Source organism: Streptomyces sp. 5-10 (assembly GCF_014712245.1).
GTDB classification, from domain to species: domain Bacteria; phylum Actinomycetota; class Actinomycetes; order Streptomycetales; family Streptomycetaceae; genus Streptomyces; species Streptomyces violaceusniger.
On the sequence record NZ_JACVYG010000063.1, the window covers coordinates 1 to 56,949 of the forward strand.

At 71.2% G+C, this 56,949-nt stretch carries 52 protein-coding genes (1 of these 52 only partly in view); 14 read left to right on the plus strand and 38 right to left on the minus strand.

All coding sequences use genetic code 11. The features are described from left to right. Positions 1–176: 176 nt before the first annotated feature. The 7 genes from pheT to infC form a co-directional block, all read right to left on the minus strand. Positions 177–2,705 carry a phenylalanine--tRNA ligase subunit beta gene (gene pheT, locus IEJ02_RS41150; protein WP_191069457.1) on the minus strand — a complete coding sequence of 843 codons (2,529 nt, stop codon included), beginning with the start codon at positions 2,703–2,705 and terminating at the stop codon, positions 177–179. Then, positions 2,705–3,835, minus strand: a complete 1,131-nt coding sequence (gene pheS, locus IEJ02_RS41155; RefSeq protein WP_191069458.1) for a phenylalanine--tRNA ligase subunit alpha — start codon at positions 3,833–3,835, stop codon at positions 2,705–2,707. The genes pheT and pheS overlap by 1 nt, the downstream gene beginning before the upstream one ends. Positions 3,836–4,059: 224 nt before the next feature. Next, a complete protein-coding gene (locus tag IEJ02_RS41160; protein ID WP_191069459.1) occupies positions 4,060–5,358 on the minus strand; it encodes a sensor histidine kinase in 1,299 nt (432 codons plus the stop codon). A 44-nt stretch (positions 5,359–5,402) separates the two neighbouring features. Beyond that, positions 5,403–6,236, minus strand: coding sequence for a TrmH family RNA methyltransferase (locus IEJ02_RS41165; protein WP_191069460.1), 834 nt, complete (start codon positions 6,234–6,236; stop codon positions 5,403–5,405). Between the two features lie 615 nt (positions 6,237–6,851). After that, entirely contained in the window at positions 6,852–7,235 is a 384-nt protein-coding gene (gene rplT / locus IEJ02_RS41170) for a 50S ribosomal protein L20 (protein ID WP_009713826.1), read from the minus strand. A 113-nt stretch (positions 7,236–7,348) separates the two neighbouring features. After that, the gene (gene rpmI, locus IEJ02_RS41175; protein WP_020867203.1) at positions 7,349–7,543 is read right to left on the minus strand and encodes a 50S ribosomal protein L35; all 195 of its coding nucleotides are present in this window, start codon (positions 7,541–7,543) and stop codon (positions 7,349–7,351) included. A 151-nt stretch (positions 7,544–7,694) separates the two neighbouring features. Continuing rightward, on the minus strand, positions 7,695–8,360 hold the full coding sequence (gene infC / locus IEJ02_RS41180) for a translation initiation factor IF-3 (RefSeq protein WP_137981027.1): 666 nt from the start codon (positions 8,358–8,360) through the stop codon (positions 7,695–7,697). A gap of 409 nt (positions 8,361–8,769) precedes the next feature. On the opposite strand from infC, the gene IEJ02_RS41185 reads away from it, so the two are divergent. Continuing rightward, positions 8,770–9,135, plus strand: coding sequence for a DUF1844 domain-containing protein (locus tag IEJ02_RS41185; protein WP_191069461.1), 366 nt, complete (start codon positions 8,770–8,772; stop codon positions 9,133–9,135). A gap of 112 nt (positions 9,136–9,247) precedes the next feature. On the opposite strand, the gene IEJ02_RS41190 is transcribed toward IEJ02_RS41185, so the two are convergent. Further along, positions 9,248–10,048: an aquaporin gene (locus tag IEJ02_RS41190; protein WP_191069462.1), complete on the minus strand. Its 801-nt coding sequence runs from the start codon at positions 10,046–10,048 to the stop codon at positions 9,248–9,250. Between the two features lie 105 nt (positions 10,049–10,153). Next, a complete protein-coding gene (locus IEJ02_RS41195) occupies positions 10,154–11,032 on the minus strand; it encodes an SseB family protein (RefSeq protein WP_191069463.1) in 879 nt (292 codons plus the stop codon). 79 nt (positions 11,033–11,111) lie between these two features. Between IEJ02_RS41195 and IEJ02_RS41200 the strand changes: the two genes are divergently transcribed. Next, a complete protein-coding gene (locus IEJ02_RS41200) occupies positions 11,112–11,912 on the plus strand; it encodes a serine hydrolase (RefSeq protein ID WP_317986053.1) in 801 nt (266 codons plus the stop codon). 347 nt (positions 11,913–12,259) lie between these two features. Here IEJ02_RS41200 and mycP read toward each other — a convergent pair whose 3' ends face one another. Next, on the minus strand, positions 12,260–13,477 hold the full coding sequence (mycP, locus tag IEJ02_RS41205) for a type VII secretion-associated serine protease mycosin (protein WP_191069464.1): 1,218 nt from the start codon (positions 13,475–13,477) through the stop codon (positions 12,260–12,262). Beyond that, on the minus strand, positions 13,474–14,586 hold the full coding sequence (locus tag IEJ02_RS49400) for a hypothetical protein (RefSeq protein ID WP_223865301.1): 1,113 nt from the start codon (positions 14,584–14,586) through the stop codon (positions 13,474–13,476). The genes mycP and IEJ02_RS49400 overlap by 4 nt, the downstream gene beginning before the upstream one ends. 213 nt (positions 14,587–14,799) lie before the next feature. Between IEJ02_RS49400 and IEJ02_RS41215 the strand changes: the two genes are divergently transcribed. Beyond that, positions 14,800–15,996: an amino acid deaminase/aldolase gene (locus IEJ02_RS41215; protein WP_191069465.1), complete on the plus strand. Its 1,197-nt coding sequence runs from the start codon at positions 14,800–14,802 to the stop codon at positions 15,994–15,996. Between the two features lie 45 nt (positions 15,997–16,041). Here the strand turns inward: IEJ02_RS41215 and IEJ02_RS41220 are convergent, their stop codons facing one another. The 4 genes from IEJ02_RS41220 to IEJ02_RS41235 all read right to left on the minus strand — a co-directional run bounded on the left by IEJ02_RS41220 (position 16,042) and on the right by IEJ02_RS41235 (position 20,641). Further along, on the minus strand, positions 16,042–17,007 hold the full coding sequence (locus tag IEJ02_RS41220; RefSeq protein ID WP_191069466.1) for a DUF2510 domain-containing protein: 966 nt from the start codon (positions 17,005–17,007) through the stop codon (positions 16,042–16,044). 69 nt (positions 17,008–17,076) lie between these two features. Beyond that, entirely contained in the window at positions 17,077–17,859 is a 783-nt protein-coding gene (locus IEJ02_RS41225) for a 3-oxoacyl-ACP reductase (RefSeq protein ID WP_137980265.1), read from the minus strand. Next, a complete protein-coding gene (locus tag IEJ02_RS41230; RefSeq protein ID WP_191069467.1) occupies positions 17,856–19,262 on the minus strand; it encodes an aldehyde dehydrogenase family protein in 1,407 nt (468 codons plus the stop codon). The genes IEJ02_RS41225 and IEJ02_RS41230 overlap by 4 nt, the downstream gene beginning before the upstream one ends. A gap of 11 nt (positions 19,263–19,273) precedes the next feature. Beyond that, entirely contained in the window at positions 19,274–20,641 is a 1,368-nt protein-coding gene (locus IEJ02_RS41235) for a glutamine synthetase family protein (protein WP_191069468.1), read from the minus strand. Between the two features lie 125 nt (positions 20,642–20,766). Here IEJ02_RS41235 and IEJ02_RS41240 point away from each other — a divergent pair, with 125 nt between their 5' ends. The 3 genes from IEJ02_RS41240 to IEJ02_RS41250 all read left to right on the plus strand — a co-directional run bounded on the left by IEJ02_RS41240 (position 20,767) and on the right by IEJ02_RS41250 (position 24,000). Further along, positions 20,767–21,528, plus strand: a complete 762-nt coding sequence (locus IEJ02_RS41240) for a FadR/GntR family transcriptional regulator (protein WP_191069469.1) — start codon at positions 20,767–20,769, stop codon at positions 21,526–21,528. A gap of 126 nt (positions 21,529–21,654) precedes the next feature. Next, a complete protein-coding gene (gene eat / locus IEJ02_RS41245; RefSeq protein ID WP_191069470.1) occupies positions 21,655–23,154 on the plus strand; it encodes an ethanolamine permease in 1,500 nt (499 codons plus the stop codon). Between the two features lie 153 nt (positions 23,155–23,307). Then, on the plus strand, positions 23,308–24,000 hold the full coding sequence (locus IEJ02_RS41250; RefSeq protein WP_191069471.1) for a gamma-glutamyl-gamma-aminobutyrate hydrolase family protein: 693 nt from the start codon (positions 23,308–23,310) through the stop codon (positions 23,998–24,000). 73 nt (positions 24,001–24,073) lie between these two features. Here IEJ02_RS41250 and IEJ02_RS41255 read toward each other — a convergent pair whose 3' ends face one another. Next, positions 24,074–24,799, minus strand: a complete 726-nt coding sequence (locus tag IEJ02_RS41255; protein WP_191069472.1) for an alpha/beta fold hydrolase — start codon at positions 24,797–24,799, stop codon at positions 24,074–24,076. Between the two features lie 1,392 nt (positions 24,800–26,191). On the opposite strand from IEJ02_RS41255, the gene IEJ02_RS41260 reads away from it, so the two are divergent. Beyond that, entirely contained in the window at positions 26,192–27,160 is a 969-nt protein-coding gene (locus tag IEJ02_RS41260) for an NsdA family TPR-like regulatory protein (RefSeq protein ID WP_191069473.1), read from the plus strand. A 494-nt stretch (positions 27,161–27,654) separates the two neighbouring features. Here the strand turns inward: IEJ02_RS41260 and IEJ02_RS41265 are convergent, their stop codons facing one another. The 14 genes from IEJ02_RS41265 to IEJ02_RS41330 form a co-directional block, all read right to left on the minus strand. After that, the gene (locus IEJ02_RS41265) at positions 27,655–28,488 is read right to left on the minus strand and encodes a phage major capsid protein (protein WP_191069474.1); all 834 of its coding nucleotides are present in this window, start codon (positions 28,486–28,488) and stop codon (positions 27,655–27,657) included. Positions 28,489–28,681: 193 nt separating this feature from the next. Further along, on the minus strand, positions 28,682–29,032 hold the full coding sequence (locus tag IEJ02_RS41270) for a hypothetical protein (protein WP_191069475.1): 351 nt from the start codon (positions 29,030–29,032) through the stop codon (positions 28,682–28,684). 142 nt (positions 29,033–29,174) lie between these two features. Continuing rightward, entirely contained in the window at positions 29,175–29,342 is a 168-nt protein-coding gene (locus IEJ02_RS41275; RefSeq protein WP_191069476.1) for a hypothetical protein, read from the minus strand. Between the two features lie 427 nt (positions 29,343–29,769). Further along, positions 29,770–30,072 carry a hypothetical protein gene (locus IEJ02_RS41280; RefSeq protein WP_191069477.1) on the minus strand — a complete coding sequence of 101 codons (303 nt, stop codon included), beginning with the start codon at positions 30,070–30,072 and terminating at the stop codon, positions 29,770–29,772. Between the two features lie 372 nt (positions 30,073–30,444). After that, positions 30,445–31,887, minus strand: a complete 1,443-nt coding sequence (locus IEJ02_RS41285; RefSeq protein WP_191069478.1) for a DNA primase family protein — start codon at positions 31,885–31,887, stop codon at positions 30,445–30,447. 14 nt (positions 31,888–31,901) lie between these two features. Further along, a complete protein-coding gene (locus tag IEJ02_RS41290; RefSeq protein ID WP_191069479.1) occupies positions 31,902–32,198 on the minus strand; it encodes a hypothetical protein in 297 nt (98 codons plus the stop codon). A 587-nt stretch (positions 32,199–32,785) separates the two neighbouring features. Continuing rightward, positions 32,786–34,372 (minus strand): recombinase family protein, encoded by a 1,587-nt coding sequence (locus tag IEJ02_RS41295; protein WP_223865302.1) that lies wholly within the window; start codon positions 34,370–34,372, stop codon positions 32,786–32,788. 21 nt (positions 34,373–34,393) lie between these two features. Continuing rightward, positions 34,394–35,263: a chitosanase gene (locus IEJ02_RS41300; protein ID WP_191069480.1), complete on the minus strand. Its 870-nt coding sequence runs from the start codon at positions 35,261–35,263 to the stop codon at positions 34,394–34,396. Between the two features lie 219 nt (positions 35,264–35,482). After that, a complete protein-coding gene (locus tag IEJ02_RS41305) occupies positions 35,483–36,742 on the minus strand; it encodes an MBL fold metallo-hydrolase (protein WP_191069481.1) in 1,260 nt (419 codons plus the stop codon). After that, positions 36,739–37,254, minus strand: coding sequence for a GNAT family N-acetyltransferase (locus tag IEJ02_RS51220; RefSeq protein WP_370467209.1), 516 nt, complete (start codon positions 37,252–37,254; stop codon positions 36,739–36,741). The genes IEJ02_RS41305 and IEJ02_RS51220 overlap by 4 nt, the downstream gene beginning before the upstream one ends. Positions 37,255–37,633: 379 nt before the next feature. After that, positions 37,634–37,774 (minus strand): hypothetical protein, encoded by a 141-nt coding sequence (locus tag IEJ02_RS41315; RefSeq protein ID WP_191069482.1) that lies wholly within the window; start codon positions 37,772–37,774, stop codon positions 37,634–37,636. 70 nt (positions 37,775–37,844) lie between these two features. Beyond that, positions 37,845–38,747, minus strand: a complete 903-nt coding sequence (locus IEJ02_RS41320) for a glycoside hydrolase family 19 protein (RefSeq protein ID WP_137980258.1) — start codon at positions 38,745–38,747, stop codon at positions 37,845–37,847. A 159-nt stretch (positions 38,748–38,906) separates the two neighbouring features. Continuing rightward, a complete protein-coding gene (locus IEJ02_RS41325; RefSeq protein ID WP_191069496.1) occupies positions 38,907–40,031 on the minus strand; it encodes a DUF6745 domain-containing protein in 1,125 nt (374 codons plus the stop codon). A 72-nt stretch (positions 40,032–40,103) separates the two neighbouring features. Continuing rightward, positions 40,104–40,430 (minus strand): DUF8820 family protein, encoded by a 327-nt coding sequence (locus tag IEJ02_RS41330; RefSeq protein ID WP_137980257.1) that lies wholly within the window; start codon positions 40,428–40,430, stop codon positions 40,104–40,106. 277 nt (positions 40,431–40,707) lie between these two features. Here IEJ02_RS41330 and IEJ02_RS41335 point away from each other — a divergent pair, with 277 nt between their 5' ends. Genes IEJ02_RS41335 through IEJ02_RS41355 form a run of 5 tightly spaced genes read left to right on the plus strand, consistent with a single transcriptional unit; the run spans position 40,708 to position 45,977 of the window. Beyond that, the gene (locus IEJ02_RS41335) at positions 40,708–41,661 is read left to right on the plus strand and encodes an STM4015 family protein (RefSeq protein ID WP_191069483.1); all 954 of its coding nucleotides are present in this window, start codon (positions 40,708–40,710) and stop codon (positions 41,659–41,661) included. Between the two features lie 5 nt (positions 41,662–41,666). Beyond that, positions 41,667–42,827 carry an STM4014 family protein gene (locus tag IEJ02_RS41340; RefSeq protein WP_191069484.1) on the plus strand — a complete coding sequence of 387 codons (1,161 nt, stop codon included), beginning with the start codon at positions 41,667–41,669 and terminating at the stop codon, positions 42,825–42,827. Further along, on the plus strand, positions 42,824–43,627 hold the full coding sequence (locus tag IEJ02_RS41345; protein WP_191069497.1) for an STM4013/SEN3800 family hydrolase: 804 nt from the start codon (positions 42,824–42,826) through the stop codon (positions 43,625–43,627). Before IEJ02_RS41340 ends, IEJ02_RS41345 begins: the two co-directional genes overlap by 4 nt. Next, a complete protein-coding gene (locus tag IEJ02_RS41350; protein WP_191069485.1) occupies positions 43,624–44,982 on the plus strand; it encodes an STM4012 family radical SAM protein in 1,359 nt (452 codons plus the stop codon). The genes IEJ02_RS41345 and IEJ02_RS41350 overlap by 4 nt, the downstream gene beginning before the upstream one ends. A gap of 11 nt (positions 44,983–44,993) precedes the next feature. Beyond that, positions 44,994–45,977 (plus strand): STM4011 family radical SAM protein, encoded by a 984-nt coding sequence (locus tag IEJ02_RS41355; RefSeq protein WP_191069486.1) that lies wholly within the window; start codon positions 44,994–44,996, stop codon positions 45,975–45,977. On the opposite strand, the gene IEJ02_RS41360 is transcribed toward IEJ02_RS41355, so the two are convergent. Continuing rightward, positions 45,931–46,182, minus strand: coding sequence for a DUF397 domain-containing protein (locus IEJ02_RS41360; protein ID WP_137980253.1), 252 nt, complete (start codon positions 46,180–46,182; stop codon positions 45,931–45,933). The two genes, IEJ02_RS41355 and IEJ02_RS41360, sit on opposite strands and share 47 nt — an antisense overlap. Before the next feature lie 3 nt (positions 46,183–46,185). Then, entirely contained in the window at positions 46,186–47,052 is an 867-nt protein-coding gene (locus IEJ02_RS41365; protein WP_137980252.1) for a Sco1979 family transcriptional regulator, read from the minus strand. A gap of 136 nt (positions 47,053–47,188) precedes the next feature. Here IEJ02_RS41365 and IEJ02_RS41370 point away from each other — a divergent pair, with 136 nt between their 5' ends. Then, positions 47,189–47,632 (plus strand): ATP-binding protein, encoded by a 444-nt coding sequence (locus IEJ02_RS41370; RefSeq protein ID WP_275562483.1) that lies wholly within the window; start codon positions 47,189–47,191, stop codon positions 47,630–47,632. Between the two features lie 220 nt (positions 47,633–47,852). Here IEJ02_RS41370 and IEJ02_RS41375 read toward each other — a convergent pair whose 3' ends face one another. After that, on the minus strand, positions 47,853–48,650 hold the full coding sequence (locus tag IEJ02_RS41375; protein ID WP_191069487.1) for an SGNH/GDSL hydrolase family protein: 798 nt from the start codon (positions 48,648–48,650) through the stop codon (positions 47,853–47,855). Positions 48,651–48,729: 79 nt separating this feature from the next. Further along, on the minus strand, positions 48,730–50,841 hold the full coding sequence (locus IEJ02_RS41380; RefSeq protein ID WP_191069488.1) for an alpha-galactosidase: 2,112 nt from the start codon (positions 50,839–50,841) through the stop codon (positions 48,730–48,732). A gap of 166 nt (positions 50,842–51,007) precedes the next feature. Here IEJ02_RS41380 and IEJ02_RS41385 point away from each other — a divergent pair, with 166 nt between their 5' ends. Next, entirely contained in the window at positions 51,008–51,832 is an 825-nt protein-coding gene (locus IEJ02_RS41385) for a tyrosine-protein phosphatase (protein WP_191069489.1), read from the plus strand. Positions 51,833–51,997: 165 nt separating this feature from the next. Here the strand turns inward: IEJ02_RS41385 and IEJ02_RS41390 are convergent, their stop codons facing one another. The 4 genes from IEJ02_RS41390 to IEJ02_RS41405 all read right to left on the minus strand — a co-directional run. Then, positions 51,998–53,191 carry a serpin family protein gene (locus IEJ02_RS41390; RefSeq protein ID WP_191069490.1) on the minus strand — a complete coding sequence of 398 codons (1,194 nt, stop codon included), beginning with the start codon at positions 53,189–53,191 and terminating at the stop codon, positions 51,998–52,000. 17 nt (positions 53,192–53,208) lie between these two features. Next, positions 53,209–54,618: an aspartate aminotransferase family protein gene (locus IEJ02_RS41395; protein ID WP_191069491.1), complete on the minus strand. Its 1,410-nt coding sequence runs from the start codon at positions 54,616–54,618 to the stop codon at positions 53,209–53,211. Beyond that, positions 54,615–56,585: a 1-deoxy-D-xylulose-5-phosphate synthase gene (gene dxs, locus IEJ02_RS41400; RefSeq protein WP_191069492.1), complete on the minus strand. Its 1,971-nt coding sequence runs from the start codon at positions 56,583–56,585 to the stop codon at positions 54,615–54,617. The genes IEJ02_RS41395 and dxs overlap by 4 nt, the downstream gene beginning before the upstream one ends. A gap of 23 nt (positions 56,586–56,608) precedes the next feature. Continuing rightward, the coding region annotated (locus IEJ02_RS41405) for a flavodoxin-dependent (E)-4-hydroxy-3-methylbut-2-enyl-diphosphate synthase (protein WP_191069493.1) crosses the window boundary (this coding region is incomplete at its 5' end): on the minus strand, positions 56,609–56,949 show 341 of its 470 nt. The annotated region continues 129 nt past the right edge of the window.

Below are 56,949 nucleotides of genomic sequence, written 5' to 3' on the forward strand. Positions count from 1 at the left end.
GCAGTCGACGCGGTCGACGCAGTCGACGCAGTCGACGCGGTCGGCGCGGTCGGCGCGGTCGGCGCAGTCGGCGCGGTCGGCGCGGGCTGACCGGGTCGGCTGCGGCGAGGGACGGCGGAGGGGCGCACCCGTTGCGTACGGGTGCGCCCCTCCGTGGTGGCGCGTGGCCGGTGCCGTCAGGCTCCGCGCAACGTGGCGCCGGTGCGGTCGGCGGCCGCCGACACCGCGGCGTCGCGGGACGCGGCGATCTCCTCGGCGGTCAGCGTGCGGTCCGGGGCGCGGAAGCGCAGCGCGTAGGCCAGCGACTTCCTGCCCTCGCCAAGCTGCTCACCGGTGAAGACGTCGAACAGGCGGAGGGATTCGAGCAGTTCCCCCCCGCCCTCGCGCAGCGCCGTCTCGACCTCGGCCGCGGGCACGGACGCGTCCACGACCAGCGCGACGTCCTGGGTGGCCACCGGGAACGTGGAGACGTGGGGCGCCCCCACGCGGCCGGTGCCGGCCTGCTCAAGACGGTCGAGCTCGATCTCCATCGCGCAGGTGCGCTCGGGCAGGCCCAGGGCCTTGGTGACCCGGGGGTGGAGCTCACCGGCGTTGCCGACGAGGATCTCCTGGCCGTCGACGACGGCCAGCAGCGCGGCGCAGCGGCCCGGGTGCCAGGGGGCCTGCTGGTCCTGGCGGACGATCAGCTCGGCGCCCGCCTCGCGGGCCACGATCCGGCCCGCCTCGATAGCGTCGGCCCAGCTCACCGGGGTGCCCTGGCCCCACCAGCCGGCCTGTTCGCGGTCGCCCGCGAGGACGACGGCGGCGCGGCGCGGCTGGTGCGGCAGCGCCGCGTCGAGCCCGGCGATCTGCTCGTCGGTGGGACGGCGGTCGACGGGCAGGATGGCCGCGGGCGGCTCGTCGCCGGTGGCGCGGAAGACCAGCCCCGTCTCGAAGAGCGCGAGGTCGTGCTCGCCGCGGCCGGCGTTGCGGCGCAGCGCGCCGAGCAGCCCGGGCAGCAGCGTCGTACGGAGCGCGGGCTCGGTGTCCGACAGCGGGTTGACCAGCCGGACCAGATCGCGCCGCGGGTCGTCGGCGGCCAGCCCGAACTGGTCGAGCACCTCCTCGCCGAGGAACGGGTAGTTCAGCGCCTCGACGTATCCGGCCCCGGCCAGCGCCCGGCCGACCCGGCGGTGCAGCCGCTGACGCTCGGTCAGCCCGCGCCCGGCGGGGGGCCGGGGCAGGGTCGAGGGGAGGTTCTCGTACCCCTCGAGCCGGATGACCTCCTCGGCCAGGTCGTTGGGGTCGGTGAGGTCCGGCCGCCAGCTGGGCACGGTGACGGTGAGGTCGTCGGCGCCGTAGACATCACAGCCGATCTGCTGCAGCCGGCGCACCACGGTCTCGCGGCCGTAGGACACCCCCGCGACCTTGTCCGGGTGGTCGGCGGGCAGCGTGATGGTGTGCGGAGCGCTGGGCGCGATGATCTCGGTGACGCCCACCTCGGCGGTGCCGCCCGCGAGCAGCACCAGCAGATCGACGGTGCGCTGCGCCGCCGCCGAGGTGGCCTCGGGGTCGACACCGCGCTCGAACCGGCGGGACGCCTCGGAGGACAGCTTGTGGCGGCGGGCGGTGCGGGCGACCGAGACGGGGGCGAAGTGGGCGGCCTCGATGACCACCTCGGTGGTGCCCGCCACCTGGCCGGACTCGGGGTCGGCGGCGGCGTCCGCGATCTCGGTGTTGGCGCCGCCCATGACACCGGCGAGGCCGATGGGGCCGCTCTCGTCGGTGATGACGAGGTCTTCGGCGTCCAGGACGCGCTGGGTGCCGTCGAGGGTGGTGAGCTTCTCACCCGGCTCCGCGCGGCGCACCCCGATCGCCCCGGTGATCCGGGAGCGGTCGTAGGCGTGCAGCGGCTGGCCCAGTTCGAGCATCACGTAGTTGGTGATGTCGACGGCGAGCGAGACCGGGCGCATCCCGGCCTTCTGGAGCCGGCGCTGGAGCCAGATCGGGGAGTGCGCCTCGGGGTCGAGCCCGGTGACGGTGCGGGCGGTGAAGCGGTCGCAGCCGACCGGGTCGGCGACCTTGACCGGGTAGCCGTGGCTGTTGGGCGCGGGCACGTCGAGGAGGGCGGGATCGCGCAGCGGCAGCTCGTAGGCGGTCGCGGTCTCACGGGCGACCCCGCGCATCGACAGGCAGTAGCCCCGGTCGGGGGTGACGGCGATGTCCAGGACCTCGTCCACCAGCTGAAGCAGCTCGATGGCGTCGGTGCCGACCTCGTGCTCCGGCGGGAGCACGATGATGCCGTGCGTGCCGTCGTCGCCCATGCCCAGCTCGTCGCTGGAGCAGATCATGCCGTGCGAGACCTTGCCGTAGGTCTTGCGCGCGGAGATCGCGAAGCCGCCGGGCAGCTCGGCGCCGGGCAGCACGACCACGACCTTGTCGCCGACCGCGAAGTTGCGGGCGCCACAGACGATCTCCTGCGGCTCACCCGTGCCGTTGGCCCGGCCGACGTCCACGGTGCAGAAGCGGATGGGCTTCTTGAACCCCTCCAGCTCCTCGATGGTCAGCACCTGCCCGACGACCAGGGGGCCCTTGAGCCCGGCGCCGAGCTGCTCGACCGTCTCGACCTCGAGCCCGGCGGCGACGAGTTTGGCCTGTACGTCACGGCCGGTCTCACCGGCGGGCAGGTCGACGTACTCCCGCAGCCAAGAAAGCGGGACCCGCATCAGATCTCCATCCCGAAGGGCCGGGTGAAGCGCACATCACCCTCGACCATGTCTCGCATGTCTTCCACGTTGTGCCGGAACATCAGCATCCGCTCGATGCCGAAGCCGAAGGCGAAGCCGCTGTACCTGTCCGGGTCGACACCGCAGGCGATGAGCACCCGCGGGTTGACCATCCCGCAGCCGCCCAGCTCGATCCAGCCCTCGCTGGAGCAGGTGCGGCAGGGCCGGTCCGGGTTGCCCACGGACTCGCCGCGGCACACGTAGCACAGCATGTCCATCTCGGCGGACGGCTCGGTGAACGGGAAGAAGTTCGGCCGCAGCCGGGTGGACATGCCCTCGCCGAACAGCGCCCGCACCATGTGGTCGAGCGTGCCCTTGAGGTCGGCCATGGTCAGGCCCTCGTCGATGGCCAGCAGCTCGACCTGGTGGAAGACGGGGGTGTGGGTGGCGTCCAGCTCATCGGTGCGGAAGGTGCGGCCCGGGCAGATCACATAGATGGGCGGCTCGCGGTCGATCATCGACCGGATCTGCACCGGCGAGGTGTGGGTGCGCAGCACCACACCGGAGCCCTCGCCGTCCTGGTCGCCCTTGGCGCCGCGCACGAAGAAGGTGTCCTGCATCTCGCGGGCGGGGTGGTCGGGCGGGAAGTTGAGCGCGTCGAAGTTGAACCACTCGGCCTCGACCTCGGGGCCCTCGGCGACCTCGTAGCCCATCGCCACGAAGACGTCCTCGATGCGCTCGGAGAGCGTGGTGATCGGGTGGCGGGCGCCGGCCGGGGTGCGGTCGTACGGCAGGGTGACGTCCACCGCCTCCTCGACCAGCACCCGGGCGTCGCGCTCCGCCTCCAGCTCCTCCTGCCGGGCCTTCAGCGCCTGGTTGACCTGGCCGCGGGCCTGGCCGACGCGCTTGCCCGCGTCCGCCTTGGCGTGCGGCGGCAGGGCGCCGATCTCGCGGTTGGCGAGGGCCAGCGGCGAGCGGTCGCCGGTGTGGGCGACCTTCGCCTCGCGCAACGCCTCGAGATCCCCGGCCGCGGCGATGGCGGCGAGCGCCTCGTCCCGCCTGCGGGCGATCTCTTCCGGTTTCAGTGCCTCGACCTCGACAGGGTCGTACGACTTATTGGGTGCCGACATCTCTTCCCGTGCTTCCGATTGTCCCCCAGCTACCGCTGGGGGGTGCCCCCCCCCGACCGCGCGACCCCGGCTCGACCGGCTGCGACCGCTGCGCCCCGTGAAGGGGACGCCAAAGGTGCCAAAGCCCGAGTCTAAGGGGCGCGCGAGGGGTGCTGTTCCGGGGGACGCCGCGCGGCGGCCGCCGCGCTCGGGGTCCCCCCGTGCTGGAGAAGCCCGCGGGCGGATCAGGCCAGATAGGCCGGGGTGCCCACGGGCAGGGTAAATCGGAACTCCGCGCCGCCGCCGCGGGCCCGGTCGACGGTGATCGTGCCGCCGTGGGCCTCGACGATGCCCTTGACGATGTAGAGCCCCAGGCCGGTGCCGCCGCGCTTGCTGCCCCGCCAGAAGCGGGTGAAGACGCGGCTCATCGACTCCTCCGGGATACCGGGGCCCTCGTCGCTCACGGTGACGGCGGTCCTTTCGACAGTGGGGCCTTCAGCGGGGCCTTCCGCGACCGGCTTGGCCGGTGCGGGCGCTATGTCAATGGTGACCGTTCCCTCGCCGTGGCGCACCGCGTTTTCCAGCAGGTTGCCCAGCACCTGATCGATCTTGTCCGGATCGGCCCACAGCCTGGGCAGCGGACCCCTGACCCTGATCAGGAACCGCTCGGCGGTGTGCCCGGCCGCGGTGAGCGCCTGCACATGGCGGCGGACGGCGGCGGCGAGGTCCACCGGCTGGCGGCGCACCTCCAGCCGGCCGGAGTCGATCCGGGAGATGTCCAGCAGCTCGGCGATCAGCCGGGTGACCCGGTTGGCGTCGGCGTCGACGGTCTCCAGCATCAGCCGCTTCTGGTCGTCGGTGAACCGCTCCCACTTGGCCAGCAGGGTGGCCGTGAACCCCTTCACGGACGTCAGCGGCGAGCGCAGCTCATGGGCGACGGTCGCGATCAGCTCGGCATGGCTGCGCTCGGTGCGGCGGCGGGCCTCGGTGCCGCGCAGACAGACCACCACCCGGCGCACCGGCCCGGTCGGCCGCTCGCGCACATAGCGGGCCGAGACCAGCACCTCGCGGCCGCCCGGCAGCAGCAGGTTCCGCTCGGGCTGACCGGCCCGGATGGCCAGCCCTCCATAGGGATCGGTCAGCGCCCACCAGCGCCGGCCGTCCAGGTCCTCTAACGGCAGGGCCACCTCGAGCCGGCGGCCGATCGCGTCCGCGGGGTCGGTGGCGGTGATGCGGGCCGCCGCCGCGTTGAAGCAGGTGACCAGGCCGGTCTCGTCGGCCACGACCAGGCCGTCGGGCAGGTCGTCGGGGTGCGGTCCGAGTGCGTCCGGCGCGCCGCCGGGGCCGGGCGCACCGGGGTCCGCCCCGGTGGGCGGGCGGCCCTGCCCCTCGCTGTGCCCCTCGCCGGGCGCCTCGCCGTGCCCCTCGCCGTGTTTCCCGCCTTGCTCCCGGCCTTGCTTCCCGCCGGGCGGCTCCGCTCCGGGCGCATGGGCTTCGGCCGCATGGGCTTCGGCCGCCCTGGCGCCGGAGGTCCTGACGTCCATCCCCACACCCCCTCTCGGGTCCCCTCCCAGAGGGGGCAACCCTACTAGGTCGATGTGACGGAGCGGCACCCTGCGGGAGCGCGCTGCGCACGAGCGGAGGCATAGAGGCACACGGCGGCGGCCGTGGCGAGGTTGAGGCTCTCGGCCCTGCCGTGAATCGGAACGCGCACCACCGCGTCAGCGAGTGCGCGGGTAGCCTCCGGCAGGCCCCATGCCTCATTGCCGAAGATCCACGCGGTGGGGCCGCCCAGCAGCCCGTCGTCCAGCTCGGAGTCCAGGTCCCGCTCCCCCGCCCCGTCCGCGGCCAGCACCCGCGCCCCGGCCTCCCGCAGCCCGCTCACCGCACGCTCGACGGGTACGCCGACGGCGACGGGGAGGTGGAAGAGGGAGCCGACGGAGGCGCGTACGGCCTTGGGGTTGTACGGGTCCACGGAGGCGTCCGTCAGCACGACCGCGTCCGCCCCGGCGGCGTCGGCGCACCGCAGCACGGTGCCGGCGTTACCGGGGTCGCGGACGTTGGCGAGCACGGCGACGAGCTTGGGCCGGGCGGCCAGGATCTCCTCGAACGGCGAGTCCAGGAAGCGGCACAGCCCGACGATGCCCTGCGGGGTGACGGTGTCGGACATCTCCGCGACGACGTCATCGGTCGCGGTGAACACGGGGACGTCGGCGGCGCGGGCGGCGTCGAGGATCGGCTGGTGGCGCTCGGCGGCCTCGGGGGTGACGTACACCTCCACGAGGTGCGCGATGGCCTCCCGTACGGCCTGCGGCCCCTCGACGATGAACCGCCGCTCCTTGCCGCGGAAGCTGCGCTTGGCCAGGCGCCGGGCGGCGGTGACGCGTGGCGATCGCAGGGACGTCAATTCGGGGGTCGCCATGGGGTGCGTGCGCTTTCTCGTGTGGTGTGTTGGTTACGCGGGCCGGGCCTTTCCCCACCCCGCCCCTCCCCGAAACCGGAGGCAAGCCCCCGGACCCCCGGAAGAGGCAGCGGCGCGCCCGGCAACGGCGGGCCAAGTCCCAGGGCCCGGAGGGGGCACCGGCACCCGGTCATGACCCGGCAAGCCCGGCCCCAGGGACCGGCAACGCGCCAGGTTGCGGCGACGCAAGCCCCAAAAGGCCAGCGACGCGCCCGGCTGCGGGCATCGTCCCGCAGGGCGGATTCCCCCACCCCGCCCCTCCCCGAAACCGGAGGCAAGCCCCCGGACCCCCGGAAGAGGCAGCGGCGCGCCCGGCAACGGCGGGCCAAGCCCCGGCCTCGGAGAGGCCAGCGGCGCCCCGGGTGCGGGCAGCCGTTCCGCGGGGCGGAACGTGCCCTGTTGTGGGCAATCGTCCCGCGAGGGGCACCTCCCAGCGGTAGCTGAGGGAGGGACGGGTGGGCACAACCCGGCCACCGGGCCGCACCCGGAAACGAGACCCCAGGGGGCGTCGACATGCGCGGACCCGCAGGTGAAGCCTTCACCTGCGGGTCCACTCGGCAATGCTCAGCGCAGCGCTTACGCGGCCTTCGGCGCGTTCACATCGCTCGGCAGCGCCTTCTGCGCAGCCTCCACCAGCGCCGCGAACGCATTCGCGTCGTTGACCGCGAGGTCGGCCAGGATCTTGCGGTCCACCTCGATGTTCGCGGCCTTCAGACCCTGGATGAAGCGGTTGTACGTCATGCCATTGGCGCGGGCAGCGGCGTTGATGCGCTGGATCCACAGCTGGCGGAAGTCGCCCTTGCGCTTCTTACGGTCGTTGTAGTTGTAGACCAGAGAGTGGGTGACCTGCTCCTTGGCCTTGCGGTACAGGCGGGAGCGCTGGCCCCGGTAGCCGCTGGCCTGCTCGAGGATCGCCCGGCGCTTCTTGTGGGCGTTGACTGCCCGCTTGACGCGTGCCACTTGTTTAACTCCTTGTACGGGGCCGCGGGTGACTCACGCGGCCCGGAAACGAATAGGTCCCGGTGGGTCCCGGTCTGGCGCTCGCCTCGCCCCGCCGGAGCGGGGCGGGGGCGTCACTTGCCGAGAAGCTTCTTGATCTTCTTGGCGTCGGCAGGGGCCATCTCGACCTTTCCGGCCAGGCGGCGCGTCAGCGTGGACGGCTTGTGCTCGAGAAGGTGGCGGCGACCGGCGCGCTGGCGCACCACCTTGCCGGAGCCGGTGAGCTTGAAGCGCTTGCTGGCACCGCTGTGCGTCTTGTTCTTCGGCATGTCGCCGTCTCTCCTCGTCAGGCGCTGTCCGGGCGGCCGCGGATGCGGGGATCACCGCGATCCGGGCGTCCAGAAGCAGCGTCATGTGTTTCGGTTGGTCTCCGGAGCCGTGCGGCTCCAGGGTGGGCGGTCGAGGCTCACGCCTCTCCCATCACGCCTCGGCGGGCTCCTCAGCGGGGCTGCCGCCCTGCTGGCGCTCCGCCTTTCGGGCGGCCTGCGCCTCACGGGCTTCGGCCATCGCCTCGGTCTTCTTCTTGTGCGGACCGAGAACCATGATCATGTTGCGTCCGTCCTGCTTGGGGTTGGACTCCACGAAGCCCAGCTCCTGGACGTCCTCGGCGAGCCGCTGCAGCAGGCGGTAGCCGAGCTCGGGCCGGGACTGCTCACGGCCGCGGAACATGATCGTGATCTTGACCTTGTCGCCCTGCTTGAGGAACCGGACGACGTGACCCTTCTTGGTGTCGTAGTCGTGCGGGTCGATCTTCGGCCGGAGCTTCATCTCCTTGATGACCGTGTGCGCCTGGTTCTTGCGCGCCTCACGGGCCTTCATGGCCGACTCGTATTTGAACTTTCCGTAGTCCATGAGCTTGCAGACCGGCGGACGGGCGTTCGCCGCCACCTCGACCAGGTCGAGGTCGTACTCCTGCGCAAGCTCCAGGGCCTTGGCAAGCGGCACGATGCCGACCTGCTCGCCGCTGGGACCGACGAGTCGCACCTCGGGGACGCGAATCCGGTCGTTGATGCGGGGCTCGGCGCTGATGGATCCTCCTCGGTTGCACCACGCGACCGCCTGGCGGACTGCCGCGTAAGTCTGTATCGGTTGAGACCACCGCGCCGTGGCGCAAAAAACGCCCCGCACGGTACACAGGCGGGGCTCCTCACTGACCGGGAGCACCGCCGCGATATCACCGCGGGGCGCAGCCTGACCGATGACCTGCCGACCGTGGGTCGGGAGGTGGGAGCGCGGAGCCTCCACTTGTGGGCCGGACACACAGGTGACCGGCCGGTCGTTTATCTACGATACCAGGACCCGCATGGGATGCTCACCCGCCGCGTCTCCGGCGTCCGCCGTACCCCTGGTTCCCCCGGTTGGTTCCCCCGGTCCCCACTTCTCCCGTCGCTCCAGTCCCTCCCGTTCCTGTGGACTCACCCGCCCCGTGCGTACGGCGCCGGGTGGACGCCTAGGCTGGGGGACACCGTCCATCAGGAAGTGAGCCCCGACCACCATGAGCGACGCCAACGCCGCGCAGCCGCCGGCCCCCGACTTCGACCGGATGACCCGGGACATCGCGGATGTGCCCGCCGTCGAGGTGATCACCACGGTCGCGGTGCACCTGATGAGCGCCGCCGCGGTCAACCTGGGCCTGGCCGAGGAGGGCCCCCAGCACAAGGACCTGGACGAGGCACGGAAACTGATCAACGCCCTGGCGGGGCTGGTCACGGCCAGCGCCACGGAGATCAGCTCCTTCCACGCCGCTCCGCTGCGGGACGGCCTGAAGTCCCTCCAGCTCGCCTTCCGCGAGGCGTCGGTGGTGCCGGACGAGCCGGGGCAGGGGCCCGGCGAGAAGTTCACCGGCCCGGTCTTCGGCTGACCGGCTGCCCCCTTACGTCTTCGGCTGACCGGCCGCCCCCTTACGTCACGGCCGGCCCCGGGCCCCGGGCATAGGCTCAGGCCGCCTCCGGGTCCCTCGTCGCTCAGGCTGCTCAGGCCGCCTCCGGGCCCTTGGTCTCCGGGCCGCCCGCCTCGGGGCGGTGGCCGCCGCGCATGCGTCCCCACGGCCCGGTCGCCGGGGGCGGATGCGCCTCCTCCCGTTCGGCCCGGCCCGCCGGATGGAGATGGGTGAACCGGTGCACCACCGCGGCGAGCACGCCGCCGACCAGCGGTGCCACGATGAACAGCCACAGCTGGCCCAGCGCGTCGCCGCCCGCGAAGATGGCGGGGCCGAAGCTGCGCGCCGGATTGACCGAGGCCCAGGTCAGCGGGATGCCGATCAGGTTGGCCGCGGCGAGGGCGAGGCCCACCGGGACCGGTTCGGCGCCGACCATCGGCACCGCGTGGGTCACCGTGAGGAAGACGAAGACCAGCAGGAAGGTCAGCAGCACCTCGGCGAGGAAGGCCCCGCCCGCGCCCATGCCCACCGGTGAGCGGCCGCCGTAGCCGTTGCTGCCGAAGGCGCCGGCCGTCTGGAGCCGGGGCACCTGGTTGGCGAGCAGGAACAGTATCGCCGCGCCCACGATCGCGCCGACGAACTGCGCGACCCAGTACTGGACGGCCGTACGGATGTCGATGCGCCTGGCCAGCAGCACGCCGAGGGTCACCGCCGGGTTGATGTGGCAGCCCGAGATGCGTCCGAACGCGAAGGCGATCGCGATCAGCGTGAAGCCGAAGGCGAGCGAGATCCCGAGGGCGTTGATGTAGTCGCCCGCCAGGACCAGCGAACCGACTCCGAAGAGGACCAGCATCGCGGTCCCGATGAACTCCGCTACGACCGTTCTCGTCTCCATGGCGCTCTCCTCACGCAGATTCCGACCGCCAGTCGCCTAAGCATTGTGGGCGGAATCGGGAGTATTCGCCTGTTGGTCCGAATGGGGAGGGCCGGGCCCCGACCCTCAGCGGCTGAAGAGCGGCTCGCCGGGGACGTTCGCGTCCGGCGGCAGCAGTGCCAGGGTCAACCCGCGCACCAGCCGCGCCCGCAGCACCTCGTCGGCGGCCAGGGCGCCCGCCACCCGGTGCGCCGTCTCGCGCGCCGACGCGCCGGGCGTGAGGGCGAGCGCGAGCATCCCGTCGGCGTCCGCCGCCGGGGCCAGATGGGCCCGGAGCACCTCCGGCTCGGCATCCAGCACGGTGCGCACCGCCTCGGTCACGGCCGGGTCGGCGAGCGGATCGGCGCTGGTCCGCCCCTCGGCGAGGGCCAGCAGCGCGGGGCCGGTCAGCTGGTACGGCACCGGGCCCGCGAGGTCCAGGACCAGGGTGTCCGCCTTCTCATGGGCGGTGGCCTCCAGCGCCTGGCGCAGCGGTACGGCCACGGGCCTGGCGTCCGGGCGCCAGCGGGCCAGCGTCTCGAGCGAGGTGAACGCGGGCAGCGCGCGCCGGCCGTCGGGGGCCTGGAGCGTGGGCACCGCCATGTCGCTGGTCTTGTCGCGGCGCAGCCCGCCCGCCCGTCGCCCACCACCACCCTCAACGGACGCTTCGCGCAGCCCGCCCGCCCGTCGCCCACCACCACCCTCAACGGACGCTTCGCGCAGCCCGCCCGCCCGTCGCCCACCACCCCCCTCAACGGACGCTTCGCGGGGCTTGGATTCCACCACTTCGGCCTCGCCGAGAATCGCCACCACGGGGACGAGGAGGCGGGCGTCGGCGAGCGCCGCGAGCACCTCCGGTTCGGCCGAGCGGTCATCGGCCCAGGCGGCGAGCGCTGCGGTCAGCCGGGGGTCGGCGGAGCCGTCGTCGCCGGAGAAGCCGGGGTCGGGAATGTTCTTGAGCGCCACGCCATGAGGGTATCGACAGCGAGGAGACCGAGACCCCCGCACCCCCGCCGTGCGGCGGGGTGGCAGTGAAGGAGACCACGTGGAACGCGTGAACGACGGCGGCCCGGCCCTGCCCGCCCTGTCGGGTGCGGGCGGGCTGAAGGGGCTGAGCGGCGCACTCGCCGACGCGCTCGCGCCCTTGGCCGCGGCCGCTGGCGCGGGCTCCGGCGCGGACTTCTCGGTCGCCGTCCTGGAGCCCGGGTCGGGCGCGAACGGGGCCCATGGCGAGGGCTCGTACGCCACGGCGAGCGTCATCAAGGTCGGCATCCTCGCGGCGCTGCTGCTCGGGGCGCAGGACGAGGAGCGGCGGCTGACCGTTCAGGAGCGCTCGTACGCGGGCGTGATGATCGAGCAGAGCGACAACGACGCGGCGACAGCGCTGTGGGGGACGATCGGCGGGGCGCGCGGCCTCGAGGCCGCGCTGGGACGGCTCGGGCTGACCGACACCCACGCCGACGACCGCGGACGCTGGGGTCTGACGCACACCACCGCGTCCGATCAGCTGACCCTGCTGCGCGCGGTCTTCCTGGACGGCTCCCCACTGAACGCGCGCTCCCAGGCGTATCTACGGACGCTGATGGGCCGCGTCGTCGCCGGTCAGGGTTGGGGCATCTCGGCCGCCGCGGACGGCGCCGGAACGCGGCTCAAGAACGGCTGGATGCCCCGCGACGCCACCGGCCTGTGGGTCATCAACAGCATCGGCGAGGTGACGGCGAACGGTCGGCCCTACCTGATCGCGGTGCTGTCCGAGGGCAATGCTGACCGGGAGAGCGGGGTGACGCTGGTGGAAGAGGTGGCGCGAACGGCCGTGGCGACGACCGCCGCGTACGCGTCGCGGTAAGCGGCGTGCTCGAGCCGACGACCGCCGCCGGGCCCTCAGCGCGCACGCTCCCCATGAGCAGCGCGTGCGGCACGCCCCAACCGATGACCGCCGAGGGGCCCCGGCCCGGCACCCCACGAGCCCCGGCGACGGCCCGCCCAGCACGCCGATGCGACAACCGCCGCCGCGCTTCAGCGCGTACGGACCCCCGCGAGCAGGCACGCGCACCGGGCCCGAGCCGACAGCGCAGCGGCCGGACGCCGCCCAGAGCCGACCGAACCCCGCCGGCGACGCACCCGCAGCGGGCCCCCGCCAACCGTCGCGGCGAGCGACGTTGCCCAGGCCGACGGAGGGCCGAGTCGGCGCGTTCAGCGCGTACGGGTCCCCGTCAGCAGTGCCCGCAGCCTCGGGGGCACCCGCAGGGGGCCCGAGCCGCGCCATAGGGATATCGCGGCGACGATCAGGGCCGTGCCGGCGAGGCCGGCGAGGAGGGCCATCTGGTTGGGGCCGGAGTCGTCGTGGGCGCCCTGGGTGTGGCCGGGGCCGTTGCCGAAGTAGCGGTTCGGGGCGGCGGCCACGGCGGGCTGCTGGGCCTCGGGCTTCATCTTGTTCCCCGCGGCGATCGCCGCCGCCGGGTTCACCAGGCCCGCGCCGAGGTCGTCGCTGCGGCCGCCCTCGGGGACGTCCTGGGCGGTCCGGGTGAGGAGCCCGCGGATCTGGCGCGGGCTCAGGTCGGGGTGGGCGGCGCGGACGAGGGCGACGGAGCCGGAGACGAAGGCGGCGGCCGCGCTGGTGCCCCAGCCCTCGTAGTAGCGCTTGTCGGGGTCGGCGATGACCACGTCGACGCCGGGCGCGCAGACGGTGGCGTACCAGCGGCGGGTGGAGAAGGCGGCGCGGGAGCCGTAGCGGTCCACGGCGGTCACGGCGATGACCCCGGGGTAGGCGGCCGGGTAGGAGACCCGGTCGCCCTTCTCGCCGCCGTTGCCCGCGGAGGCGACCACGACCGCGCCCTTGCGCAGCGCGTACTGCACGGCGGCGTCCTCGGCGGCCTCGGGGTGGGCGGAGGCGCTGTCGTCGCCGAGCGAGAGGTTGATGACGTCGGCGCCGTGGTCGGCCGCCCAGCGGATCCCGGCGGCGAGCGCGCCGCCACGGGTCGAGCGGGCCTTCTTGCGGGCGGGGTCGGAGTCCTCGAGGATCACCCGCACCGGCAGGATGCGGGCCTTCGGGGCGACGCCCAGCACGCCCTCGCCGCCGGAGGCGCCGTGGCCGTGCCCGGCGATGATCCCGGCCATGGCGGTGCCGTGGCGGGCCCAGGCGCGTTCGCCGCGCCGGGCGCCGAAGCCGATGAGGTCCTTGCCCGGCAGCACCTGGCCCTTGAGGTCGGGGTGGCCGTCGTCGACGCCGGTGTCGAGGACGGCGACGGTGATCCCGGAGCCCTTGGTGGTCTGCCAGGCCTCGCGGACGTGGAGGGTGTCCAGCGCCCACTCCTGGGCCTGTATGCCGTCGGCGTCCGCGGGGGCGGCGGGCACCAGGGTCAGCCCGGCGGCGGCGAGGGCCACGGCGAGGCGGCGTCCGATCCCGGTCATGAGGTGGTCTCCGGGTACGTGGCCAGGGCCCGGCGGAATCCGGCCTCGATCGCGTCGGCGATGCCCCGGGCGTCGTTGCCGAGGCCGGACTGCGCGGGGGCCGAGGTGGCGCCGCGCTGGGTCGCCTCGCCCGCCGACTGCGGGTCGGTGACCTCACGGCCGTCGGCGAAGCCGGTGACGGTGTAGACGACGGCGGGGGCGTCGGTGAGGATCCGGATCCGCCAGCTGGCGCGCTGGTCGTCGCCGAAACCGGCCGCGGCGGTGCCCTCGGCGGCGTACGTGCGGGGCATCAGATCGGTGCGCTCGTCCAGCTTCTCGACCACGAAGCGCTGTCGCAGCGCCCGCATGCCGGTGGGTCCTGAGGTGGTGATCAGCACCCCGACGGTGGTGACGCTGGTGCTGGTGGCGTCGGTGTATGTGGCGCGCACCAGCCGTTTGCAGCCCACCGGGGCCAGCGCCTTGGCGAGCAGCGGATCGAATCCGCCGCCGCAGCTGCTGTCGGGGGCGACGGCTATCCGGGTCCAGACGCGGTCGGCGCCGCCGGGGCCCTGGCCCTTGCCGCGCAGGGTGCGCGGGAAGAGGTCGTCCACGGGGACGCTGTGCCAGGCGGAGCGGGCGTGGGCGTAGGTGTCGGCGGTGGACGGCGGGGCGCCGGGGTCGTCGCCCAGCCAGCTTCCGGCCGCCGCCCCGCCGAGCAGCCCGAGGCCGAGGACGAGACTCGCGGCGGCGGCCGCCGTACGGCTGGGCGGCCGGCGCCGGCCGCCCGGCCCGAGGTCCCCGAAGAGCCCGCCGGTACGCGGTGACGCCCCGGTGCGCGCTGATGCCCCGGCGCCCGGCGATGCCCCGGCGCCCGGCGGTGCGGAGGGGCGCGGCGGTGCCGAGGGCTGCGGGGGCACCCCGGTGCCGGGCGCCCCGGCGATGCCTCTGGAGAACGGGGCCTTCGCCCGTACGCCGAGGACGGGGGTCTCCGGATCCGGGGTGAACCCGGGCCCGTTGGCGGGGCGCGACGGGGGCGCGGAAGGCCGCTCGGGCGCCGTGCGCGGGGGATGTGCGGGGCGTGGTGGGGGCGTGCCGCGGGGTGAGTGCGCCTGTTCCGCGTCGGTGCTCACCTGCACCCCCTCGCACCCGTCGAGACCTGCTTCACCTGGCTCCGTCCGGTTCGCCGCGCCACCGCACCGCCTTTCGGGCACGCGGACCCGTATGCGGACAACACGCCGCTGACCTGCCGGTCGTGGCGTGCGCGACACTCTACGGCCAGCCGGGGGGCCTGCGCACCGGGCGCCCTCTACCCAGTGGTAATAGCGGTCTGGCAAGCTGCGTCCATGTCCGCTGCCGCCGCTGACCGGGCCCGGTACGACCGGGCCACCGCCCATCTCGAAGCGCCCGTGGCGATTGTCGACCTGGGAGCCTTCGACGACAACGCTCGGGATCTGGTCCGCCGGGCGGGAGGCAAACCGATCCGTGTCGCCAGCAAATCGGTGCGCTGCCGCGCGCTGTTGGAGCGGGTGCTCGCGCGCGACGGCTTCGCGGGGATCATGAGCTTCACGCTCCCGGAGTCACTGTGGCTGGCGCGCGAGGGGTTCGACGACGTACTGCTCGCCTATCCCTCCGCCGACCGGGACGGCTTCGCCACCCTGACCGGCGACCCCAAGCTGGCCGAGGCCGTGACCGTCATGGTGGACGACCTCTCCCAGCTCGATCTGATCGACAGCGTTCGCGCCGGGACCGAAGAGGTCCGGGTCTGCCTGGAATTGGACACCTCGCTGCGGATGCTCGGCGGGCGGGTGCGGGTCGGGGCGCTGCGCTCACCGCTGCGCGAACCGGAGCAACTGGCCGCCCTGGCGCGGGCGATCGCCGACCGCCCCGGCTTCCGGCTGGTCGGGCTGATGGCGTACGAGGGGCATGTGGCGGGCGTGGGCGACGCGGTGCCCGGGAGCCCGCTGCGCTCGCGCGCCATCCGGCTGATGCAGTCCGTGGCGCGCCGGGAGCTCGCGGCGCGCCGGGCCGCGGCCGTACGGGCGGTGCGGGCCGTGGCGGACCTGGAGTTCGTCAACGGCGGCGGTACGGGCAGTGTGCAGCACACCGCAGCGGAGGCCGCGGTGACCGAGATCGCCGCCGGGTCCGGGCTCTACCAGCCGCGGCTGTTCGACCACTACACCTCCTTCCGCGGCCGTCCGGCGGCCCTGTTCGCCCAGCCGGTGGTGCGCCGCCCCGGGGTGGGCGTGGTGACGGTGCTCGGCGGTGGCTATCCGGCCTCGGGCGCGGCGGGCCGGGACCGGCTGCCGGTGCCGTATCTGCCGGAGGGGCTGGTGTACGACTCGATGGAGGGGCCGGGCGAGGTGCAGACCCCGCTGCTGGGCACGGCCGCCGACGATCTGCTGATCGGCGACAAGGTGTGGTTCCGGCACGCCAAGGCCGGTGAGCTGTGCGAACGGTTCGACACGCTGCGGCTGGTCGAGGGGGACCGGGTGGTGGCCGAGGTGCCGACGTACCGGGGCGAGGGCAGGACGTTCCTCTGACCGACATCTTTCGAGCAACGACCGAAAAGCAACGGTGCGACGCGGCTAAATGGACCTGCCGTCGCCCGCCAGCGCCTCGATGCCCTTGAGGATCTTGTCCATGTCGCTGAGCGGCGGCGCCTTGTCGCTCTCGTCGAACCCGAAGCGCACCACGACCATCGTGCCCGGCATGGTGGGCGAGGGGAACGCCACCGACTGGACGATGCCGTCGTCGCCCTTCTTCGTCACCACCTTCCAGCGGACCAGATAGCCCTCCTTGCCCGCGACCTCGACCGCCGACGCCTTCAGCTGCTTGTGGGAGGTGATCCCGCCGTACGCCTTGCGGTCGGTGTCCTGGTCGGTGCCGTAGGACTCCTCGGCGTTCTGCGCGATGTCCTCCTTGGCTATGCCCTTGGCGGAGGTGGCCTTGTAGCCCTCGGCGGTCCGGGAGAAGGCGCCGCCGCGCACACAGTCGGTGGACGGGTCGCCCGGGCAGGGGTAGCGGGAGGTGGTGACGCCCGCGCCGCCGGAGCTGCTGCGCCCCGCCTGCCAGCCGGAGAGCACCGGCAGGCTGATGCCGTTGCCCGGGTCCGGGGCGGTGTCCGGGTCGTAGCTGGGTGGTGCGCTGGGGCTCTCGGTGGGCCCCTCCGAGGGGTTGTCCGGGGTGGGGAGGCCGGGGGCCGGGTCGCCGCCGTCGTCCGGCGCGGAGGTGCTGGGGCCGGGCCCGGTCTGGGCGTTCCCGCCGCCGTCGCCGCCGTCGCCCAGCAGCACGATGCCACCGGCGATCGCGGCGACGACGACGCCGACGGCGACGGAGAGCGCCGCGATCCTCGGGCCCCGGCCCCGGCTGTGGCCGTGTCCCCCCTGCCGCCCTGGCAGGTAGGGGGGTTGCGGCGGGCCGAAGGCCGGGTCCGCGGCGCCCGAGGCATCACGGGTGTACTCGGTCCACGCCGAACCGTCCCACCACCGTTCCATGGCGGGGCCGTTACCTGCGTAGCCGGGATCGGGGTACCAGCCGGGGGGCGTGTTCATGGTCACATGGTCAGCCTATGGCCAGGGGTGGAGTCCGTACACCGCGGATGGCAGGACTACGCACCCGGACTACAACGGCGTGACATATGCCCCGGCGATCCCGCCGTCCACGAGGAACTCGGCGGCGTTGACGAAGGACGCGTCATCGCTGGCCAGGAAGGCCACGGCGGAGGCGATCTCCTCCGGCTCGGCGAACCGGCCCACCGGTACGTGCACCAGCCGCCGCTGGGCCCGCTCCGGGTCCTTGGCGAACAGCTCCTTCAGCAGCGGGGTGTTGACCGGCCCCGGGCACAGCGCGTTGACCCGGATGCCCTCGCGGGCGAACTGCACGCCCAGTTCGCGGGACATGGCCAGCACCCCGCCCTTGGAGGCGGTGTAGCTGATCTGGGAGGTGGCGGCGCCCATCACGGCCACGAACGAGGCGGTGTTGATGATGGAGCCCCGGCCCTGCCGCCGCATGTACGGCAGCGCGGCCTTGCAGCACAGATAGACGGAGGTGAGGTTGACCTCCTGGACCCGCTTCCAGGCGTCGAGCCCGGTGGTGAGGATCGAGTCGTCGTCGGGCGGGGAGATCCCGGCGTTGTTGAAGGCGATGTCCACCGAACCGTAGGTGTCGAAGGCGGTCTTGAAGAGCGCCTCGACCTGCTCGGGGTCGACCACGTCCACTCGCACGAACAGCCCGCCGACCTCGTCGGCGGCGGCCTTGCCCGCGCTCTCGTCGATATCGGCGCAGACGACCTGCGCGCCCTCGGAGGCCAGGCGGCGCGCGGTGGCCAGGCCGATGCCGCTGCCCGCTCCGGTGATGACGGCGGTACGGCCCACCAGACGGCGGCACACGGGGGTCTCGGTCACGTCAGTCGCTCCTCGGTGCTGATGAAGACGTTCTTGGTCTCGGTGAAGGCGGCAAGGGCGTCGGGGCCCAGCTCCCGGCCCAGGCCGGACTGCTTGTAGCCGCCGAAGGGGGTGGCGTACCGCACGCTGCTGTGCGAGTTGACGGACAGGTTCCCGGCGGCGACGGCGCGCGAGACCCGGACCGCGCGGCCCACGTCACGGGTCCAGATCGAGCCGGAGAGGCCGTAGTCGGTGGCGTTGGCCAGCGTCACGGCGTCGGCCTCGTCCTCGAAGGGGAGGACGACCGCGACGGGGCCGAAGATCTCCTCCACGGCGGCGCGGTCCCCGGGGCCGGTGGCCTCCAGCACGGTGGCCGGGTACCAGAACCCCTTGCCCTTCGGGGCCTCGCCGCGGATGGCGGCGGGCGCGTCCTCGGGTACGTAGGACCGTACGCGCTCCCGCTGGGCGGCCGAGATCAGCGGGCCCATGGCGGTGGCGGGGTCGGCCGGGTCGCCGACCGCGAAGGAGGTCACGGCGGGCGCCAGCAGCTCCATGAACCGGTCGTAGACGGATGCCTGGACCAGGATGCGGCTGCGGGCGCAGCAGTCCTGTCCGGTGTTGTCCAGGAAGGAGCCGGGCGCGGCGGCCGCGGCGCGCTCGAGGTCGGCGTCGGCGAAGACGATGTTCGGGCTCTTGCCGCCGAGTTCGAGGGTCACCCGCTTCACGCCCGCGGCGCATTTGGCCATGATCTCCTTGCCGACGGCCGTGGAGCCGGTGAAGACGACCTTGGCGACGCCGGGGTGCTCGACCAGCGCGGCGCCCGCGACCGGCCCGGCCCCGGGCAGCACCTGGAAGAGCCCTTCGGGCAGGCCCGCCTCCAGGGCGAGTTCGGCCAGCCGGAGCGCGGTGAGCGGGGTGGTCTCGGCCGGTTTGAGGACGACGGCGTTCCCGGCGGCCAGGGCGGGCGCGGTGCCCCAGGCGGCGATCGGCATGGGGAAGTTCCACGGCGCGATGACCGCGACCACGCCCAGCGGCTCGTGGAAGGTGACGTTCAGACCGCCGGCCACCGGGATCTGGGCGCCGCTCAGCCGCTCCGCTCCCCCGGCCGCGTAGTCCAGCAGATCGCGCACGTTGCCCGCCTCCCAGCGGGCGTTGCCGATCGGATGGCCCGCCTCGCGGACCTCGAGGGCGGCCAGCTCCTCGATGTGGTCGTCCACGGCGGCGGCGAAGCGGCGCAGCAGCCGGGCGCGGTCGGCGGGGGCGAGCACGGCCCAGCCGCGCTGCGCCTCGGTGGCGCGCGCCACGGCGGCGGCCACCTCGCCCGGGGTGGCGGCGGGGACGGTGGCGATGACCTCCTCGGTGGCCGGATTGAGGATCCGGTGTTCGTGGGGGTGGTGGTCGGGGTGCGGGTGCTCGTTGCTCACCTGGTGGTTCCTCACATGCGCTCGAAGGACCGGAAGCGCTCCCAGTCCGTGACGGCGGTGTCATAGGCGTCCTGCTCGACGCGCGCCATGTTGAGGTAGTGCTCGACCACCTCGTCGCCGAAGGCGGCCCGCGCTATGGGGCTGTTCCGCCACAGCTCGGCGGCGTCGCGCAGCGAGGTCGGCACGTGCTCGGCGTCGCCGTTGTAGGCGTTGCCGGTACAGACCTCGGGGAGCTCCAGCTCCCGCTCCACGCCGTGCAGCCCGGCGGCCACCATCCCGGCCACGGCCAGGTACGGGTTGACGTCGCCGCCGGGGAGCCGGTTCTCCAGCCGGTGGGAGGGGCCGTGGCCGATGACGCGCAGCGCGCAGGTGCGGTTGTCCGGGCCCCAGGCGACGGCGGTGGGCGCGAAGGAGCCGGGGCGGAACCGCTTGTAGGAGTTGATGTTCGGGGCGTAGAGCAGGGTGAAGTCGCGCATCGCCGCGATCTGTCCGGCGAGGAAGTGGCGCATGGTCTTCGACATGCCGTACGGGCCGTCGTCGTCGGCGAGCACGGGGTGTCCGGCCTCGTCGCGCAGCGAGAGGTGGATGTGGCAGGAGTTGCCCTCGCGCTCGTCGTACTTGGCCATGAAGGTGAGCGCCATGCCCTCCTGGGCGGCGATCTCCTTGGCGCCGGTCTTGTAGACGGCGTGCTGGTCGCAGGTGGTCAGGGCGTCGGCGTAGCGGAAGGCGATCTCGTGCTGGCCGAGGTTGCACTCCCCCTTGGCCGACTCCACGGTCATGCCGGCGGCGCCCATCTCGTTGCGGATGCGGCGCAGCAGGGGCTCGACCCGGCCGGTGCCGAGCACGGAGTAGTCGACGTTGTACTGGTTGGCGGGGGTCAGCCCGCGGTAGCCGGTGTTCCACGCCTGCTCGTAGCTGTCCCTGAAGACCATGAACTCCAGCTCGGTGCCGGTGTACGCGGTCCAGCCGCGCTCGGCGAGCCGGTCGAGCTGACGGCGCAGGATCTGGCGCGGGGAGGCGGCCACCGGGCTGCCGTCGTGCCAGGCGAGGTCGGCGGTGAGGAGGGCGGTGCCGGGGTTCCAGGGGGTGCGGCGCAGGGTGGCGGTGTCGCCGTGCATGGCGAAGTCGCCGTAGCCGCGCTCCCAGGAGGACATGGCGTAGCCGTCGACGGTGTTCATCTCGGTGTCGACGGCGAGGAGGTAGTTGCAGCCCTCGGTGCCGTGCTCCAGGACGTCGTCGAGGAAGAAGCGGGCGGCGAACCGCTTGCCCTGGAGCCTTCCCTGCATATCGGTGAAGGCCAGGACGACGGTGTCGATCTCCCCGGCGGCGACCAGTCTGGTCAGCTCGTCGACCGAGAGCGGGGGCGTGCGGTCTGCCACGGTGGGGCCTCCTGCGTCGGAGAATTCTGGGGGGGAGGGAGGGTGCGGAGAGGGGTTGGGGAGCGCGGGGTGGCCTTAAGGTAATACCGCAGACCATTGGTTGGGAAGTAGGTGCGGACGGTTCGATGAGCGAGAGCGAGAGCGAGAGCGGGAGTGGGCGCGGGAGCGCGGCGGACGACCGGCTGGCGCCGGTGCTGCGCCCGGTGCGCGCGGGGAACGGCTTCGAGGAGGCGCTGGAGCAGATACTCCAGGTGCTGCGGCTGGGGCTGGTCCCCGACGGCGGCCGGCTCCCGGCCGAGCGGGAGCTGGCCGACCGGCTGCGGATCAGCCGGGTGACCCTGCGCGAGGTGCTGAAGGTGCTCCAGGACCAGGGGCTGGTGGAGAGCCGCCGCGGCCGCTACGGCGGCACCTTCGTCCGGGCCAGGCCCGAGCCCGCCGAGGGCGGCGAGGACGAGCTGCGGCGGCGGGTCGAGGCGGTCGACGTCGAGGACACCCTGCGGTTCCGTGAGGTCCTGGAGGTGGGCGCGGCGGGGCTGTGCGCCGCGCACGGGCTGGGCGAGGGGCAGGCGCGGCGGCTGCGGGCGGCCCTGGACGCGACGCGGGACGCCCCGCTGGCCGACTACCGCCGGCTGGACACGATGCTCCACCTCACGCTCGCGGAGCTGGCGGGCTCACCGTCGCTTGCCGCCCAGTACGCGGCCGTCCGCGCGACCGTCAACGACCTGCTGGACTGCATCCCGCTGCTGGTCAAGAACCTCGAGCACTCCCAGGCCCAGCACGGGGCGCTGGTCGAGGCGGTGCTGGACGGGGACGCGGACGGGGCGCGCGAGGCGATGCGGGAACACTGCGAGGGCACGGCGGCGCTGCTGCGCGGCTTCCTGGTCTGAGCGGTCGGTCCACCGGGTCATTAACCACGGTTTTACGCAGAGGTCTTGCGCATCGCCGACCGGAAGGCAAAGGTATGGCCCCACACCTTTGCCATCGCCCCCTCGTGTGGAGCAGGAGTGTCCCCCATGGCCGACGGTACCGAGTCCGCCCGCACCGAATCCGCCAGCGCCTCCGTCGGCGGCGCGCCGCCGGGCGGCGGCCCGGCGGCACCCTCCCCGGAGGACGCGTACCTGGAGCGCCGCACCCTGCGGCGCGGCAGCGCGGGCCCCCTGCTGCTGACCGGCCTCGGCGTCGCCTATGTCGTCTCCGGCGACTTCTCGGGCTGGAACTTCGGCCTGGCGGAGGGCGGCTTCGGCGGTCTCGCCATCGCCGCGCTGCTGATGGGCCTGATGTACGCCTGCATGGTGTTCGCCCTGGCGGAGCTGGCCGCGATCCTCCCCACCGCGGGCGGCGGCTACGGCTTCGCGCGGCGCGCCCTCGGCCCCTGGGGCGGCTTCCTCACCGGCACGGCGATCCTCATCGAGTACGTCCTGGCGCCCGCCGCCATCTCCATCTTCATCGGCGACTACGTCGAATCGCTCGGGCTCTTCGGCCTGGAGTCCGGCTGGCCGGTCTACCTGGCGTGCTTCGTCATCTTCATCGGCATCCATCTGTGGGGCGTGGGCGAGGCCCTGCGGTTCAGCCTGGTCGTGACCGCCATCGCCGTCGCCGCGCTGCTGGTCTTCGCCGTGGGCGCCCTCACCGACTTCGACGCGGGCTCGCTCAACGACATCCCGGCGGACCACTCCTCCTTCGGCGCGAGCTCCTGGCTGCCGTTCGGGCTGCTCGGCATCTGGTCGGCGTTCCCCTTCGGCATGTGGTTCTTCCTGGGGGTGGAGGGGGTGCCGCTGGCGGCCGAGGAGACCCGGGACCCGGCCCGTACGCTGCCGAAGGCCATGGCCTGGTCCATGGGCATCCTGCTGCTCCTCGCCCTGCTCACCTTCCTCGCGGCGACGGGGGCGCGCGGCCCGAGCGCCGTGCAGGACGCGGGCAACCCGCTGGTGGAGGCGCTGCAGCCGGACGGCGAGGCCACCGTGCTGTCCCGCATCGTCAACTACGCGGGGCTCGCCGGGCTCGTGGCCTCCTTCTTCTCCCTGATCTTCGCCGGTTCGCGCCAGCTGTTCGCGCTCTCCCGGGCCGGCTATCTGCCCCGCTTCCTCTCGCTGACCAGCAGCCGCAAGGCCCCCTTCCTGGGCCTGCTGGTCCCGGGCGCCATCGGCTTCGCCCTCGCGGCGTGGACCGGCGACGGCGCCCGGATGCTCAACACGGCGGTCTTCGGCGCCACCATCTCGTACGCCCTGATGTCGCTCTCGCACATCGTCCTGCGCCGCCGCGAACCGGGCCTGGAGCGTCCTTACCGCACCCCCGGCGGCACGGTGACGTCGTCCCTCGCCTTCGTCCTGGCCTGCTCCGCGCTGGTGGCCACCTTCCTGGTGGACAAGGACGCGGCCTTCATCGCGCTCGGCGTCTACGCGGTGGCGCTGGCCTACTTCGCCTTCTACAGCCGCCACCGCCTGGTCGCGGCGGCGCCGGAGGAGGAGTTCGCGGCACTGGCGGAGGCCGAGGCGGAACTGTCCCGCGACTGAGACCATTCCCCCGGCGGAGAACCGTCCGCGACCGCCCTTCGGCCGTCCCTCGACCGCCCCTCGGCCGTCCCTCGGCCGTCCCGCGAAGGTGAGCCGTCCCATGGCCGAGAACCGTCCCGCGACCGAGCAGGTCCACGAAGATCGGAGTCCCCGGTGTCCAAGCCCCTGATCGGCGTCAGCACCTATCTCGAACCCTCGGCGAGCTGGGGCGTGTGGAACCTGCCCGCCGCGCTGCTGCCCTCGGGCTACCACCTGCTCGTCCAGCGCGCGGGCGGCCTCGCGGCGATGCTGCCACCGGACGAGGACCCGGCCGCCGCCGCGAGCGTCGTCTCCCGCCTCGACGGGCTCGTCATCTCCGGCGGCCCGGATGTGGAACCGGCCCGGTACGGGGCCGAGGTGGAGCCGCGCACCGGGCCGCCCGCGCGGGAGCGGGACGCCTGGGAGCTGGCCCTGATCGACGCGGCCCTGGCCTCGGGCACTCCCCTGCTGGGCATCTGCCGCGGCCACCAGCTCCTGAACGTCTCCCTCGGCGGCACCCTCGTCCAGCACCTGGACGGCCACGCGGGCCCGCCCGGCGTCTTCGACCACCACCAGGTGAAGCCGGTCCCGGGCACGCTCCTCGCCGGGATCCTCCCGGAGCCGGTGTCCGTCCCCACCTTCCACCACCAGTCCGTCGCCCACCTGGGCAAGGGCCTGATCCCCTCGGCCCACGCCACGGACGACGGAACGGTGGAGGCGGTGGAGCTGCCGGACGCGGAGGCGTTCGCGCTGGGCGTCCAGTGGCATCCGGAGGCGGGCGACGACGTACGGATCATGCGCGCCCTGGTGGAGGCGGCGTCGGGCTGAGACGGCGTCGGCCGGGACGGGCCGGGCCGCGGCGGGCCGGGCCGCGGCGAGGCCAACCCGCGGCGAGGCCGGCTCAGCCGAGCTTGAGCAGCAGTTCGGTGAGTTCGGCGGGCATGGTGATCATGCAGTCGTGGCCGGTCTCCAGCTCCCACACCTGTGCCGGGGTGCCGTTGGGCTGGATCGCGGGGACGGGCCGCCGGGTGATGCCCTCCGGCACATTGGCGACGCAGTGGATGTGGGTCCGCGGTATCGCGTTCACGGCCGGGTTGTCCAGCCGGACCGGCTGCTGGAGGCAGCGCACCGACTGATCCGACAGCATCGACCGCAGCCACGCCACGTCCGCCGGGTCGGTGACCCCGAACAGATCCGCGGACGGCTCCATTCCGACCAGGGGCGGAATCCGCCAGCCGCTCTCGGACGCCAGGGCCTGGTCGATCATGGCCTGGGCGAAGGGCATGACATCGGCCGCGCTCTCGCCGTCCTCCGGGACCATCGCGTCGAGATAGACCAGCTGCCCGATCCGCTCCGGGACCTGGTTGGCCGCGGACGAGATGACCAGCCCGGCGTAGCTGTGCCCGACGAGCACCACATCGGTGAGGTCCTCTTCGGTGATCAGCCGGACGATGTCGTCGACATGCGTATCGAGCCCCACCTCGGGGCCGAGCAGATGCGCGGTGTCGCCGTAGCCGGTCAGCGTCGGCGCCACGACCCGGTGTCCGGCCGCCGTCAGCAGCGGGACCACCCGCTCCCAGCACTGCCCACTGTGCCAAGCTCCGTGCACCAGCAGATATGTCGACATGGCTCTACTCCATCCCCACGCCAAATAAACGGGACACTGTCCCGATTGACGATATGGGACAGTGTCCCGCTTAGCAAGCGGGGGCCGGCGCGGCGGTCAGGAGGTGATCTCGTACGGGTCGCCGTACATGCCTGACTACTACTTCTGAGAATCCGCCCAAAAAGCCCCCGTCCGGCGCCACGGGGGAAGCGCACGGACGGGGCCGATGTCCGCTCCGGCCGAGTGGCCGCGCGGTGATCAGTCAGCAGCAGCCAGGCAGACGGGACAGTTCACTACGCGCTGCCATCGGGAGACGTCTCGGCGCTCGGAGACTTCGGCACCACACCGGGGAACCATTGGCGTGACGCTGAACTTGTGCACAGTCATCAGATCGTCTCCGATGGTCCCCGGGAACCACTCATGGTCTCCACGCATGTCGATCGGTCGCTCTATCTGTGGCTTCCCCATGTCGCTCCCTATCTGTGGCTGTAGTCCCTTCCGGCGGCAGTGCGCGCACGGATACGGGCACGGCGGGAGGTCGGCCCCCGCCGGGATATGAACGACGCCAGAGACGGGATCCTGGGCCCCGCCGTACTTCGTCCACCACCCCTCCCGCGCCCCCTCGTACGGCGTCCCCGCGAACGGGTCGGCGCTCATGGCATCAGCGCGCGGTATTGCTGCACCTGCTCATCGACCAAGCGGTGAAGTTCGGCCCATGTGGGCGCACTCACGGTCTGATCCAGCTTGCCCCTGCCCTCCACCTCCGGGAGGCGGGGAATGTGGTACGGCGCTGTGGCGTACCACTGGGGCAACTGGCCCCCCGGCACTGGCTCCACCTCAGAGCGGAAATACGTCCAGCCCTCAGGCAGGGGAGCGGTGATCGGCGTTGGCTCCTTGCGTCGGCTCATGACGTGGCCTCCGGGGACTTGCCCTCTAGTACGCGCTCCACCTCAGGTTCCAGCGGATTCGGGGCCGGGAGTCGGCCGCCCCGGGACTCCGCAATTCGGAGCATGTCCCTCAGGCACTCCGTGAGCCGTCGCATCACGTACACGCACTCGTCAGGCTCGACAGGAAAACCCGCGTCTAACATGCCCAGCGACAGCGACAGGACAGCCTCCGCTGTGGCCGTTTGCACGGCTTCGATCTGGTCTGCCTTCCGAGCAACCCGGCTGTCAGGGCTGTCGTCTGGTGTGTACGCGGGTTTGCCGTTCGGCCCCGGCCATGGCAGTAGACGTAGGCGGGTAGCCTCCATGTGTCGCGCTCCTTCGCAGCGTGGCCATGCCCCCGGACCGCTCGCAGCGCGGTTGCGGGGGTCCTTGCATCGGCCCATGCTCCGACCCGCAATGCTCACACGGGAGTTGACCAGGGTTGACTACTCTGGAGAGACCACTGGTCAACCCACAGAGGTTCACGATGCGTGACTTTGCTGATCTTGCCCGTAGGGCACTTCGGGACAACGGCTATTCAATGAAGGCTGCGGCACGTGCGCTGAACTACGACCCCGCCTATCTGTCGCGTGTGCTCAATGGGAAGCAAAAACCATCGAATAACCTTGCGGCAGCGCTTGATTCCCTTGTCGGGGCTGGCGGAGCACTAGCCGGAATAATCCTCAGTGATGACGACACCGACCGGGTTGCCAAAAGCGCTGCCAATCCTTCCCGGCTGGACGCTGGAACTGTGGACGCTCTTGCCGGAGTGTTGGCCGCGTATCGCCGTCTTGACGACACGGCACAGCCGAAGTCCGTGATTCCCGCGACCATGGCGCAGATGAAGGAGATTATCCGCATGCTTCGTGCTGCCCGGGGACCGCATAGGGACCGGCTAGCCGAAGTGGCGTCAGAGTGGATCCAGTTCGCCGGATGGCTTCATGCGCAGACACGCGAAGACAGCGAAGCGGTAAGGCTGTTGAACGAGGCTGTTGAGCTTGCCGATGAAATCGGAGACGGCACGCTTGCGGCACAAGCACTGAACTTCAAGGGCTATCTTGCCCGGCAACAAGGAAGACCCCAGGGTATTGCCCGCTGGTTTGGAGCCGCAGCAAACACACCCGGGGCCCATCCGGCACAGCGAATCGGGGACTACCTCCAGGCAGCGGGTGGGCTTGCCGAAATGCACGAGAAAGATTCCGCGCTACGTATGGCGGAAGACGCGGAAAGGCTCATGGACGAAGCCGCCGCCCTTCCTCCGCCAGAGACTGCCTACTGGCTCACGCCCAACTTCAACCGACTGAATATGGGAATCTGTGTTCTCTCGCTGGGGCGGTACAGCGAAGCCGCCGACCACTTGCGGACCGGTCTTGCTGGCCTGCCGGATGATCTCAGAGACGCGCCGTGGACGTGGGAACACAAGGATGCGCTTCGCCGGGCGGTAGCGGCGGCGTAAAGCACAGAAGGCCCCAACGGTCCCGCACTCGCATTTACAGTGAATAACTGAACATCCTTCGTTTCCGCTGTAAAGACCGAGGCATTCCACACGGCCTAGATCTGCACACCAGTCGGCCCCCGCGTTCCCTATCGGAGCGCGGGGGCTTTCATGTTCGCCGTTTACACCCTCCGAACACCTATGCACCCGCGATGCCCATGCACCCCGCCGTAAATGCGCGAATGCTTTACAGCGGGAGATGCGCAGATTCCCGGTCCGGCCCTATCAGCGCAGACTGCGGGGCGTGTAAACACAGACCAAGCCAAGTGGTCTAGTCCAATACGGTCCAGTCAGCCGGCTCGGATATAAAGCCTATACAGCGCGGATAGCGTAGCGCGGATGTAAATAGACAGCGCCTGTAAACACAAACGCCCCTACCTAGACACCATGGATGGCGAATAGGCGGGGGCATTGTGTACAGCTACACCCTAGACGTATTCAGCGCTGTACAGCCTTTACGCGGCATCGTAAATCTTCGCCACGCTGTCCAGTCGCGGAAACGCGGGAGCCGCGCGGAGAATACCGCGAATCTGCGTGCTGTCAGAGGCGAACGCGCTGGACTTGTCCACGGCGATTTCAACGCCGTTGCGCAGGACAACGAACACGTCAGCCTTGCTGATAGCCCACACCGTGCCCGCCGTAACCGCAGCGCTGACGTACAGCGGACGGCCGAGAAGAACGCGACCACTCGGGGCAGCCAGGTCCGGGGTAATCAGCGGGATGTTGCTGCCGCTGGCTTGCTTCAGCTTGGCCAGGGTCCGCGCCGTGGCGGGGTCGGTGACGAACGACGTCACGTTGCCGCCGGATGCTTCCACCTCCATGACAGCGTCAGTGAAGGGGTCAGCGTTGGTGTAGCCCGCGCCGGAATCCACGACGATGAGGCCCGTAAGCGACTCCAGACCAGCCGGAGCGTTACCGCCGAGATTGCCGAAGAACGCGGCGTCCAGCTTGCGCGCCATTTCGCGGGCAATGGAATCGCCGACAAGCTGAAGCGCAGCGGGAGACGAGTCGTTCACAAGCTCATTGCTCAGCGTGGTGAGCGAAGCGAGCTTCTTGGGAGTGACTACGTACGCGTCAGTGTCGGCGTCCGAGGGGGTGATAGCCGCACCCTCGGCGGTCCATCCCGCCGTGACGTCGGAAGTCACGCGCGGAAAGTGGAACTCAGCGGCAGACGTCGGGACGACGGTAGCCACCTGCATTGCGACCGACGCGGCGGTCATCGGCTCGATAACGAGCTTCCCGTACTCCGGGGGGAGAATGGCCGCGTTGGCCGAGTTGAACATGGTCATGCTTGGTTTCCGTTCGGGATCGAAGTAGTGATTGATCCCGGGGGCAGCCTGGCCCCTCTGGGTGCTACGCCTGGCAGCACAAACAGCGCGAAATGGCAGCGCGTCCTACGCCCCTCTGCCTATCGCTGGTTCCACCTGGTCATGCAAAGGGCCCGTTGTCGGTGGAATACAACGGGCCCGTATTCGGGAAGGACTAACCGCGCAGCGCGGTAGCCCAGGACGGGGCAGGCTTAGCGAATGCGCCGGTTGCCCCTTGCGCGCCATGGAGGCTCGGACCGTAAGCACCGAACAGCCCCGGTGTCATTCCGGGCGCAGCGAGCCCCGGGCGTTCCTTAACGGCAGCGTCGGCGAGTTCCTTGATCTTGTCCGCGCTGACTCGGCCGTCGTCGTCCAAGACGTCAGCAAGGGTTGCTCCAGCGACGTCGAAGAGATCAGCGGGCACAGCCAGGAACTCAGCGGCGATTCGCTCGGCGTCGGCACGCAGGAAAGCATCCAACTTGGTGCGCAGTTCGTCGCGTTCGGCCTCAGCCTCTCGCGCTGTCACTCGCCACCTAGCCGCCTCAGCGTTCCTCGATGCTGGCTTATTCGTGCCCTCAGGCGCCCCTGTGGCGGCCTCGGCAGCGTTTCCCGGGGTGGTGGCCACAGCATCGCTTGCGGGGGCTTCAACGGGGCCCTGAGGGGCGTTGTCAGCGGCGGACATCGGGACCCCCAATGCCAGTGAAGATGCCGGACCACTCGATAGCGACCATGCCTATTGGCTGGCCGTCCATATCTTCGATGAGTTCGTGCTGGGTGGCCAGCGTGATGGGCTTTCCGCGCAACGCGGCGACGGCAGCGGGATCGATCACGTTCATAGGTGGCTCCCTAAGAAAGTCTGATGTGGGTAGTTTGTTGTAGACGCGCCTAATTCACGGATCAGCGTGTAGGCGCTGTCGATAGGCCGATTGTCGGCATGCGCCAGAGCAATAGCGGCGGTCTTTGCGGCGGGAATTTGGCAATTCGCGGGTGCATCCCGGGCGCGCACAGGACGTGTGGCGCTGGTACATGACCGTGAGACTCCGATGTGTGTAACGGCTACAGAGGCTTTCTGAGCGATTGGGCTGCCGTTTGACCAGATCAGGCCGTCACGTCCACGAAAGGCCGTCAGATAGCCCATATGAGCGCGTGTTACGGCTCAGATCCCCAGACTTGTACGTATGGGGAACCACAGCCCCTTCCGGGGGCCCTGAGGCCCGGGGGGAGGGAGGCACCCCCCTGGGGGGCTGTGGGCATCAGCGCAGGTCAGCGCGATGATTCAACAATGTTCACGCCGTAGACCATGGTCGGTGCCGACACGTTCGGCCGAGCGACACGCACACCAGCGGCGCGCAGTGCACAGCGAATCTCGGATTGCTTGGGTGAATTCCCGCGCTCATGGGTGCCGAGATATCGCCATACAGCATGTGCAACATCGAGAATTGATACGCACGCGTTCTCATCGGACGGCGCGAGTACATGCATCAGAGCGCCGATGATGGGTGACCGCCATTCCGCGCGTACATCATTCTCAAAGTTGATCGCATCTCGTCTCTCGCTGCGGTACATCGGTGCTCGCTCCCTCGTCTGTGGTGTGGTCCTGTCGTCATCCGCACGGGCTACACAGCGGCTCCCACGTGGCCACCACGCGCCACCACGTGGCCGCACAGCGGGATACCGCATGAGTGCCCAACTCCCGTGCTGGGGTGGACCATTGGAAGCGGGGGGGGCGACTCTGTGCGTGCGCGGGGGCAGCGCTGTGGGTGGCCCTGGGTAGCCCATGCGGATGGCACTGGTGCGCGGTACAGCGCGGGAAGGCGTGCAAGCGGGGCATGTCAATTTTTCTGACATCTGTAGAGACCCCCAATACGCGTATAGAGGGTCTTCTCAGATGTCACTTTTTTTGACATGCCACGCTCGCGCGGTCCGTCCCGCTGTGGGTCAGGCTCCGGCCGTGCCGAATATCCCAGGTCCATCAGCGGGCAAAGGGTCGCTCATCAGCCGGATACCGGTGTAGACCCATCCCTTGCCAGCGCGGCGAACCTCCTCGACCTTTCCGCTGTCGCGCAGGTGGCGCTTCACGGATGAAGGGGAGAACTTAGCCGAGTTGTCGCCGTTGTTGTCACGCCAAATCTTCAGCTCAGCGTTGAACGTAGAGCGTCCGACTTCTGCACCCTCGCAGTAGTCGAAGAGTTCGCCCACAAGCTCCTTGAGGGGGTCTACGGCGTCCTTGTGGTGCTCTGTCGCAGCAATGACGCTGAGCGTGTCCCGGAGCCCGTCTGCGTAGTAGCGCATAGCTCCCTTGACGACCCACGCGGCTACTCCCGCTGCCTCGGGACCTTGAATTGTCGGCTCTAGGTCGGGATCACGCCGATTGGCGAACGACTCGCCGAATAGCACGGCCTTAGTCCGTGCCCACAGCGCAGCACCGCCCGAAGCGAATTCCGGTAGGTGATTCGTTGCGAGCACGATCGTAAACGTCGGCTCGAAGGAGAACACCTTACCCATGAGGTGGCGTGTGCTGACCCGGTCCCCACCGCTGAAGTTCTTCAACAGCGCGGTATTCATCGGTGTTCCGAGGTTGCCTTCCTGAGCGACGACCATTCGAGCCCCGCGCAAGCCTGCAATCTGCTCAGTGTGCGGAGCCTGCCCGCGTACGTTCTCGAACATGGAGAACTCTACTTCGCGGATGATCTCAGGGCCGAACACCTTTTGCATGGTGCGGACTGTGGTCCCCTTGCCATTACGGCCGTGTGCGCCGTACCAGACCCCTAGCGCATGCTCTCGGACTTCCCCAGTTACGCAGTAACCCAGGAAGGCCTGAAAGTAGCTCTGTAGCTCTTCGTCACCGGGGAAGATCTCTTCTACGAAACGCAGCCAGCGCGGGCATTCAGCGTCCGACGCGTAATCAACGCGTGCACATTGCGTCAGCATGTCGGCGGGATCGTGTGGCCTGAGTTCTCCCGTCCGTAGGTCTACAGTCCCGTTCTTGAACGTCAGCAAGTGCCGCTGTGCGTCCATGTCGTCCACACTGGCGTGAAACTCTCGCAGCACCGCCATCTCAGCGACGATGGCCTTTCGCTGAAAGTTGACGAGCATCTTACTCATCGCGGCTGAGGCCCAAGAGGTGTCCCCCGGGGCATCTACGATGCGCTTTGCCAGCACAGCCACAGCATCCGTGATGGCTTGCATGGCTGCGCCGTTGTCGCCGGTCGCTTCCCATACGCAGCCGTTCCAGCGGTACCAGCCGACGTGCTCTACGTACTTCAGCCGGTGGGCACAGTGGTCGGCAACGAACTTGGCGAAATGGACGTGCCGTACTTCGTCGCTGACGTCCAGTCGCACACGCTGCTTATCCCAGTAGCTCTCATCGAAGTGATTCATACGTGGCTCCGGAATCAATCGAGGAAAGCAGCGGCGGATTCGGCAAGGCGCATACTCTTCGCCTCGGTGCGTGCCTTTCTGGTGCCCGGGGGCTCTTCCCCGTTGCCCTCGTAAAGGTCCCGCTTGAACCGAGTCGCGTCTGCCTGCGCGGCTGCGAGTGCGAGCGTGGCGTGTACCTGAGCGCGGCTAACGAGTAGGGTTTCCCGCTCACTGCTTACGGTGCATATCGGAATCCCTGCCGCATTGGGGCGCGTTTCGGTGGCCTCAGCGATCAGTTCTTCAGCGCGCTGGTAGTGCTCATATCCGTTCATTGGTGGCGACTCCATAGAGAAAAGAGGAAACCCCCTTCATCGGGGAGATCTCATCGCCGGAGCCGCCAAGCAAGCGAAGAGACCTCAACCCGATGAAGGGGGTTGGGAGAGAGCACCGTATTAGGGCCCCGGTGCCGGGGCGTTCATGGGACCGCGCTGCTAAATCAAACGGCGACTCACGCGGAGCGGAGAGGGTCAAACCCTTTCGTCACCCTTTAAGTACCCGGCGGGTTGTCTGGTGTCAGCGAAGATGCGGGCCGGTGGCGGGAAGGCTGGGCTAGTGACGTTAGTGACGATGACGATGGGCGTCCGGGGTCGGTCTACATGTACATGGAGACCCCAATTCCTTTGGAATTCGTCACTAGCGTCATTATTGCTGGTCAGGCGACCGCAGTAAGAGGCACCTCAGTGACGTTTTGGTTCGCGCCCCGCTCTGTGCGCTGTCGGCTCGCGTCCGGCGCTGCCCGCACGGGTCGCGTCCCCAACGCCCTCTGTGGCCGTCTGCGGGCACGAAGCGGCCCCGCCCGGGAGAGTTCCCGGACGGGGCCTGACAGGCGCTCAGAACCGCGACCTCCGCGACATGTACGTCACCCATCCGCAAGGGACGACCGCAGCGCCGCAAGCTCCTCTATGGCCTCATTGAGCGGGCCATCGATGGTCATGCTCACGCGCGATGTGTCGAGCGAGCGCCAGCCGCCTTTGGTTCCTTTACGGAGCACCACGCGCGCCCCCGCGTCCAGCATCATGGCCCGCTTACCGGAGACGTCCTTGGCGTTCCAGTCGTCGGCGTACGTGCGGTCGGATGTACTGGTCTTCCGGTGCGCCGGTATGGCCTCCCGCGACTCCAGCTCGGCCATGCGCGCGTCGAGCTTGTCTGCGTGGCGCTGCCATTCTTCCTGCGCCGTCTTGGAGCGCTGTTTGCCGCGCTGGTCCAGGTGTTCCCGGTACTCCGCCCGCACGTCCTCCAGTTCGGGCCCTGGATCGTACCCGGCTACCTCGATGACCGTCACCACGCGTAGCGGACCCACCCGGTCAAGGAACTCCTTCGTAGCCCACTCGTCCAGCCATTCGGCCTTGACGGTGGTCGGCGCGGGACAGTCGATACCCCGAAGGTCCGCACGGCACACGTACTTGCCTTGATCCAGATACATATGCGTGTCGCATCCGGCGCAGTACATCACGTGGAACAGTAGTGCGTTGTTATCGCTGCGCTCCACGAACGGCATTGAAGTGTCGTCCAACAGCGCCTGTACCGCGTCGAATTCAGCGCGTGTCAGTATCGGCTTATCCGTGGCCATAACGGGGTTTCCGTCGGCGTCCCGTACGGGATTGCCCTTGTACATCTTCCAGCCCATGAGGTGCTCGCTGCGCAACAGTCGTTCGACCGTAGTGCCCGTCCATTTGAACTGCTCGTGCACCTCGGACTTACGGCCCTTTGCGGTTCCCGTCTTGCCCCCGCGTGACTTACCCCGCCGATCCGCCTTGAAGTCTCGCGGGGAAGGCTCTTCGGCCTCTTCCAGCAGTCGCGCTATTCCGGCGCGTGTCTTCTTGGCCTGTAGCCATTTGATCATTGATTCGATCACGGACACGCAGTGACCATTAGGGGCGAGGGTCTTGCCACCCCCCTCCAAGTCCACCACGTCGTATCCGTACGGTACGTGGCCGCCCCGGAAGCGCAACGGCATCTGCCGCATGGCCGCTTGAGCGCCGATCACACGGTCCCGGATGTTAGTGGCCTCGACTTCTGCGGCAAACGCGAAAACAGCCAGCAGGAACTTTGCCAGCGGATCCATGGGATTGCGGAAGTCGAATGACATCTGACCACCTCCGCCGATTCCCTCGGCGAACACGATCAGTTTCCGGTGTTCGGTGGCCCACTGCGCCAGCCAGAACATGTCTCCCATCGACCTGATCACACGGTCGAACCGCCATGCGGCCAGCACATCGAACTCGTCCGGCCGGGCCAGCCACGGACCTAGCTCGGGACGGTCGGCCGGAGCAGTCTTGCTTGCGCTGACGTCAAGATCTTCCGCCACGCGGTCACCAACGACCGCACCCAGGGACGCAGCAGCGGCATCGATGGCCGCGCGCTGTCGGGCAGGGCTTGTTGTTTCGTCCGTCAAGACACTCAGCCGGATGACTGCTAGCGCCCTGAGCTGCGGTGTTGGTGTCATGCGCCTCCGCTCTCGGCAGAACTAGTTTTCGAGAGTGTATGAGTCGCCGTAGACCTTCCACTTGAGCGGCGGCGTCAGGTCGAAGTTCTTCTCGTTGAGGAACTTCCGCTGCTCGGTGTCGACCCGGCTGGTGTCGCTGTGCGCCTCCTCGCTCTTCATGGCCTCCTTACGGGCGTCGAGGAAGGCGTTGAGGTAGGTGGTCTCATTGCCGCCCTGCGCCGGGGACTTGGCCTTGGACAGCGCGGTCTTACGGATGCCACCGAAGCTGTACTTGCTGTCGCCGGGGCCGTGCATCACGATCGCGTCGTAGTAGATGAACTGGCCGAGCGCGCCCAGGCCGTCGCCCTTGCCCTGCTTGACGGCCGGGTTGAAGTAGACGCGGTCGCGCTCGTGCTCCTGGGCGTCCTGGAACGCCTTGTCGGCGGCGACCTTCTTCCAGTCCTTGGTGAAGTTCGGGTCCAGGCCGTCGTGGGAGTCGCTTCCGTTGACCTCGCGCAGCGCGGGGAGGTACTTGGCCAGGACGTTGCCGGGCTTCTGCTGGGTGTAGTACTCGACGAGTTCCAGCATGTCGCCGGTGCCGGAGCAGAATCCGATGATGCCCGCGGTGTAGCCGCGGCCGTCGCCTATGTCCTCGATGTACTTGAACTGGGCGCGCCAGTCGAGCGAGGAGTTCTCGGCGCTGGAGACCAGCTTCATGGCGATCTCCTTCTTCGCCGGGTCGTCCAGGCTGCTCGCCGCCGCGGCCTTGTGTGCCGAGTGGGTGTGGCGCGCGTCCGACGAGGACGGCAGGTGGTCGGACGCCTGCCCGACCCCGACGCCGGTGAAGACGAGCGCGGCCGGTACCGCGACGGCCACGGCCGCGAGGCCGATCCTCCTGTGCAGGGGGGACATGGGGACTCCGTTCCTTGTCGACTGTGGGGGAAGTGCGCACGACCGCCCCAGGGCGCACCGGGGCAGCCCCGGACCCTGAGGCGATCCGTTAGGAACCTTTCCTAACCATTCAAGCGAGCGCGTCGTGTCCACCACAAGGGTTTCGACGCCATTCAGCGCCATTCGACAAAGAAGCAACCCGTGCCGTACCGCCTCGGGAGGCGGCTCCCAACTCCGGTGCTACGGCTGGGGGATGGGCATCGCGGGGTCCGCGCCGCCGGTCGCCCCGGGGCGCTTTCCGGCCGCCCCCGAAGCCCCCGCACCGGACGGTCCGGCGGGAACGGCCGGCTCGGCCGCGCCCTCGGCCGCGGCCGGCAGCTCCGTCACCGGCCGTGCCGCGATCGCCCGCCACCACGGCTCCAGCGGCAGCCCGTGCTCCGGCTCGAAGGGCTGGCCGGGACGCGGAACGGCCACGGTCGCCCCGGCTTCCTTGGCCGCCCTCACCGTGCCCTCGGCGGGCTCCTCCCACGGATGCGGGGCGAGGTTGAAGGTGCCCCAGTGGATCGGCAGCATGATCCCCCGCGCCGGGTCCCCGCCCTGGAGATCGAGATGGGCCCGCATGCCCTCCTCGGGGGTCATGTGGATGTCCGGCCAGTAGTCGGAGTAGGCACCGATCTGGATCATGGTCGCGTCGAACGGCCCGTACGCCGCGCCGATCTCCGCGAAACCTGAGAAGTAGCCGGTGTCCCCGCTGTGGTAGATCCGGCGCCCGGAACCGGCCACCACCCAGGAGGCCCACAGGGTGTGCTGGGTGTTGCGCAGCCCGCGCCCGCAGAAGTGGCGGGCGGGGGTGGCGGTGAGCGTGAGCCCGGCGACCTCGGTGGACTCGTGCCAGTCCAGCTCGGTCATCCGCTCGGCCGGGACGCCCCAGCGCTCCAGATGAGCCCCCACCCCGAGCGGGACGACGAACATCGCGTGGCTCCGCACCAGCGCCCGGATCGTGGGCATGTCCAGATGGTCGTAGTGGTCATGGGAGATCACCACCGCGTCCACCGGCCCCAGCTCCCGCAGCGGCACCGGCACCGGGTGCAACCGCTTGGGCCCCACCATCGAGAAGGGCGAACAGCGCCGGCCCCAGACGGGGTCGAACAGCACCCGCCGCCCGTCGATCTCCGCGAGCACGCTGGAGTGCCCCATCCAGGTCAGCCGCAGCCCGGAGGCGGGCGGGGTGGCGAGATCGGCGACGGTGGTGGGGTGCACCGGCACGGTCCCGGCCGGGGCCCGGCGGACGCGCTCCTCCTTGCGGAAGTAGGTGGACGCGAACTTCAGCATCGAACCGGACGGGGCGGTGCGGGCCCCCACCGGGTTGACGAACACACCGTTCGCGAAGTTCGGCGACCGTCGGATGCGCTCCATCCGCTCCCCGCTGGGATCCGCACCGAAGGCGGCGGGGCGCAGGGCGGCGGTGAGCCGGGAACGTGTCGGATGGGAGCCGGTCACGGGGCCTCCAGGGTGAGAGGGCGGGGGCACTCCAACGCGCGGTGCCGTTGGGCTGCAATGACACAACTCTTACGAGGGGTGACCTTGTTCCGCGGAGGCGGAGAAGGACAGCACCCGATGGTCCCCACCGGGCGGTAACCGAGGCGCTGGTAGAGGGCGTTGCTGGTGAGGTTGTCGAGATCGGCGAAGAGCAGGACCTCCTTCACCCCGGCGGCCCGCGCGGCCCGGCTCACGGCGGCCGTGGCGGCGCCCGCGTAGCCGCGTCCGCGCAGCTCGGGCGGGGTGTAGACCAGGGCGACCCGGGCCATGTCGGCGATCGTACGGCTGATCCCGGCGCAGGCCACCGGCCGGCCGTCGAGCTCCCACACCGTGATCCCGTCATGGCCGAGCTTGTCGTCCACCTGCGCCGCGACGTCGTCCATCAGCGCGGCGGTCTCGCGGGCGAACCCCTCGCACCAGGTGATCAGCCGCTCGCCGTCCCGGGCGAGGGTGCGGGCGGGCTCCCGGGCCACCTCGCCGGACAGGGGAGAGAGTAGCGGGGGTGCCAGCTGCTGACCGAGGAGTGAGCGTGAGGTCGTTTTAGCTCGATCGTGTGATGGTGGGTTGCCGGGGTTGCGGTGTTCCTTGCGGGCCGGAGTAGCGTGAAGTCGCGATCTGGGACGCCGGGTTCGGTGTCGGCGTGCGGGGCCCCTGCTCCACCGGAGTGATGGTTCAGGGCCTCCCTGTCGCCTCTGGCCGAGCCCATAGGCCAGGTCGCGCAGGGAACTGGCCTCCCGGGACCGGACCACGGACAGGATCCGTGTCACCGCCCCGGGGTCGAGTACGCCGGGGACCAGCACACCCAAAACCGTTCGGGGCGTGCCAGTGCCCGGGATCACTCCCGCGCACTGCTCAGGAACGGTAGGGCGGGGTGCACAGGAACGCGCCCTCCACCGGGCCCTCCCCGGCCCACCAGCCGTAGACCGGCGACTGATCGCCGCTCTGCCGCTGCCCGCCACCACCAGGCTGGCGTGCGGCGGCGGAGCGGCGCACCTCAATTTCCTCGCTTCCGACCGGACGGCCGCTCAGCGCCGGTCAGCGGCGATCGTTCAGCGTCGGCCGGTCAGCAGCTCAGGTTGGAGCCGGGGGTGGTGCCGAGTATCTGGACGAACCGCTGGTAGGCGTCTATTCGGCTCTGCACCTGACCGGGGTTGCCGCCGTTGCACTCCAGGCTGCCGTTGATCGCGCGGATGGTCTCGCCGAAACCGCGCTGGTTGACCATGGCGTCGTGCGGGGTCATGGAACCGGCCCCCCGCTGGGTGTTCCAGAACCACAGGGCGGTCTTCCAGGACACCGCGGCGTCCCGCTCCACCAGCCAGGGGTTGCCGAGCAGATCGATGCCGAGCGCGTCGCCCGCGGCCTTGTAGTTGAAGTTCCAGCTGAGCTGGATCGGCCCGCGGCCGTAGTACGCCGCCTGGCCCGCGGGGCAGCCGTAGGGCTGGTTCCAGTCGCAGTAGTGCGGGTAGTTGGAGGTGTTCTGCTCCACGATGTGGACCAGGCCGCCGGTCTCGTGGTTGACGTTCGCCAGGAAGGCGGCCGCCTCCTGCTTCTTGACGGTATCGCTGCCGGTGTTGGCGAAGCCGGGGTAGGCGCTCAGGGCGGCGGTCAGCCCCTGGTAGGTGTAGAACGAGTTCCGGTTCGGGAACATCTGGTTGAACTGCGCCTCGCTCACCACGAAGCCGCTCGGGTTCTGGCCATCGGAGCCGCAGTTGTAGGGCTCCCAGTACCAGGTGCTGATCACCGGGTCATAGCCCGGGTTGTCGTGCTCGGCGCGGTAGTACTTGCCGTCGGTGTACCGGACGATGTCACCGGTGACGTACGGCTTGCCCGCCACCCAGTTCGGGTAGTCGCAGGCCGCCTGGGCGGTCGTGCCCGCCGCCGAGGCTGAGGCCATGGGCATGACAAGCACACTCGCGCACACCGCCGCGGTCGCCGCGAGCGGCGCCAGAACACGTCGTCTCCACATGGGGCCGATCTCCTTCGTGTGGGGGGCCCTGGAACTTTGAGGGACACTCAAGCGGCTTGGTCTATACCAGTCAAGGTATAGACCAAACCTTTGTGCCGGGATGAGTAAACGGGCCGCCTTGGAGCGATTCCGGGCGTACGAAGGTGATCTGACCTGGAATCAGGTCTCGCGCTCGGGGCGGTAGGTGTCGGCGTCCACCCCGAAGGTCCAGGCGACGCCCTCGCGGGCGGTCCGGACCCGGGGCGGCACGCGCAGCCAGTACGTGCGGTGCGTACCGTCCGGCTCCGGCGTGGAGTTGACCACCTCGACCATCGCCACCGGCTCGTCCCCGTCCAGCTCGATGCGCCACAGGACGCCGGTCTCGTCGCGGTGCACCGGCCGCGCCCCGGACTCGTCGAGATAGCGCTCGTATCCGTAGTGCTCCAGCATCACCCGGCGCAGCTCCGCGTTCTCCTCCTCGCGGATGCGGTCCGGGGTCAGCTCGCCGAGCTCCTGGAGGAAGGCCGCGGGCACCGGCATGCCCCGCCAGGCGTACAGCGCGAAGCCGTCGGGGAAGGCGAGCGCGGGACCGTCGCCGCGGTCGAGACGGCCCGCCTCGTCGCGGTGCAGTTCGACCGGGCGCTCCGCCACGATCACGGCCTTCTCATACGGCCACCACCATCCGGCGGCGCGGGCGACCGCGGCGAGGCCGGCCAGCGGGTCGGACTCCGTCCCGTCCGCCACGGCGGCCAGCCAGGGCGCGTCGTGCTGGCCCAGCACCGCGTCCAGCAGGGCGAGCCGGACGGCCGTCCCCCGGCTCGAGTCCGGGTCCGGCGCCAGGGCCTCGACGACCCCGGTGCGGACGCGCTCGGTGAGGGCGCGGGTGACCTCCCACAGCGGCGCCGCCGCGAGCGCCCACCGCCCGGCCCAGCCGGCCGGGCCCAGGGCGTCGTGCAGCCGCTGCCTGGCGCGCGCCCACGGGTGGGTGCGCACGGCCTCCCGCACCGATGCGCCCACGCCGCCCGCGACCGGCTCGACCCCGGCCGCCCGCAGCGTGTCCGCCGCCCGCTCGGCGACCTCCCGGGGCAGCCGCTCCTCCTGCCCGGTCAGCAGCATCGCGGCCGCCGTGGCCGCCAGCGGGGAACCGGCCCACACGATCCGCTCGGGCGCGGTGAGCCCGGCCCGCTCATAGGCGCGGCGGAGGCCCGCCTCGGCCGCCTCGCGGTCGGCCGGGCCGGTGGCGGCGGCGACCGTGCGCCAGTGCGCCGCCCGGTCCTCGTCCGCGAGCGCGTCCACACCGCTCATGCCGTTCTCCACCGCTGTCGCCATCGCCATCGCCTTCGCCGTTGCCGTCGTCATCGCTCCGCTCCCCCGCTGTCAGTCCGCCACGACGCGCACGGCGCCCGGCACGTACTCCCGCTGGCGCACCACGCGGTACCAGCCCTTGGGCAGCGGTATCGCCGCGTGCTCCTCGTGCACCACCCGCCCGCCGTCGGGGAGATGGAGGTACGAGACGCCGAACGGGCCCGATTCGCGCACCAGCGTGCCCGGTCCGACCACCGCATGGGCGTGCCCGGTCACCTCGCCGAGCGCCAGCACCAGCCGGCCCCGCCCGTCCCTCGGCTGCCGCGGCAGCGCGTCGATGCCCCGCGGCAGCGCCTCCGCGGCCACCGGAACGATCAGGACGTCGCCCTGTCGGTACATGCCAATTCCCTTTCGCCGCAGCCCTGTTGGACCCACCGCGCCCCGCGGGGTCCGGTCGATGGTCATGACGTTAGGGGGAGGCACCGACAACGCCGTCCGGCAGCCCGGCGAGCACGCGCGGTCCGGCGGCGTCGTGGGGCGCCCGGCGTGGGGCGCCCGGCGTGGGGCGCCCTTCGCCAACGCCCGCCGGGGCGGCTGTCGGTGGCGCTTGGTACAACTCTTCGCACGCCATTCGGAATCAGGCACGCCCACGCGAACACATCAGGAGATACCGCTCATGTCGGTCTACCACCTGGAAGAACTGCACGGTCTTCCCGCGTTCGACTTCCCCACGCCCGGCCAGGAAGTCGTGCTGCCCGAGACGGACACCGTCGCCTGGCGGATCTCCTACAACCCCTATATCGACGAGGAGGAGGGCGGCTTCGACGGGCGTTTCCAGCGCTTCCTCACCACGGTGGCCCCCGCGCGGGTGCGAGCGCTGATCATCGGTATGTGGGGCGAGACCTACGACGGCGACGCCGACGACGCCATCGAGCAGCTCGTCATGGCCAAGGACCGGCTGACCTCGTTGGAGGCGGTGTTCATCGGCGACATCACCGCGGAGGAGTCGGAGATCTCCTGGATCCAGCAGTCCGATGTGACACCGGTCCTCCACGCCTACCCCGGCCTGCGCGAGCTGGGCATACGCGGTGGGAGCGGGCTGTCCTTCCCCGCCGTCGGCCACGCCGGCCTGCGTACGCTCCGCTTCGAGACCGGCGGGCTGCCCGGCGCGGTGGTGCGCGGGGTCGCCGCCAGCGACCTTCCCGCGCTCGAGCGCCTGGATATGTGGCTCGGCGTGGAGGAGTACGGGGGCGACACCACCGTCGCCGACCTGGCCCCGATCCTGAGCGGCGGCCGGTTCCCCGCCCTGCGCCACCTGGGCGTGCAGAACAGCGAGATCCAGGACGAGATCGCGGCCGCCATGGCGGCGGCCCCCGTGGTCGCCCAGCTCGAATGCCTCGACCTGTCCATGGGCGTGCTCGGCGACGAGGGCGCGGCGGCGCTGCTCGACGGCCAGCCGCTGACCCATCTGAAGTGGATCGATCTGGACCACAACTTCTTCTCCGCGCCCATGGAGCAGCGGCTGCGGGAGGCCCTGGAGCCGTCCGGGGTGAAGGTCGTGATGTCCGAGAAGGGCGACCAGGACGAGGACGAGGGCGAAGTGTTCCGCTACACGGCCGTCTCCGAGTGATGCCCATGCCACACCGAGAACCCGACCGGGAAGGTCCCCGCTTCGCCGTGGTCGGCAATGCGGGCGGCCGCCGGGTGGAGATGTTCACCGCCGCGGCCGTGGCCGCCGGACTGCCCGCGCCCCGGGTGCTGGCCTGGCGCGATGTGCTGACCGGCGGCGCCGTGTTCGAGCCCGCCGAGACCGTGCGGATCGACTCGCCGGGCGAGGACGAGGAGGTGGAGTGGCTGCTGCGCGGCGCCTCCGACCCCACCCGGGTCGAGGGCACCGGCCGCTGGTACGCGCGGTTCACCGAGGCCGTCCGGGGCGTCGCCGCGGCGGCGCGCTCGGCCGGGGCCACGCTGCTGAACGACCCCGGCGAGCTGGCCGTCCTGTTCGACAAGCGGCTGTGCCACGGGGTGCTGGACGGCGCGGGGGTCCCGGTCCCGCCCTCGCCGACCTCCGGGCCGCAGGCGCCGCCGGTGCGCGGCTGGGACGATGTGCGCGCGGCGCTCGGCACCTCAGGGCTGCGGCGCGCCTTCGTGAAGCCGGCCCACGGCTCGTCCGCGTCCGGGGTGCTCGCGGTGGAGACGGCGGGCCCCGGCCGGGTGCGGGCCACCACCTCCGTGGAGCGCACGGAGGACGGCCGGCTGTTCAACTCGCTGCGGGTGCGGCGGTACGAGAGCGAGGCGGAGGTCGCCGCGATCATCGACACCCTGGCGCCGGACGGGCTGCACATCGAGCGCTGGCTGCCCAAGGCCACCCAGGACAAGCGGGTGGCCGATCTGCGGGTCGTGGTGGTGGAGGGCAGGGCCACCCATGCCGTGGTGCGCACCAGCCGCTCCCCCATGACCAATCTCCATCTCGGCGGGGTGCGCGGCGATCTGGCCGCCGCGCGCGCCGCGGCGGAGGCGGCCGGGGTGGCCTGGAGCGGGGTGCTGGGCATCGCGGAGCGGGCGGCGGAGCGCTTCCCGCGCACCCTGTGCGTCGGGGTGGATCTGCTGCCCGGCCCGGGGTGGCGGCGGTTCGCCGTGGGCGAGGTCAACGCCTTCGGCGATCTGCTGCCCCGGCTGACCGGTCTGCCCGGCAGCGGCGCGGAGGGTCTTGACACCTACGCGGCCCAGGTCGCCGCCGTGCTCCGGGCCGGGGAAGGAGGCCCATCGCGATGCCGCTGTCTGAGCCCGATATGAACGAGGTGGTGGGCAGCCACGATCTGCTGCTGCTCACCCTCGACACCCTGCGCTACGACGTGGCGGCCGAACTGGCGGCGGCCGGGCGGACGCCGCACCTCAGCGCCCGGATGCCCGGCGGCGTCTGGGACGAGCGGCATGCCCCCGGCAGCTTCACCTACGCCTCCCACCAGGCGATGTTCGCGGGCTTCCTGCCGACCCCGGCCGCCCCCGGACCGCACCGCCGGCTGTTCGCGGCCCGCTTCGCGGGCAGCGAGACCACCGCGGCGGGCACCTATGTCTTCGAAACCCCCGATCTGGTGTCGGGGCTCGCGGCGGCCGGGTACCACACGGTGTGCGTCGGCGGGGTCGGCTTCTTCAACCAGCGGGGGCCGCTGGGCTCGGTGCTGCCCGGCTACTTCCGGGAGAGCCACTGGGAGCCTGAGTTCGGCGTCACCTCCCCCACCTCCTTCGAGGCGCAGATCGACCGCGCCGAGAAGGTGATCGCCGGACTGGACCCCGGCCGCCGGCTGTTCCTCTTCGTCAATGTCTCGGCGCTGCACCAGCCCAACTGGTTCCATCTGCCCGGCGCCACCCGCGAGGCGGGCGACACCCGCGCCACCCACGCCGCGGCCCTGGAGTACGTCGACCGCCATGTCGACCGGCTGCTGGCCGCCCTGAGCCGCCGCGGTCCCGCCTTCGCGATCGTCTGCTCCGACCACGGCACCGCGTACGGCGACGACGGCTACACCGGCCACCGGCTCGGCCACGAGGTCGTCTGGACCGTGCCGTACACCCACTTCTTCCTCGAGGCCCGATGAACATCAGCACGCTCGGTTCCACCGTCCGCCCCTACCAGTCGTACGTCTACGCCTATCCGCACAAGACCGCCTACCGGCCGCTGGTGGAGCGCCCCGCGCTGCGCGGGCTGTGGGCGGCCGAGCCGAAGGACGCGCTGTCGCTGTATCTGCACATCCCCTTCTGCGAGGTGCGCTGCGGCTTCTGCAACCTCTTCACCCGGATCGGCGCCCCCGAGGGGCTGGTGACGGCCTATCTGGACGCGCTGGAGCGGCAGGCCGGTGCGGTGCGCGAAGCGCTCGGCGAGGAGGCCCGGTTCGCCGCCGCGGCGTTCGGCGGCGGCACCCCGACGTTCCTGGAGGCGGCGGAGCTGGAGCGGCTCTGCGACATCGCCGAGAAGGGGATGGGCGCGGACCTGGCCGCCGTGCCGCTCTCGGTCGAGGCGTCCCCGGCCACCGCCACGGCCGACCGGCTCGCGGTGCTGGCCGGGCGCGGCACCACCCGGCTGAGCCTGGGGGTGCAGAGCTTCGTGGACGCTGAGGCGCGCTCGGCGGTGCGCCCGCAGCACCGGGCCGATGTGGAGGCGGCGCTGGGCCGGATCCGGGAGGCGGGCATCCCGGTGCTCAACATCGATCTGATCTACGGCATCGACGGTCAGACCGAGGACACATGGCGCCACTCCCTGGACGCCGCCCTCGCCTGGCGCCCGGAGGAGCTGTATCTCTACCCCCTCTATGTCCGCCCGCTGACCGGGCTCGGCCGTAAGGAGGCCGGGGAGCCGGCGGCGGAGGGGGACCCGGAGTGGGACGAGCGGCGGCTGCGGCTGTACCGCGCGGGCCGCGACCATCTGCTCGCCCACGGCTATGAACAGGTCTCGATGCGGATGTTCCGCGCCCCGGGCGCGCCCGCCACCGGCGGTGAGGACCACGCCTGCCAGACGGACGGCATGGTCGGCCTCGGCTGCGGCGCCCGCTCCTACACCTCCGCCCTGCACTACTCGTTCGACTACGCGGTCGACATGCGGGAGATACGCGGCATCGTCGACGACTATGTCTCCCGGCCCGCCGCCGACTTCGCCCGCGCCGAGCACGGCCGGTGGATGACCGGTGACGAGGCCCGCCGGCGCCATCTGCTGCAGTCCGTCCTCCAGGCCGAGGGGATGGCGGCGGCGGAGTACCGGGCCCGGTTCGGCACCGATCCCGCCGAGGACTTCCCCGCCGAGCTGGCCCGGTTCTCGGCACGCGGCTGGCTGGACCCGGACGCGGCCCCGGGACGGCTGCGGCTGTCCCCCGAGGGGCTGGCGCACTCCGACGCGCTCGGCCCCGAGCTGTTCTCGCCCGCCGTGCGCGCCGCCATGGCCGCGTACGATCTGAAGTGAGGGAGTCGGGTGTGGACTTGACCATTCTCTACCGGGGTCCGCTCGCCTCGTGCGACTACGACTGTCCGTACTGCCCGTTCGCCAAGCGCCGGGACAGCCCGGAGCGGCTGCGCGCCGACCGCGCCGCGCTGGAGCGGTTCACGGCCTGGGTGGCGGAGCAGACCGGCGACCGGCTGTCGGTGCTCTTCACCCCGTGGGGCGAGGGGCTGGTGCGCTCCTGGTACCGCCGGGCGCTCATCGAGCTCAGCCATCTGCCGCACGTCGCGCGGGTCGCCATCCAGACCAATCTGAGCTGCCGTACCGGCTGGACGGCCGAGGCCGACCCCGACACCCTCGCCCTGTGGTGCACCTACCACCCGGACCAGACGCCGTACGACCGGTTCCTCGCCAAGTGCCGGGAGCTGGCCGCGCGCGGGGTGCGCCACAGCGTCGGCGTCGTGGGGCTGCCCGCCCATCTGGACCAGGCCCGCAGACTGCGCGCCGACCTCCCCGAGCGGGTGTATCTGTGGGTGAACGCGGCCGAGGGCCATACCTACACCGACGCCGAGGCGGCCGAGTGGACCGCTCTGGACCCGCTCTTCGGCTACAGCCGCCATCCGCACCGAAGCGCCGGTCTGCCATGCCGGACCGGCGCCTCGGTGATCTCGGTGGACGGCGACGGCACGGTGCGCCGCTGCCATTTCGTCCCCGCCGAACTGGGCAATCTCTACGACGGGTCGTACCGCGCGGCGCTACGGCCCCGCCGGTGTCCGCTGGCGGTCTGCGACTGCCACATCGGCTATGTGCACCTGGAGTCGCTTCCGCTGTACGACGTGTTCGCGGGCGGTGTGCTGGAACGCGTCCCGGCGCCGCCCCCGCCGGTCACTTCATGGTCGGTCGGTCACACTGTTTCCCCCTCGCTCCCCCTGGTCACGATGAGCGTCACGGGTCCGGACGTCACGGAGGACGTCACAGAAACAAAAAGTCCGCCTCCCCGGCCTTCGCCCCCTGGATGAAGCGTTTCATCTCCAGATGGGTGTAAATCAGGGCCGGTCCGTCCGGATCGGTCGACTGGCGCAGCGCCACCCGTCCGTCCTTCAGTCTCATCGCCTCGACGCAGCTTCCCCCATTGCCACCGCTCCACGGCTTGTGCCAGCCCTCGCTGCCGAGGTCCCTCGCCGGCATGCCGCTGTAGACGCGGCTCCCGCATATGCGATCCATCGTTCAGATCTCCTTGCGAATGCGACTCAGAATCGCCTGAGTCGTCTGTGCAGGCGCGGCCTGCGCGCACATCCGGTCCAGGGCCTCCAGGAACGCCGATACGTCATCGCGCTGGTCGAAGTAGGAGCCGCTGACGAGCGTCTCCGTATACGCGATATCGGGCAGCTCCGGGATCGGGAACCGGAAGATATGGAAGGGGCCGTACATCGCCGGGTGCGGACCGGCGTCGAACGGCATGACCTGTAGCCGGATATGAGGAGCCTCGGCCTCCTCGATGAGCCGCGCGATCTGGGCACGCATGGTCTCGGCACCGCCGATGGGGCGGCGCACCACCGTCTCGTCCATGACCACCCACAGCATCGGCGGGTTGTCCCGGGTGAGCAGCGCCTGGCGCTCCATGCGCAGGGCCACGTTGCGCTCGATCTCCGTCTCGGGCGCGTGCGGCATGCCCGCGCGGAGCACCGCGCGGGCGTAGTCCTCGGTCTGCAGCAGCCCGGGGATGTAGTGCGGCTCGTAGGCCCGGATCAGATTGGCCTCGACCTCCAGACTGACGAAGGTGTTGAACCACTCCGGCAGGACGTCCCGGAACCGGTGCCACCAGCCGGCCTTGTTGGCCTCGCGCGCGAGGGAGAGGAACCCCTCGACCTCCTCGGGGTCGGTGACGCCGTACGTCCGCAGCAGCTTCTCGACGTACGGGAGCTTCAGGCCGACCTCGGCCTTCTCCATCCGCCGGATCGTGGCATGGGTGACGTCCAGGGCGCGCCCGGCCTGTTCGAACGACAGCCCGGCCTTCTCCCGAAGGTCCTGGAGCCGTTTGCCGAGCACGACTCGCAGGACGGTCGGGGCTCCGCCCGCCCGCGCATCCGCCACTACCGTCCCCCTCCAAGTACCTTCACGACACAGCAGTCTGGCATGGGCTCAGCATTCCGAACAGCCTGCGCTTGCGATTCTGTAATTTACAGATTGAACCTTGCCATACGCGAGTGTGACAGAGCATAGTGTCGGCGTGGCTCCTTCCTATGAGGCTCTCCGGTTAGGGCGCGGCGGCACCGTGGTCGCTCCGCCCCGCCACGACGTGTTTCGTCTGCCGGCGCTGAGCACGTCCGTCGCCGAGGCGAGAAGGCATGTCGTCCGGCGGCTGGGCTCATGGGGCATCGACCAGGACACCCGGGACAGCGCGGAGTTGATCGTCTCCGAGCTCTTCACCAACGCGGTGCGCCACACCTCCAGCGAGGACGTTCGCTGCTCACTCCAGCTCATAGGCACCCGGCTGCGGCTGGAGGTGGCCGACCAGGGCTGTGCGCGCACGGTGCCGGAGGCCCGGTCGGTGAGCGCGGACCAGGAGGGCGGCCGCGGGCTGATGCTGGTGGAGGCCATGTCGGAGGCCTGGGGGGTCAGGCCGAACCAGGGGGGCGCGGGCCGCGCCGTCTGGGCCTACCTGGCGGTCTAGCGGCCCTGCGGCGGCGACACGACGTACGCGGGCGGTGCCGAGGGAATAGGGGCAGCGACAGCGCACCGGGCGGTCAGCCTCGGGGCGCCAACGGGGGTCTGCCCCTATTCCTCCGGGACCGCTTCGGGTCACGGATCGTTCAGGGCCTGTGTCATATCCCCGGTCGGATCAGCGTGCGTGCCAGGCGCCGCACGCCCGGCCGGGGATATGACACAGGCCCTCAGGGCCGCAGCGGCAGCAGATCCGGCCGCTTGGGCTCCACATGGTCGCCCGACGACTCTCCGCGCAGCCGTCGGCCGATCCAGGGCACCAGATATTCGCGCGCCCAGTGGATGTTGTCCCGGCGCACCTCGGCCGCGGTGCGCTGCCCCTCCGGGGGCCAGGGCTGATCGGGGTCGGCGGGGACCTCCAGGCCGAGCACCTGACCGGCCCTCAGCGCGACCCGGGTGTGCCCGTCCGGCGACAGATGCAGCCGGTCGGCGTCCCAGGCCCGGCGGTCCTGCACCGAGCGCAGCGACCACAGGTCGAGCACCGGGCAGCCGTGGCGGTCGGCGATCGCCCGCACATGCGCCGTGTACGTCGCGATCTTGCCCCGCAGATGGCGCAGCACCGGCACCCCTCTGGTGTCGAAGCCGGTGCACAGCAGCACCGTCCCCACCCGCGCCACGAGGTCGGCGACGGCCGCCTCGTAGCGCTCGGCCACATCGTCGGGATCGCTGCCGGGGCGCAGGATGTCATTGCCACCCGCGCAGAAGGTGACCAGATCGGGGCCGAGTTCGATGGCGCGGGGCACCTGCTCGGCCACGATCTGGTCAAGGAGTCGACCGCGTACGGCCAGATTGGCGTAGCGGAAATCGTCGTGGGGTCGTTGGTCGGACAGCAGGACGGCGAGCCGGTCGGCCCAGCCGACGAACACCCCGTCAGGACCGGGGTCGCCGACGCCCTCGGTGAAGCTGTCCCCGACGGCTGCGTACGACCCGATGGAACCGTTGCTGAATCTCTCCTTATCGTCTGCCACGTCGGGACATCATTCACCCGATGGCGTGACTTACGCCACCGTAACCAGGGCTTGACGTGGGGTGATCAATCCCACCCGGTCAGTTTCGGCGAAGGTGGAATACGGCGGCGTCCAGGTCGCCGCTCAGCCCGGTGCGCAGGCCCCGGTGGGCGAGCACCGCTCCCCGGTGCACCTCCCCGGTCTCCAGGTCCCGGTAGGTGGCCGCCGGGTCGAGCCCGCGCAGCCGCAGCGGAGGCTGTGCCCGGCCGTGGTGCTGCGCCTGGAGCCAGGCCAGCACCACGGTCTCCGCGCCCCGGACGTAACTCACCGCGCTGAGCCCGTCGCCCTCCGGCGGCCGCAGCCGGTACAGCTCACCGTGCTGGACGACCGGGCGCACCCGCTTGTAGAGCGCCACCCAGTCGCGGGCCTCGGCGAGTTCGGCCTCGCTCCAGCGGGTCAGATCGCCGCCCACGCCCAGCACCCCGGCCATCGCGCTGACGAAGCGGAAGCGCAGCGAGCTGACCCGGGCGTTGCCCATGGCGTTGGGGCTGTCGGTGACCCAGGCGGCCATCACCCGGGCCGGGTGGAGCTGACCGAAGCCGTGCTGGATGGCCAGCCGGTCCAGCGGATCGGTGTTGTCCGAGGTCCACACCTGGTCGGTCAGGCCCAGGACGCCGAGGTCGATCCGGCCGCCGCCGCCCGAGCAGGACTCGAAGGCGACGCCCGGGTGGGCGGCGCGCAGCCGCTCCAGCAGCTCGTACAGCCCGCGTACGTGGTCGATCCACAGCCGCCGCGGATAGGGGTCGCCGGGCCAGCCGGGGTCCGTGAAGGAGCGGTTGAAGTCCCATTTCACATAGTCGATGGGCGCGCCGCTCAGCAGGGTGTCCAGCCGCTCCCACAGATGGGCGCGCACATCGGGGCGGGCGAGGTTGAGCACGAGCTGGTTGCGGAACTCGGTGCGGGCCCGGCCGGGGTGGTGCTGCACCCAGTCGGGGTGGGCGCGGTAGAGGTCGCTGTCGGGGTTGACCATCTCCGGCTCGACCCAGACGCCGAACTGCATCCCGAGCGCGTGCACCTCGTCGGCCAGCGGCTTCAGCCCGTGGGGAAAGCGGTCCGGGTTGGGCGTCCAGTCGCCGAGCCCGGCCCGGTCGCTGGTGCGTGCCCCGAACCAGCCGTCGTCCACCACGAACAGCTCGACGCCCATGTCGGCGGCCAGCCGCGCGAGCGAGCGCTGCCGCTCCTCGCTCACCTCGAACTCGGTGGCCTCCCAGGAGTTGTAGAGCACCGGCCGGGACCGGTCGGCACCGGGGATCACATGCGCGAGCTGCCAGGCGTGCCAGGCGCGGCTCGCGGCCCCGAAGCCGCCGTCGGTCCACAGCCCGGCGAAGACGGGCGTGGTGAAGGACTCGCCGGGCGCGAGGAGCAGCTGGCCCGCGTCGTCGTGGCCGACCCCGCCGACCGCCTGGACGGCGCCGTCGCCCAGCAGCTGGACGGCGATCCGCCAGGCCCCGGACCAGGCGAGCGCGCAGCTGTGCACCTCGCCGCTCTCCTCGGTGGCCTCCCCGCCGTCCAGCGCGATCCAGGGCAGATGGTGATGGCTCGTGTGGCCCCGGCGGCTGCCGATCACCTTCTCGCCGGGGGTGAGCTCGGCGCGGGCGAGCCGGCTCTCGGCGGCCCAGCGGCCGTGCAGATGGGACAGCCGCCAGCGGTCGCGCGCCGGGAGCGACCAGGCGGCGGAGTCGGCCCGCAGCAGCTCCACCGGCTCCTGCCCCGCGGTGCCGGTGTGGGCGAGGGTGGTCCAGCGCTCGACGACATCGCCGTCGTCCCGCATCCGGTAGTGGAGGGTGATGCCGAGGTGGTGCAGCGGATCGTGGAAGCGCAGCCGCAGCTCCTCACCGGTGCCGGGGTCGAGGACGGTGCCGCCGTCGAAGCGCCACTCGGTGCCGCGTACGCCCCCGGCGTGTACGGACAGGGCCGGGCGTGCGAAGCGCGGGCCGCCCTCCACCGGGTACTCCTCGCGCCCGTCCAGCGGTGATTCGAACGGCCAGTCCGGCGGCCCCGGCTCGGCGGCGAGGGCCTCGGCGTCCTCGACCGCGATCCGCGGCCCCCAGTGGAGATGGAGCAGCTCATCACGGTCGGTGAGGTGCAGGGCATAGCTGCTGTGCTGCCCCGAGAGCACCCAGAGCCGACCGCTTCCACCGGTTTCGATCATCGCACTCCCCAATTCTCCACAGGTATCGACATGATCGGGGAGGGCGGGTGGTGCGGCAATGCCCGCACCCTCACGAGACCGATTGCCCGGTGCACCCATGTCGTATGGTCAGCTTCAGCCGCCTCGTCGACGAGCCGCGTCGGCGGCCGATGGTGAAGGAGAGCCCGTGACGCAGCAGTCGCAGTCGCCGCAGGTCCCCCAGGCCGAAACCCAGCTGGTGGGGGTACGCAATTTCCGTGATCTCGGTGGACTGCCGGCTGCCGACGGCCGCCGCGTACGGCCCGGAGTGCTGTTCCGCAGCGGCCATCTCGCCCATGCCACCGAGGCGGACACGGCCTACCTCGACTCGCTCGGCCTGCACACCGTCTTCGACTTCCGCAACGCCGCCGACATCAAGCTGGAGGGCCCGGACGTCACGCTCCGCGGGGTCCGCAACGTCAACCTGCCGCTGTCCGACCCGGCCGACGGCGCCGGGTTCTGGAGGATGGTCCGCGAGGGCGATCTGAAGACGCTGCGCGAGCTGCTCGCCGAGGGCCGGGCCGAGAAGCGCATGATCGGCTCCTACCGCTCCATCATCACCACCCGGCTCGTCGAGCACGGCCGGATCCTCCGCGATATGGCCGAGGACAGCTCACCGGTGCTGATGCACTGTTCGGCGGGCAAGGACCGGGCCGGGCTGTCCATCGCGGTGACCCTGCTGGCCCTCGGCGTCGACCAGGAGGCCATCGAGGCCGACTACCTCGAGTCGGCGGCCGCCCACCGGCGCTACAAGATCTGGCGCAAGGGCGATCCGGGGGACGGCTCCGACCCCATGTCGCCCGAGGTCATGGCGCTGCTGCTGCCGCTGTTCGACGCGCGCGCCGAATATCTGGCGGCGGCCTTCACGACCATCGAGGAGACCTGGGGCGGCACCGAGCGCTATCTCACCGAGGGGCTGGGCCTCGCCCCCGAGCAGCGCGACCGGCTCCGGGAACGGCTGCTCACCGGCTGACGCGCTTCACGGGCTAGGGGGTGTCGACGGAGCTTGCCGCCTGCGGCGGGCTGCTCCCCTCCCCGCCCCTTCCCTCAACTGGGGCTGCGCCCCAGACCCCGGGGTCCAGGGGCGAAGCCCCTGCCACGCGGCGGAGCCGCATATCGCGAGGAGGGAAAACGGGGCTCACCACATGGTGTCGGCCCCGGGCTCCGGGTCGGTGACCCAGCCCGCCGTCAGCACCAGACCGGTGGCGCGGTGCACGGCCAGGAAGCCGAACGGCCGCTCGTACCGCACGCTGATCAGCTTCGCCGTCCGCTGCGGCGGCGCCGAACCGGGCGCCATGGCGAACGCGGTCACCGCCGCCGCCCGGAAGCCCTCGGCGCTGAACGAGGCGGTCATGGACTGCTCCGCCGAGGACAGCGCCAGCGCGGCGGGGCTGATCCCCGGAAAGTGGCCGCGCGCGGTGTCCTGGGTGGTACGCAGCCCGAACAGCGCGGCCCGGCGCAGCAGATCGTGCCGCGCCGCCACGGTGAACTGCGGGGTGGTGAGCGTCGCCCGGGGTGTGGGGTCCCAGCTCGCGACCTGCGTCACCCGGACCCCGGGCCCGGCCTCGCCCGGCGGCAGCGCCGAGCCGGGCCATCCCTCGTACCGCCCGGCCACCGCGCCGATCCCGGCCTCCAGCACCTCGCCGCCCGGGGCGTCCTCGGCGCCGAGGACCAGATGCACATCCAGCCCGTTGCCGCCCGCGACCCCGGACAGGGTGAGCGGACCGGCCGGGGTGTCGGGGACGACCCGCAGTGCCCCGTCGAGGTCGTCCGTGGACCGGGTGAGCCCGGCCAGCGATCGGTCCCGCCAGGGGCCGCTCGTCGGCCTCATCCAGCCCGGCTGGAACGGCTGGAGCCAGGCCGTCTCGACCGTGAGCGCTCCGGCCAGCACCAGCCGGGTGTCGGGGGTGAGCGGCACCGGCATCTCGGTGATCGCGCCCCGGGTGCGCCGGGACGCCCAGCCGTCCAGCTCCTTGCGGTCGCGCTCGGCGTCCCCGGTCAGCGTGGCACGTACGCCCGGGGGCAGCGCGGCCTCCCACTCGGGCCGGATCGGCAGGTCCTGGCGGGTCCATAGCCCGGCGGCCGCGTGGACACCGTCCATGGCGTCCAGCGCCCCGAGCAGCCGCCCGCCGAGCGCCGTCGCCCCGTCCGCGCCGACGCCCAGCGCGCCCTCCAGCTCCTGACGGGCCGGGCCGTCGGCGCCGCCCGCGAGCAGGGCGAGCAGCGGCCAGACCCCGGTGGCGGCGAAGGCCGTGCCCTCGTCCGCCACGACCGCCCGCGCCCACCGCGCCGTCATCGTGTTCACGGCCTCTACGGCGGTCGCGTCGATCATGCGGGGTCCCCCATCGGTCAGCGGCCTGCCACCGCCTGTTTGACGAGCGTCCGGCCGAAGTCCCAGATCAGGCCGCCGCCGTCGTGTGCGTCGTCCATGACCGCTGTGAACGCCTCGACGAAACGGTCCACTTCCCGCTCGCCGATGATCAGCGGCGGGATCAGCTTAATGACCTCCAGATGGTCGCCGGACACCTGGGTGAGGATGCGATGGCGCCGCAGCAGCGGGACGACGACCATCTGCGCGAACAGCCCCTTGCGCGCCGCCTGGAGCATCGTCCACCGGCCGCGCAGCCCCAGTGAGCTGGGTCTGCCGAACTCGATGCCGATCATCAGCCCCCGGCCGCGGACGTCGTGCAGCAGCTCGTAGCGGTCCACCAGCGCGGCGAGGCGGTCGCGCAGCAGCTCGCCGGTGCGGCGGGCGTTGGCCACGACCTCCTCGTCCTCCATGACGGCGAGGACGGCGAGCCCGGCCGCCATGGCCTGGGCGTTGGAGCCGAAGCTGGCGGAGTGGACCAGCACCCGGTCCATCGACGAGTAGACCTTTTTGAAGATCCAGTCCTTGCCCAGGGTCGCGCCGACCGGCACATAGCCCCCGGAGAGGGCCTTGGCCACGCACACCAGATCCGGTTCGACGCCGTCCTCGTGGCTGTAGGCGAAGAAGTCCCCGGTGCGGCCGAGGCCGGTCTGCACCTCGTCCGCGATGAGCAGGGCCTTGTGGCGGTGGAGCAGCTCCTGCGCGGCGCGCAGGAAGCCGGGCGGGGCCTCGTGCACCCCCTTGCCCTGGATGGGCTCCACCACGAACCCCGCCACGTCCCCGCGCGCCAGCTCCCGCTCCAGCGCGTCGAGGTCGCCCAGCTCGATCGGGGTGTCGGGCAGCAGCGGGTCGAACCCCTTGCGGAAGCCGTCCTCGCCGTTGACCGACAGCGAGCCGGTGGTCAGCCCGTGGAAGGCGTGGGCGCAGTACAGGACGCGCGGCTTGCGGGTGGCGTAGCGGGCGAACTTCAGGGCCGTCTCGACGGCTTCGGTGCCGCTGTTGCCGAAGAAGACCCGGTCCAGGTGCGGGGCGTGGGTCAGCAGCCGCTCGGCCAGCAGACCGGGCAGCGGCTGGCAGTCGAAGCGGGTCAGATCGGCCAGGTCGGCGTCCAGGACGTCGTGCAGCGCCTTGCGGACCACGGGGTGGTGGCGGCCCAGGCCCATCACCCCGAAACCGGCGAGCATGTCGAGGTAGTCCTGGCCCTCGTCGTCCCAGAAGTACGCGCCCTCGGCCCGTTCGTAGACCTTGTCGAAGCCGATGGTGCGCAGCATCCGGGGCAGCTGGTGGTTGAGGTGCCGGGTGTGCAGGTCGTACCGCTCCGACGCGCGCTCGGCCAGCAGCTTCCCGAGGTCGAAGCCCGAACGCCGCTGCTGCTGCTCGGCTGCTGTCATGCCTGGCTCTCCTTGGCGGCGGCGGTACGGGCCCCGGCGGCCGTACCGGCCCGGGCGGCGGTACGGGCCTCGGCGGCGGCGCCCGCCCGCTCCGGGTGGGCCGCCTCGATACGGGTCAGGGCCGCCCCGATCCGGCCCGCGATCTCGGCGGGGGTGAGCCCGATGTCGGCGAGCACCTCCCCGCGCTTGGCATGCGCCAGGAACGCCTCGGGGATGCCGAACGTCCGCACCGGCAGGTCGACTTCGGCGTCCCGCAGCGTCTGGGCGACCGCCGCGCCCACCCCGCCGGTGCGCACATTGTCCTCCACGACCGCCACCAGCCGGTGGCGCGCCGCGAGCCCGGGCAGCTCGGGGTCGACGGGCTTCACCCAGCGCGGATCCACCACCGTGCAGCCGATGTCGCGCCCGGCCAGCAGCTCGGCGGCGCGCAGCGCGACGGGGGCCATGACCCCGGCGGCCACGATGAGGACGTCCTCGCCCCGGCGCAGGACGTCCATCCCGCCCACCCGGTCGATCGCCGGAATCGGCTCCCCCACCGACTCCTTGGGGAAGCGGATGACGGTCGGCGCGTCGTCCACGTCGATCGCCTCGCGCAGCTGGGCACGGAGCTGGTCGGCGTCGCGCGGGGCGGCGATCCGCAGCCCCGGCACCACCTGGAGCACGGACATGTCCCACATGCCGTTGTGGCTCGGCCCGTCGGTGCCGGTGACACCGGCCCGGTCCAGGACGAAGGTCACCCCGCACTTGTGCAGGGCGACATCCATGAGCAGCTGGTCGAAGGCGCGGTTGAGGAACGTGGCGTAGACGGCGAGGACCGGATGGAGTCCGCCGGTGGCGAGCCCGGCCGCCGAGACCGCCGCGTGCTGCTCGGCGATGCCCACGTCCCACACCCGCTCGGGGTACGCCTCGGCGAAGCCGGCGAGGCCCACGGGGTGCAGCATCGCGGCGGTGAGGGCGACCACATCGGGCCGCTCGGCGCCGATCCGCACCATCTCCTCGCCGAACACCGAGGTCCAGGAGCGGCCGCCGGAGGGGGTCAGGGGCGCGCAGGTGAGCGGGTCCATCGCGGCCACGGTGTGGAAACGATCCGCCTCGTCCTCCAGCGCCGGCCGGTAGCCGCGCCCCTTCTCGGTGAGGCAGTGGACGAGGACCGGGCCGTGGAACCGCTTGGCGCGGCGCAGGGCCGACTCGACCGCCTCGGTGTCATGGCCGTCGATGGGGCCGACGTACTTCAGCCCCAGGTCCTCGAACATGCCCTGCGGCGCGAAGGCGTCCTTGAACCCCTTCTTGGCGCCGTGCAGCGACCCGTACAGCGGCTGGCCGACCACGGGGGTGCGCTGCAGCACCTCCTTGCCCCAGGCCAGGAAGCGCTCGTAGCCGTCGGTGGTGCGCAGGGTGGCGAGGTGGTTGGCGAGCCCGCCGATGGTCGGCGAGTAGGAGCGCTCGTTGTCGTTGACGACGATGACCAGCGGACGGTCCCGGGCGGCGGCGATGTTGTTGAGCGCCTCCCAGGCCATTCCGCCGGTCAGCGCCCCGTCCCCGATGACGGCCACGACATGGTCGGTGCGGCCGTGCACCGCATTGGCCTTGGCGAGGCCGTCGGCCCAGCCCAGCACGGTGGAGGCGTGGCTGTTCTCGATGATGTCGTGCTCGGATTCGGCGCGTGACGGATAGCCGGACAGCCCGCCCTTGTGGCGGAGCTTGGAGAAGTCCTGGCGGCCGGTGAGCAGTTTGTGGACGTAGGACTGGTGGCCGGTGTCCCACAGGATGCGATCGGCGGGTGAGTCGAAGACGCGGTGCAGGGCTATGGACAGCTCGACCACGCCGAGGTTCGGTCCGAGGTGGCCCCCGGTCCTGGCCACCGCGTCGATCAGGAACTCTCTGATCTCCTGGGCGAGCGCGGCCAGTTCGTCAGCGGTCAGCGCCTTGAGGTCGTGCGGGCCCCTGATGTTCTCCAGCAACGGCACGGTAGGTTCCCCTCCTCGGTGTATCAGCTCACGGTGACGTCCGGGGTACCCGGCGGGACCCCCTCGTCCTCCATGCGCCGCGCGATGTTCATGGCCTCGTCGATCAGGGTCTCCACGATCTTCGACTCCGGCACGGTCTTGATGACCTCGCCCTTGACGAAGATCTGCCCCTTGCCATTGCCGGAGGCGACGCCCAGGTCCGCCTCGCGCGCCTCGCCGGGGCCGTTGACGACACACCCCATGACCGCCACCCGCAGCGGAACCTCCATGCCCTCCAGACCGGCCGTGACCTGGTCCGCGAGCTTGTACACATCCACCTGCGCCCGACCGCACGACGGACACGAGACGATCTCCAGCCGCCGCT

Excerpts from the sequence above, each read along its gene's own strand:
- IEJ02_RS41255 (WP_191069472.1), bottom strand. The coding sequence starts at position 24,799 with ATGTCGACATATCTGCTGGTGCACGGAGCTTGGCACAGTGGGCAGTGC.
- IEJ02_RS41165 (WP_191069460.1), bottom strand. The coding sequence starts at position 6,236 with ATGGCGACCCCCGAATTGACGTCCCTGCGATCGCCACGCGTCACCGCC.
- IEJ02_RS41380 (WP_191069488.1), bottom strand. The coding sequence starts at position 50,841 with ATGATCGAAACCGGTGGAAGCGGTCGGCTCTGGGTGCTCTCGGGGCAG.
- IEJ02_RS41335 (WP_191069483.1), top strand. The coding sequence starts at position 40,708 with ATGTCGGTCTACCACCTGGAAGAACTGCACGGTCTTCCCGCGTTCGAC.
- IEJ02_RS41360 (WP_137980253.1), bottom strand. The coding sequence starts at position 46,182 with ATGGATCGCATATGCGGGAGCCGCGTCTACAGCGGCATGCCGGCGAGG.
- IEJ02_RS41185 (WP_191069461.1), top strand. The coding sequence starts at position 8,770 with ATGAGCGACGCCAACGCCGCGCAGCCGCCGGCCCCCGACTTCGACCGG.
- IEJ02_RS41260 (WP_191069473.1), top strand. The coding sequence starts at position 26,192 with ATGCGTGACTTTGCTGATCTTGCCCGTAGGGCACTTCGGGACAACGGC.
- IEJ02_RS41325 (WP_191069496.1), bottom strand. The coding sequence starts at position 40,031 with ATGAGCGGTGTGGACGCGCTCGCGGACGAGGACCGGGCGGCGCACTGG.
- IEJ02_RS41280 (WP_191069477.1), bottom strand. The coding sequence starts at position 30,072 with ATGTACCGCAGCGAGAGACGAGATGCGATCAACTTTGAGAATGATGTA.
- rpmI (WP_020867203.1), bottom strand. The coding sequence starts at position 7,543 with ATGCCGAAGAACAAGACGCACAGCGGTGCCAGCAAGCGCTTCAAGCTC.
- IEJ02_RS41350 (WP_191069485.1), top strand. The coding sequence starts at position 43,624 with ATGAACATCAGCACGCTCGGTTCCACCGTCCGCCCCTACCAGTCGTAC.
- IEJ02_RS41390 (WP_191069490.1), bottom strand. The coding sequence starts at position 53,191 with ATGATCGACGCGACCGCCGTAGAGGCCGTGAACACGATGACGGCGCGG.
- pheS (WP_191069458.1), bottom strand. The coding sequence starts at position 3,835 with ATGTCGGCACCCAATAAGTCGTACGACCCTGTCGAGGTCGAGGCACTG.
- IEJ02_RS41295 (WP_223865302.1), bottom strand. The coding sequence starts at position 34,372 with ATGACACCAACACCGCAGCTCAGGGCGCTAGCAGTCATCCGGCTGAGT.
- IEJ02_RS41320 (WP_137980258.1), bottom strand. The coding sequence starts at position 38,747 with ATGTGGAGACGACGTGTTCTGGCGCCGCTCGCGGCGACCGCGGCGGTG.
- IEJ02_RS41345 (WP_191069497.1), top strand. The coding sequence starts at position 42,824 with ATGAACGAGGTGGTGGGCAGCCACGATCTGCTGCTGCTCACCCTCGAC.
- IEJ02_RS41300 (WP_191069480.1), bottom strand. The coding sequence starts at position 35,263 with ATGTCCCCCCTGCACAGGAGGATCGGCCTCGCGGCCGTGGCCGTCGCG.
- IEJ02_RS41340 (WP_191069484.1), top strand. The coding sequence starts at position 41,667 with ATGCCACACCGAGAACCCGACCGGGAAGGTCCCCGCTTCGCCGTGGTC.
- mycP (WP_191069464.1), bottom strand. The coding sequence starts at position 13,477 with ATGACCGGGATCGGACGCCGCCTCGCCGTGGCCCTCGCCGCCGCCGGG.
- IEJ02_RS41220 (WP_191069466.1), bottom strand. The coding sequence starts at position 17,007 with ATGAACACGCCCCCCGGCTGGTACCCCGATCCCGGCTACGCAGGTAAC.
- IEJ02_RS41265 (WP_191069474.1), bottom strand. The coding sequence starts at position 28,488 with ATGACCATGTTCAACTCGGCCAACGCGGCCATTCTCCCCCCGGAGTAC.
- IEJ02_RS41190 (WP_191069462.1), bottom strand. The coding sequence starts at position 10,048 with ATGGAGACGAGAACGGTCGTAGCGGAGTTCATCGGGACCGCGATGCTG.
- IEJ02_RS41290 (WP_191069479.1), bottom strand. The coding sequence starts at position 32,198 with ATGAACGGATATGAGCACTACCAGCGCGCTGAAGAACTGATCGCTGAG.
- IEJ02_RS41160 (WP_191069459.1), bottom strand. The coding sequence starts at position 5,358 with ATGGACGTCAGGACCTCCGGCGCCAGGGCGGCCGAAGCCCATGCGGCC.
- pheT (WP_191069457.1), bottom strand. The coding sequence starts at position 2,705 with ATGCGGGTCCCGCTTTCTTGGCTGCGGGAGTACGTCGACCTGCCCGCC.
- IEJ02_RS41330 (WP_137980257.1), bottom strand. The coding sequence starts at position 40,430 with ATGTACCGACAGGGCGACGTCCTGATCGTTCCGGTGGCCGCGGAGGCG.
- eat (WP_191069470.1), top strand. The coding sequence starts at position 21,655 with ATGGCCGACGGTACCGAGTCCGCCCGCACCGAATCCGCCAGCGCCTCC.
- IEJ02_RS41240 (WP_191069469.1), top strand. The coding sequence starts at position 20,767 with ATGAGCGAGAGCGAGAGCGAGAGCGGGAGTGGGCGCGGGAGCGCGGCG.
- IEJ02_RS41215 (WP_191069465.1), top strand. The coding sequence starts at position 14,800 with ATGTCCGCTGCCGCCGCTGACCGGGCCCGGTACGACCGGGCCACCGCC.
- IEJ02_RS41395 (WP_191069491.1), bottom strand. The coding sequence starts at position 54,618 with ATGACAGCAGCCGAGCAGCAGCAGCGGCGTTCGGGCTTCGACCTCGGG.
- IEJ02_RS41275 (WP_191069476.1), bottom strand. The coding sequence starts at position 29,342 with ATGAACGTGATCGATCCCGCTGCCGTCGCCGCGTTGCGCGGAAAGCCC.
- IEJ02_RS41285 (WP_191069478.1), bottom strand. The coding sequence starts at position 31,887 with ATGAATCACTTCGATGAGAGCTACTGGGATAAGCAGCGTGTGCGACTG.